Origin of the sequence: Kribbella sp. NPDC051770 (genome assembly GCF_040681455.1) — a bacterium.
Lineage (GTDB): Bacteria > Actinomycetota > Actinomycetes > Propionibacteriales > Kribbellaceae > Kribbella.
The window spans coordinates 919,349-973,841 of record NZ_JBFAYT010000001.1; the positions used below are offsets into that span (position 1 = coordinate 919,349).

The 54,493-nt window shown below is 69.6% G+C and carries 58 protein-coding genes, 1 tRNA gene and 1 pseudogene (1 of these 60 only partly in view); 25 read left to right on the forward strand and 35 right to left on the reverse strand.

Annotation, left to right across the window (positions count from 1 at the left end; all coding sequences use genetic code 11):
- Window positions 1-855, forward strand: the 3' end of a protein-coding gene (locus AB0M01_RS04390) for a GH92 family glycosyl hydrolase (protein WP_363665444.1). It extends 1,506 nt beyond the left edge of the window; only the last 855 of its 2,361 coding nucleotides appear in the window; the start codon falls outside the window, past its left edge; the stop codon is at window positions 853-855.
- On the opposite strand, the gene AB0M01_RS04395 is transcribed toward AB0M01_RS04390, so the two are convergent.
- From AB0M01_RS04395 to AB0M01_RS04405, 3 genes are all read right to left on the reverse strand, one after another.
- Window positions 852-1,310, reverse strand: a complete 459-nt coding sequence (locus AB0M01_RS04395) for a nitroreductase/quinone reductase family protein (RefSeq protein WP_363665445.1) — start codon at window positions 1,308-1,310, stop codon at window positions 852-854. The genes AB0M01_RS04390 and AB0M01_RS04395 overlap by 4 nt on opposite strands.
- A 20-nt stretch (window positions 1,311-1,330) precedes the next feature.
- Entirely contained in the window at window positions 1,331-2,638 is a 1,308-nt protein-coding gene (locus AB0M01_RS04400; protein WP_363665446.1) for an NAD(P)/FAD-dependent oxidoreductase, read from the reverse strand.
- Between the two features lie 165 nt (window positions 2,639-2,803).
- A complete protein-coding gene (locus AB0M01_RS04405; RefSeq protein ID WP_363665447.1) occupies window positions 2,804-3,628 on the reverse strand; it encodes a uracil-DNA glycosylase in 825 nt (274 codons plus the stop codon).
- A 617-nt stretch (window positions 3,629-4,245) separates the two neighbouring features.
- Here AB0M01_RS04405 and AB0M01_RS04410 point away from each other — a divergent pair.
- Window positions 4,246-5,121, forward strand: a complete 876-nt coding sequence (locus tag AB0M01_RS04410; RefSeq protein WP_363665448.1) for a hypothetical protein — start codon at window positions 4,246-4,248, stop codon at window positions 5,119-5,121.
- Window positions 5,122-5,655: 534 nt separating this feature from the next.
- Here AB0M01_RS04410 and AB0M01_RS04415 read toward each other — a convergent pair.
- Window positions 5,656-7,221 (reverse strand): hypothetical protein, encoded by a 1,566-nt coding sequence (locus AB0M01_RS04415; RefSeq protein ID WP_363665449.1) that lies wholly within the window; start codon window positions 7,219-7,221, stop codon window positions 5,656-5,658.
- Between the two features lie 18 nt (window positions 7,222-7,239).
- Between AB0M01_RS04415 and AB0M01_RS04420 the strand changes: the two genes are divergently transcribed.
- The 4 genes and pseudogenes from AB0M01_RS04420 to AB0M01_RS04435 all read left to right on the forward strand — a co-directional run bounded on the left by AB0M01_RS04420 (window position 7,240) and on the right by AB0M01_RS04435 (window position 10,258).
- Window positions 7,240-7,620, forward strand: a complete 381-nt coding sequence (locus AB0M01_RS04420) for a hypothetical protein (RefSeq protein ID WP_363666200.1) — start codon at window positions 7,240-7,242, stop codon at window positions 7,618-7,620.
- A 105-nt stretch (window positions 7,621-7,725) separates the two neighbouring features.
- Window positions 7,726-8,040: pseudogene (locus tag AB0M01_RS04425) on the forward strand (phosphoribosylaminoimidazolesuccinocarboxamide synthase); the annotation flags it as partial.
- A gap of 200 nt (window positions 8,041-8,240) precedes the next feature.
- Complete coding sequence (locus AB0M01_RS04430; RefSeq protein WP_363665450.1) at window positions 8,241-8,999, forward strand: GntR family transcriptional regulator; 759 nt, start codon at window positions 8,241-8,243, stop codon at window positions 8,997-8,999.
- A gap of 11 nt (window positions 9,000-9,010) precedes the next feature.
- Window positions 9,011-10,258, forward strand: coding sequence for a VOC family protein (locus AB0M01_RS04435; protein WP_363665451.1), 1,248 nt, complete (start codon window positions 9,011-9,013; stop codon window positions 10,256-10,258).
- A gap of 1 nt (window position 10,259) precedes the next feature.
- On the opposite strand, the gene AB0M01_RS04440 is transcribed toward AB0M01_RS04435, so the two are convergent.
- Window positions 10,260-10,811, reverse strand: a complete 552-nt coding sequence (locus tag AB0M01_RS04440; RefSeq protein WP_363665452.1) for a hypothetical protein — start codon at window positions 10,809-10,811, stop codon at window positions 10,260-10,262.
- A 4-nt stretch (window positions 10,812-10,815) separates the two neighbouring features.
- Complete coding sequence (locus AB0M01_RS04445) at window positions 10,816-12,249, reverse strand: MFS transporter (protein ID WP_363665453.1); 1,434 nt, start codon at window positions 12,247-12,249, stop codon at window positions 10,816-10,818.
- A gap of 54 nt (window positions 12,250-12,303) precedes the next feature.
- Here AB0M01_RS04445 and AB0M01_RS04450 point away from each other — a divergent pair, with 54 nt between their 5' ends.
- Window positions 12,304-12,873 (forward strand): helix-turn-helix domain-containing protein, encoded by a 570-nt coding sequence (locus tag AB0M01_RS04450; RefSeq protein ID WP_363665454.1) that lies wholly within the window; start codon window positions 12,304-12,306, stop codon window positions 12,871-12,873.
- On the opposite strand, the gene AB0M01_RS04455 is transcribed toward AB0M01_RS04450, so the two are convergent.
- A complete protein-coding gene (locus tag AB0M01_RS04455; RefSeq protein ID WP_363665455.1) occupies window positions 12,870-13,145 on the reverse strand; it encodes a DUF167 domain-containing protein in 276 nt (91 codons plus the stop codon). The two genes, AB0M01_RS04450 and AB0M01_RS04455, sit on opposite strands and share 4 nt — an antisense overlap.
- Between AB0M01_RS04455 and AB0M01_RS04460 the strand changes: the two genes are divergently transcribed.
- Window positions 13,144-13,926: a methyltransferase domain-containing protein gene (locus AB0M01_RS04460; RefSeq protein WP_363665456.1), complete on the forward strand. Its 783-nt coding sequence runs from the start codon at window positions 13,144-13,146 to the stop codon at window positions 13,924-13,926. The two genes, AB0M01_RS04455 and AB0M01_RS04460, sit on opposite strands and share 2 nt — an antisense overlap.
- A gap of 28 nt (window positions 13,927-13,954) precedes the next feature.
- Here the strand turns inward: AB0M01_RS04460 and AB0M01_RS04465 are convergent, their stop codons facing one another.
- The 6 genes from AB0M01_RS04465 to AB0M01_RS04490 all read right to left on the reverse strand — a co-directional run bounded on the left by AB0M01_RS04465 (window position 13,955) and on the right by AB0M01_RS04490 (window position 19,538).
- Window positions 13,955-14,827, reverse strand: coding sequence for an NAD(P)-dependent oxidoreductase (locus AB0M01_RS04465; protein WP_363665457.1), 873 nt, complete (start codon window positions 14,825-14,827; stop codon window positions 13,955-13,957).
- Between the two features lie 4 nt (window positions 14,828-14,831).
- Window positions 14,832-15,803: a Ppx/GppA phosphatase family protein gene (locus tag AB0M01_RS04470; protein ID WP_363666202.1), complete on the reverse strand. Its 972-nt coding sequence runs from the start codon at window positions 15,801-15,803 to the stop codon at window positions 14,832-14,834.
- Window positions 15,804-15,834: 31 nt separating this feature from the next.
- On the reverse strand, window positions 15,835-16,317 hold the full coding sequence (locus AB0M01_RS04475; RefSeq protein ID WP_363665458.1) for a DUF501 domain-containing protein: 483 nt from the start codon (window positions 16,315-16,317) through the stop codon (window positions 15,835-15,837).
- Entirely contained in the window at window positions 16,314-16,916 is a 603-nt protein-coding gene (locus AB0M01_RS04480) for a septum formation initiator family protein (RefSeq protein WP_363665459.1), read from the reverse strand. The genes AB0M01_RS04475 and AB0M01_RS04480 overlap by 4 nt, the downstream gene beginning before the upstream one ends.
- A gap of 4 nt (window positions 16,917-16,920) precedes the next feature.
- Window positions 16,921-18,201, reverse strand: coding sequence for a phosphopyruvate hydratase (eno, locus tag AB0M01_RS04485; RefSeq protein ID WP_363665460.1), 1,281 nt, complete (start codon window positions 18,199-18,201; stop codon window positions 16,921-16,923).
- A 167-nt stretch (window positions 18,202-18,368) separates the two neighbouring features.
- Window positions 18,369-19,538, reverse strand: coding sequence for a phosphotransferase (locus tag AB0M01_RS04490; protein WP_363665461.1), 1,170 nt, complete (start codon window positions 19,536-19,538; stop codon window positions 18,369-18,371).
- Window positions 19,539-19,838: 300 nt separating this feature from the next.
- On the opposite strand from AB0M01_RS04490, the gene AB0M01_RS04495 reads away from it, so the two are divergent.
- A complete protein-coding gene (locus AB0M01_RS04495; RefSeq protein WP_363665462.1) occupies window positions 19,839-20,867 on the forward strand; it encodes a hypothetical protein in 1,029 nt (342 codons plus the stop codon).
- A 7-nt stretch (window positions 20,868-20,874) separates the two neighbouring features.
- Here the strand turns inward: AB0M01_RS04495 and AB0M01_RS04500 are convergent, their stop codons facing one another.
- Window positions 20,875-21,390, reverse strand: a complete 516-nt coding sequence (locus AB0M01_RS04500) for a tRNA 2'-phosphotransferase (RefSeq protein ID WP_363665463.1) — start codon at window positions 21,388-21,390, stop codon at window positions 20,875-20,877.
- The gene (locus AB0M01_RS04505; RefSeq protein ID WP_363665464.1) at window positions 21,387-22,235 is read right to left on the reverse strand and encodes a LysR family transcriptional regulator; all 849 of its coding nucleotides are present in this window, start codon (window positions 22,233-22,235) and stop codon (window positions 21,387-21,389) included. Before AB0M01_RS04505 ends, AB0M01_RS04500 begins: the two co-directional genes overlap by 4 nt.
- A 70-nt stretch (window positions 22,236-22,305) precedes the next feature.
- On the opposite strand from AB0M01_RS04505, the gene AB0M01_RS04510 reads away from it, so the two are divergent.
- The 3 genes from AB0M01_RS04510 to AB0M01_RS04520 are packed head-to-tail and all read left to right on the forward strand — an operon-like array spanning window position 22,306 to window position 23,565.
- Window positions 22,306-22,806, forward strand: a complete 501-nt coding sequence (locus AB0M01_RS04510; protein WP_363665465.1) for a hypothetical protein — start codon at window positions 22,306-22,308, stop codon at window positions 22,804-22,806.
- A gap of 10 nt (window positions 22,807-22,816) precedes the next feature.
- Window positions 22,817-23,278 (forward strand): hypothetical protein, encoded by a 462-nt coding sequence (locus AB0M01_RS04515; protein WP_363665466.1) that lies wholly within the window; start codon window positions 22,817-22,819, stop codon window positions 23,276-23,278.
- A complete protein-coding gene (locus AB0M01_RS04520) occupies window positions 23,275-23,565 on the forward strand; it encodes a transcriptional regulator (RefSeq protein WP_363665467.1) in 291 nt (96 codons plus the stop codon). Before AB0M01_RS04515 ends, AB0M01_RS04520 begins: the two co-directional genes overlap by 4 nt.
- A gap of 3 nt (window positions 23,566-23,568) precedes the next feature.
- Here AB0M01_RS04520 and AB0M01_RS04525 read toward each other — a convergent pair whose 3' ends face one another.
- From AB0M01_RS04525 to AB0M01_RS04545, 5 genes are read right to left on the reverse strand one after another with little or no spacing between them, the layout of a single operon-like run.
- Window positions 23,569-24,522 (reverse strand): MazG family protein, encoded by a 954-nt coding sequence (locus tag AB0M01_RS04525; RefSeq protein ID WP_363665468.1) that lies wholly within the window; start codon window positions 24,520-24,522, stop codon window positions 23,569-23,571.
- 4 nt (window positions 24,523-24,526) lie between these two features.
- A complete protein-coding gene (locus AB0M01_RS04530; RefSeq protein ID WP_363665469.1) occupies window positions 24,527-25,162 on the reverse strand; it encodes a hypothetical protein in 636 nt (211 codons plus the stop codon).
- Between the two features lie 25 nt (window positions 25,163-25,187).
- On the reverse strand, window positions 25,188-28,826 hold the full coding sequence (gene mfd, locus AB0M01_RS04535; RefSeq protein ID WP_363665470.1) for a transcription-repair coupling factor: 3,639 nt from the start codon (window positions 28,824-28,826) through the stop codon (window positions 25,188-25,190).
- Window positions 28,823-29,398: an aminoacyl-tRNA hydrolase gene (pth, locus tag AB0M01_RS04540; protein ID WP_363665471.1), complete on the reverse strand. Its 576-nt coding sequence runs from the start codon at window positions 29,396-29,398 to the stop codon at window positions 28,823-28,825. Before pth ends, mfd begins: the two co-directional genes overlap by 4 nt.
- Window positions 29,399-29,444: 46 nt before the next feature.
- A complete protein-coding gene (locus AB0M01_RS04545) occupies window positions 29,445-30,092 on the reverse strand; it encodes a 50S ribosomal protein L25/general stress protein Ctc (RefSeq protein ID WP_363665472.1) in 648 nt (215 codons plus the stop codon).
- Window positions 30,093-30,436: 344 nt separating this feature from the next.
- On the opposite strand from AB0M01_RS04545, the gene AB0M01_RS04550 reads away from it, so the two are divergent.
- The 10 genes from AB0M01_RS04550 to AB0M01_RS04595 all read left to right on the forward strand — a co-directional run bounded on the left by AB0M01_RS04550 (window position 30,437) and on the right by AB0M01_RS04595 (window position 39,877).
- On the forward strand, window positions 30,437-32,491 hold the full coding sequence (locus AB0M01_RS04550) for a TIGR03773 family transporter-associated surface protein (RefSeq protein ID WP_363665473.1): 2,055 nt from the start codon (window positions 30,437-30,439) through the stop codon (window positions 32,489-32,491).
- A gap of 116 nt (window positions 32,492-32,607) precedes the next feature.
- Complete coding sequence (locus AB0M01_RS04555) at window positions 32,608-34,146, forward strand: anchored repeat ABC transporter, substrate-binding protein (protein ID WP_363666204.1); 1,539 nt, start codon at window positions 32,608-32,610, stop codon at window positions 34,144-34,146.
- Window positions 34,143-34,982, forward strand: a complete 840-nt coding sequence (locus AB0M01_RS04560; RefSeq protein ID WP_363665474.1) for a choice-of-anchor M domain-containing protein — start codon at window positions 34,143-34,145, stop codon at window positions 34,980-34,982. The genes AB0M01_RS04555 and AB0M01_RS04560 overlap by 4 nt, the downstream gene beginning before the upstream one ends.
- Complete coding sequence (locus tag AB0M01_RS04565; RefSeq protein WP_363665475.1) at window positions 34,979-35,725, forward strand: anchored repeat-type ABC transporter ATP-binding subunit; 747 nt, start codon at window positions 34,979-34,981, stop codon at window positions 35,723-35,725. The genes AB0M01_RS04560 and AB0M01_RS04565 overlap by 4 nt, the downstream gene beginning before the upstream one ends.
- A gap of 35 nt (window positions 35,726-35,760) precedes the next feature.
- The gene (locus AB0M01_RS04570) at window positions 35,761-36,588 is read left to right on the forward strand and encodes an anchored repeat-type ABC transporter permease subunit (RefSeq protein ID WP_363666206.1); all 828 of its coding nucleotides are present in this window, start codon (window positions 35,761-35,763) and stop codon (window positions 36,586-36,588) included.
- Between the two features lie 11 nt (window positions 36,589-36,599).
- Window positions 36,600-37,244, forward strand: coding sequence for a choice-of-anchor M domain-containing protein (locus AB0M01_RS04575; RefSeq protein ID WP_363665476.1), 645 nt, complete (start codon window positions 36,600-36,602; stop codon window positions 37,242-37,244).
- Entirely contained in the window at window positions 37,241-37,879 is a 639-nt protein-coding gene (locus AB0M01_RS04580) for a choice-of-anchor M domain-containing protein (RefSeq protein ID WP_363665477.1), read from the forward strand. Before AB0M01_RS04575 ends, AB0M01_RS04580 begins: the two co-directional genes overlap by 4 nt.
- A 96-nt stretch (window positions 37,880-37,975) precedes the next feature.
- Window positions 37,976-38,377: a PH domain-containing protein gene (locus tag AB0M01_RS04585; protein WP_363665478.1), complete on the forward strand. Its 402-nt coding sequence runs from the start codon at window positions 37,976-37,978 to the stop codon at window positions 38,375-38,377.
- On the forward strand, window positions 38,374-39,234 hold the full coding sequence (locus tag AB0M01_RS04590) for an ABC transporter substrate-binding protein (RefSeq protein WP_363665479.1): 861 nt from the start codon (window positions 38,374-38,376) through the stop codon (window positions 39,232-39,234). Before AB0M01_RS04585 ends, AB0M01_RS04590 begins: the two co-directional genes overlap by 4 nt.
- Window positions 39,235-39,244: 10 nt before the next feature.
- Window positions 39,245-39,877, forward strand: a complete 633-nt coding sequence (locus AB0M01_RS04595) for a hypothetical protein (RefSeq protein ID WP_363665480.1) — start codon at window positions 39,245-39,247, stop codon at window positions 39,875-39,877.
- Here AB0M01_RS04595 and AB0M01_RS04600 read toward each other — a convergent pair.
- The 3 genes from AB0M01_RS04600 to AB0M01_RS04610 are packed head-to-tail and all read right to left on the reverse strand — an operon-like array spanning window position 39,862 to window position 43,179.
- Complete coding sequence (locus AB0M01_RS04600) at window positions 39,862-40,626, reverse strand: NAD(P)-binding domain-containing protein (protein WP_363665481.1); 765 nt, start codon at window positions 40,624-40,626, stop codon at window positions 39,862-39,864. The genes AB0M01_RS04595 and AB0M01_RS04600 overlap by 16 nt on opposite strands.
- A 25-nt stretch (window positions 40,627-40,651) precedes the next feature.
- Window positions 40,652-41,293: a response regulator transcription factor gene (locus AB0M01_RS04605; RefSeq protein WP_363665482.1), complete on the reverse strand. Its 642-nt coding sequence runs from the start codon at window positions 41,291-41,293 to the stop codon at window positions 40,652-40,654.
- The gene (locus tag AB0M01_RS04610; protein WP_363665483.1) at window positions 41,281-43,179 is read right to left on the reverse strand and encodes a histidine kinase; all 1,899 of its coding nucleotides are present in this window, start codon (window positions 43,177-43,179) and stop codon (window positions 41,281-41,283) included. The genes AB0M01_RS04605 and AB0M01_RS04610 overlap by 13 nt, the downstream gene beginning before the upstream one ends.
- Window positions 43,180-43,318: 139 nt before the next feature.
- Between AB0M01_RS04610 and AB0M01_RS04615 the strand changes: the two genes are divergently transcribed.
- Complete coding sequence (locus AB0M01_RS04615; protein WP_363665484.1) at window positions 43,319-43,987, forward strand: hypothetical protein; 669 nt, start codon at window positions 43,319-43,321, stop codon at window positions 43,985-43,987.
- Between the two features lie 63 nt (window positions 43,988-44,050).
- Here the strand turns inward: AB0M01_RS04615 and AB0M01_RS04620 are convergent, their stop codons facing one another.
- The 7 genes from AB0M01_RS04620 to AB0M01_RS04650 all read right to left on the reverse strand — a co-directional run bounded on the left by AB0M01_RS04620 (window position 44,051) and on the right by AB0M01_RS04650 (window position 51,816).
- Window positions 44,051-45,031: a ribose-phosphate diphosphokinase gene (locus tag AB0M01_RS04620; RefSeq protein WP_344180570.1), complete on the reverse strand. Its 981-nt coding sequence runs from the start codon at window positions 45,029-45,031 to the stop codon at window positions 44,051-44,053.
- 15 nt (window positions 45,032-45,046) lie between these two features.
- The gene (gene glmU / locus AB0M01_RS04625) at window positions 45,047-46,504 is read right to left on the reverse strand and encodes a bifunctional UDP-N-acetylglucosamine diphosphorylase/glucosamine-1-phosphate N-acetyltransferase GlmU (RefSeq protein WP_363665485.1); all 1,458 of its coding nucleotides are present in this window, start codon (window positions 46,502-46,504) and stop codon (window positions 45,047-45,049) included.
- A gap of 85 nt (window positions 46,505-46,589) precedes the next feature.
- The gene (locus AB0M01_RS04630; protein WP_363665486.1) at window positions 46,590-47,897 is read right to left on the reverse strand and encodes a hypothetical protein; all 1,308 of its coding nucleotides are present in this window, start codon (window positions 47,895-47,897) and stop codon (window positions 46,590-46,592) included.
- Between the two features lie 73 nt (window positions 47,898-47,970).
- Window positions 47,971-48,648, reverse strand: a complete 678-nt coding sequence (locus tag AB0M01_RS04635; RefSeq protein ID WP_363665487.1) for a response regulator transcription factor — start codon at window positions 48,646-48,648, stop codon at window positions 47,971-47,973.
- Window positions 48,649-48,665: 17 nt separating this feature from the next.
- Window positions 48,666-49,844 carry a sensor histidine kinase gene (locus AB0M01_RS04640; protein ID WP_363665488.1) on the reverse strand — a complete coding sequence of 393 codons (1,179 nt, stop codon included), beginning with the start codon at window positions 49,842-49,844 and terminating at the stop codon, window positions 48,666-48,668.
- Window positions 49,845-50,022: 178 nt separating this feature from the next.
- Window positions 50,023-50,625 carry a TetR/AcrR family transcriptional regulator gene (locus tag AB0M01_RS04645; RefSeq protein WP_363665489.1) on the reverse strand — a complete coding sequence of 201 codons (603 nt, stop codon included), beginning with the start codon at window positions 50,623-50,625 and terminating at the stop codon, window positions 50,023-50,025.
- A gap of 150 nt (window positions 50,626-50,775) precedes the next feature.
- The gene (locus tag AB0M01_RS04650) at window positions 50,776-51,816 is read right to left on the reverse strand and encodes an acyl-CoA desaturase (RefSeq protein ID WP_363665490.1); all 1,041 of its coding nucleotides are present in this window, start codon (window positions 51,814-51,816) and stop codon (window positions 50,776-50,778) included.
- 123 nt (window positions 51,817-51,939) lie between these two features.
- Here AB0M01_RS04650 and AB0M01_RS04655 point away from each other — a divergent pair.
- Window positions 51,940-52,011, forward strand: a tRNA-Gln gene (locus tag AB0M01_RS04655).
- 137 nt (window positions 52,012-52,148) lie between these two features.
- On the forward strand, window positions 52,149-52,457 hold the full coding sequence (locus AB0M01_RS04660) for a hypothetical protein (RefSeq protein WP_363665491.1): 309 nt from the start codon (window positions 52,149-52,151) through the stop codon (window positions 52,455-52,457).
- A gap of 4 nt (window positions 52,458-52,461) precedes the next feature.
- Here the strand turns inward: AB0M01_RS04660 and AB0M01_RS04665 are convergent, their stop codons facing one another.
- The 5 genes from AB0M01_RS04665 to AB0M01_RS04685 are packed head-to-tail and all read right to left on the reverse strand — an operon-like array spanning window position 52,462 to window position 54,440.
- Entirely contained in the window at window positions 52,462-52,833 is a 372-nt protein-coding gene (locus AB0M01_RS04665) for a hypothetical protein (RefSeq protein WP_363665492.1), read from the reverse strand.
- A 24-nt stretch (window positions 52,834-52,857) separates the two neighbouring features.
- Complete coding sequence (locus AB0M01_RS04670) at window positions 52,858-53,298, reverse strand: hypothetical protein (RefSeq protein WP_363665493.1); 441 nt, start codon at window positions 53,296-53,298, stop codon at window positions 52,858-52,860.
- Window positions 53,295-53,624 (reverse strand): nucleoside triphosphate pyrophosphohydrolase family protein, encoded by a 330-nt coding sequence (locus AB0M01_RS04675; protein ID WP_363665494.1) that lies wholly within the window; start codon window positions 53,622-53,624, stop codon window positions 53,295-53,297. Before AB0M01_RS04675 ends, AB0M01_RS04670 begins: the two co-directional genes overlap by 4 nt.
- 4 nt (window positions 53,625-53,628) lie before the next feature.
- Window positions 53,629-54,087, reverse strand: a complete 459-nt coding sequence (locus tag AB0M01_RS04680) for an NUDIX domain-containing protein (RefSeq protein ID WP_363665495.1) — start codon at window positions 54,085-54,087, stop codon at window positions 53,629-53,631.
- A gap of 38 nt (window positions 54,088-54,125) precedes the next feature.
- Window positions 54,126-54,440, reverse strand: a complete 315-nt coding sequence (locus AB0M01_RS04685) for a hypothetical protein (protein ID WP_363665496.1) — start codon at window positions 54,438-54,440, stop codon at window positions 54,126-54,128.
- Window positions 54,441-54,493: the final 53 nt, after the last annotated feature.

A 54,493-nucleotide genomic window follows, 5' to 3' on the forward strand; every position in this document is an offset into this window, starting at 1 on the left:
GCCAAGCACTACGCGCCGCAGGACGCCTGCCACTGCTGGGGCGGCGCCGCCGAGACGCTGGAGAACTCGCTCGCCGACTTCTCGCTCGGCCAGTGGGCTGACCGGCTCGGCCTCGAGTCGGCCGCCCTGAACGACCGCGGCACGTGGTGGAAGAACACCTTCGACCCGGCCGTCGGCTACCAGCGCGCCCGGCTCTCCGACGGCTCCTGGCAGCCGAACTTCACACCCTCGACCGACGTCGGCTTCGCGCAGGGCTCCAGTGCGACGTACACGTGGATGGTCCCGCAGGATGTCTCCGGACTCGCCGAGGCGATGAACGGCCAGGCCGTCCCGCGGCTCGACGCGTTCTTCCACGACGCGGCAGGCAACTGGGCGGTCAAGGGCGGCAGCGCGCTGCGCTACGACCCGACCAACGAGCCCGGTCTGCACGCGCCGTGGCTCTACAACGGGCTCGGCGTCGCCTGGAAGACGCAGGCGACCACCCGCGAGATCGTCGACACCGTGTACGGCGTCGGCCCGTCTGGCCTGCCCGGCAACGACGACCTCGGGACGCTGTCGGCCTGGTACGTGTTCGCCGCGATCGGGCTGTTCCCGCAGACGCCGGGCCGGGCCGAGCTGCTGGTCGGGAGCCCGCTGTTTCCGAAGGTCGCGATCAAGCGCAGCAACGGCGTACGGCTGACTGTGACCGCGCCGCAGACCTCGGACACCAACCAGTACGTCGAGTCGCTGTCGCTGAACGGGCACGAGCGCGCCGAGTCGTGGCTGCCGGAGTCGTTCGTCACCCAGGGCGGGCGGATCGACGTCCGGATGGGCGCAGCTCCGACCAGCTGGGGCACCGCTCCGCTCGACCGTTAACCGTCCCGCGGCTCCAGCACCACCACCGCGGTCGGCCGCGACCGGCGAGCGGCGAACAGGTCGAGGTTGTGATCGATCTCGGCCCAGCGGGCCCACAACCGGGCCCGCTCGTCGCCGGCCGCAGCCCGGCCGCGCACCGCACGCTTGCCGCCCCGGAGCTCGACCTCGGCGTCCGGGGTGGCGAGCAGGTTGAGCCACCAGGCCGGCTCGGGATCGCCCCAGCCGTTCATCGCCAGGGTGACCAGGTTCGCTCTGTCCTCGAAGTACCCGAGAATCACGCTGCGCGGCTGACCGGACCGGCGCCCGGTCACGGTCAGCCGCATCAGGCCGTACCGCCCGGGCTTCGGCTGGGACAGGCCCATCCGGCCGCCGCTCGCGCGGAAGATGCCGCGGTGGACCGTCCAGGCCGACCGGATGAACCAGCGCGGTGGAAGCCGCGCCTTCCCTTCACTCATGGTCCCCCCACGGGTGTTGGCTAGCTACTGGTCGCGCGCCGGAACTCCTCGTTCGGCATCTGGAGGCTGCCGAGGCTGGTCACCTCGCGCCGGAAGAACAGCGCGAGCGTCCAGTCCAGGATGACACGGGCCTTGCGGTTGAAGGTGGGGACGCGGGACACGTGGTAGGTCCGGTGCAGGAACCAGGCCGGCCAGCCCTTCACCTTCACGCCGTACAGCTGCGCGACACCCTTGTGCAGGCCGAGGCTCGCGACCGAGCCGACGTACTTGTGCTTGTAGTCCTGCGGCTCCTGCCCGTCGACGACGCGCAGGATGTTGGCCGCGAGGCGGTGCGCCTGCCGGACGGCGTGCTGCGCGTTCGGCGCGCAATACGCGCCGGTCTCCGACGTCAGGTCCGGTACGGCGGCGTTGTCGCCGGCCGACCAGGCGTCGTCCAGGCCCTCGATCCGCAGGTCCGCGCGGCACTTCACGCGGCCCTTCTCGTCCAGCGGCAGGTCGGTCCGGGTCAGCGCCGGGTTGGCCTTCACGCCGGCGGTCCAGACGATCGTGTCGGCGTCGAACTCGTCGCCGTCGCTGAGGATCACGTGACCCTTCTCGCAGGACTCCAGCCGGGTCTCCAGCTTGATGTCCATGTTGCGCTTGCGCAGCTCGTCGACCGTGTACTTGCCGAGCTCCGGCCCGACCTCGGGCAGGATCCGGTTGGTCGCCTCGACCAGCACCCAGCGCATGTCGCCGGGCTCGATGTTGTCGTAGTACCGGGTGGCGTAGCGGGCCATGTCCTCGAGCTCCGCGAACGCCTCGATCCCGGCGTACCCGCCGCCGACGAAGACGAAGGTCAGCGCCGCCTTGCGCAGCGCCGGATCGGGCTGCGAGGCCGCGACGTCGAGCCGGTCGAGCACCTTGTTGCGCAGCGCGATCGCCTCCTCGACGTTCTTGAAGCCGGTCGCCTCCTCGGCCAGGCCGGGGATCGGCAGCGTCCGCGCGATCGAACCGAGCGCGACCACGACCTGGTCGTAGGCCAGCTCGTAGTCCGGCCCTTCCTCGGGCATCACCTTCGCGACCTTGTTCGCGTGGTCGATGCCGGTGACGCGGCCGGTGACCACCCGGCAGCCCTTGAGCGTCTTGCGCAGCGGCACGACGACGTGCCGCGGCTCCACCGAGCCGGCCGCGGCCTCGGGCAGGAACGGCTGGTAGGTCATCACCGACCGGGGGTCGACCACGGTCACCCGGATCTTGCCCCGGCGGGCGGCCTTGCGCAGTCCGTACGCGGTGTACATCCCGACGTAACCGCCTCCGACGACAAGGATGTGCGGTACCTGGGCTGTCATGCGGCTCACTCTCCCTGAGTGCGAATCCTTCATGTCCCCTTCAGGTTACGCGCTCGTGAAAACTTTCACAAACACTCCCACGGGTGATCTCGCCCACCGGGATCTCACTCCTGCGAGGGACCTCATGGGCTTAGTGTGCGCCCTGTACTCCGCCTTCGGAGGCGCTCAGAGCCCCGCGAGTTCCTTGGCCCTGACCAGCAGTTCGTCCTGCATCTGCTCGGTCAGCTTCCCGGTGAAGGTGTTCTGCTGACTCGGATGGAAACTCCCCATCACCGTCACCTCCCGCCCACCGACCGGCACGACGTACTCAACCCCGTGCCCGAACTTCCCCCGCAGCTTCACCGCCCCCAGACCCCGCAACGCGTTCAGCACCACATCGAACCCGAACTTCCCGAGGCAAACGATCACCTCGGTACTCGGCAGCACCAACTCCAACTCCCGCCGAAACCACGGCGCACAGTTGTCCCGCTCCTCAGTCGTCGGCTTGTTGGCCGGCGGCGCACACCGCACCGCCGCAATCATCCGCGTCTCGCGAAGCTGCAGCCCATCCCCCGCATGCACGCTCGTCGGCTGATTAGCCAACCCCACCCGATACAGCGCCGCAAACAACCAGTCCCCCGACCGATCCCCCGTAAACACCCGCCCCGTCCGGTTCCCCCCATTAGCCGCCGGAGCCAACCCAGCAATCAAAATCCGCGGCTCCGCAGCACCCCACCCAGCAATCGGCCGCCCCCAGTACGGCTGATCCGCAAACGACTTCCGCTTGACCCGAGCGACATCCTCCCGCCACTCCACCAACCGCGGACAGGCGCAACACACCGAAACCCGAGCCTCCAACTCCCCCAACCTGTCCGTCCGCGCCAGCTCCACCACCTCCGCCGCATCACGCGCCACCGGCGTACGCCGTACAGCCGGATCCTCCGGCCACCCACTCCCCGGCGGCACCGGACTCTCGAACAACTCCCCCGTCAGAGGATGCGGAAGCTTCATCTGCTCAGGTTAGATCCCCAGCGACACAGCAGAGACCACACACCCAAAGAGCAACAAACGAAGAGCAAGAAACAAGGCAAGACAAAGACATAAGAGACAGTACGCAAGGTCCGTTCCACGACGGTCGCAGCGCGCGCTGAGGAGGTCCGTAGCCGCACACAACCACAGCCAGTTCGAGGATCAGGAGCAGACGAGGAAAGCCGAAAATCAGAGAGAAGAAGAGACAGTACGCAAGGTCCATTCCACCTGAGGCAGAGCCGCGCGCTGAGGCAGTGCCCAGGGAACAACACTTACACACCGCGAAGAAGACCTAGCTTCCACGAACCGAGCAGACCCATCGAGCACCTACCACGCTCCGGGACGGACACGTCGCGCCGAGCACCTCCCTCCACCCCGCCGACCGCGATCCGGAGGCAACCTCAGGGACGCGAGGTTCAAGTTCGACCTGACCTCATCCCCGACCGTTCGACACCGGGCCTACTGAGGCCGGCCGACTCCTCGACCTTCCAGCGGATCGCCGACGAGGCTGACGTCATCGGTACCAGAGGGCTCTAGCGGCGTCTCGCTGAGACCGACACCATGACACTTACGTGTCACGTCTGCCGAGGAGATTGAGCATGGGATCACTACCTGACTGGGTTGCTGCAGGCGCGGCGGTCGTCGCTGCGGCTCTGGTCGCCTGGCAGTCACTGGAAACACGACGAAGCGCACAGGCTTCCGCCGCCGCCGTCACCACGGCTAACGCGGCCCTTGAACACAGCCGTAGTTCGTTAGAGTTGTTGAGATCGAGTGTCGATGTAGCAAAGAGTGAGGAGCTACATTCTCGAACTTTGATCATCGAATCCGTTAGATCGCGAATGGATGCCGCTTCTCAGCTCCTGACGATAACGGCCGATCCTCGACCGGAATGGCCACCCTTGGAGCAAGACACGAAGTTCCCGTTTATTCTTCAAGGCGTCGACACCGATCACATATTTCACGAATTAGATGATGCAGAGCGATGGCTTACCTTGCAATACAGAGTATCGATCCGGAACGATGGGCCTCGTACCGCAGTCTTTGAGTTGCCCTCATGGCGCTTGGACAAGGGAAGTCCGTTCGCGACGATTGAGCCATCACGAGTATACGAACTACTCCCAGGGGATTCTATTTCAGGCTGGTTTGATATTCGAAAGACCGTGGCTGACTGGTCAAGCATGGCTCAGGCGCGCCTAATCGGGGCCGCCAACGCGGTCGACTCATTTCAGTTCATATATTCAACGCCAATGGATTCGGGTGTGTCGGATAGGTATATCATTGAGGTTAATGGAGTTCCATTCTTTCCGAAGTGGGAAGGTGGCCAGCTCAACTGGGCTATTCCTGAGGACTGGGATCCGGATCCCAATTATCCCGCACTGGCCCCAACCGCTAAAGTTCTTGAATCAGCTCGTACCTACTGGATCTCGCGAAGTTCGGGGCAGGTACTGCCGAGCTTGGAATCGGGGCATGACTGATGGGTTCGACCGCAAGTTGCCGTCGCGGGCCGCACGCGACACCAGGCGTCAATTCACGGTTACGTGTCAACCGCGGCCAGTCCTCCAGATCGTCCCGATAGCTGCCACCGAAGGTCCGGAGTGGCATGCGTCCGGGGGCGAGCTTGCTCGATCGCGAAGCGACACCGAAGGCGCCATTGACGCCTGGCGCGTAGGGCCGTCCCTCCCATGATTGCTGTCGGGACGATCCGGTAGCCCCCGGTCAGGCGGCAGGTACGTCCAGCCATCTCGCGCGGGTGGCCGGCCAACCGGGGCGTGCGGTCCACAGCACGGTGTCGAACGTTGATGGCGAGTACTGCTGTCTTCGACCCGGCACCCTGTTGGCACGTGCGCGCCAGGCCAAGGGCCGTGCCGGGAGCGAAGGCAGGCGGCCCGTCCTTCGGTGGCGGCGCGCTTTCGGGCCCTGAAGGGCCCGTCTTGAAGACGTAGAGAAACTTGTCAGCTGACGAGAAGCCACAGGCAGGGGGGTGTCACCACCGGAGGAGGCTGCACAAGCTAACCGCCGAGGCCTAGCCGATGTTCGAGGTATTTTTGGAGCGTTGCGAGGGCCATGCCGCCTGCTTTTGAGCCTAATGACGCAAGAAAGCGCCGGAGCTTCTGTCGGGCCACCAGGCGATCGCTGGAGCGCGCATCGGAATCCTCTAGCTCATGGACGGCCGACTCGAGGTCGGCCTTCTCCGATCCGGCAAAGCGATCAATCAGCTCAAGGATCTCTTTAGCTTCTGCTCCGAGATGGATCGTTCCTTGAAGGCTTTGCATCACGTGCCCAGTCACTTGGCCGATGACCTGTTGGTTAATCGTCACATTGAGGGCAGGGCTCACGACGGGAGCGTCTATGCCTGGAGAGAGGATCGCAGTGGCAACGTTGGCGATCGGAGGCACGAGGCCTTCTACGAGAGTGAGAAGATTAGGACCATTAGCCTCACCGTCGTCGAGTAACTCAGATTCCAGCTCATGCCGAAGCATCATGAGCCGCTCCTCGCGCGCATGCCGAAGATCTAGATGAAGTCGCCGTGTCAGTTTTCCATAGCGAGAGACCATCCGCTCTGCGTTAGCCACAGCGACTCCGCTCCCTGTTAGCTGGGCGATCGCCTCCTCAGGCTCGTCCGCGCAGGCATCAAGAAATTCGGAGAAATCTTGGAACTGCCGTGTCAGGTCGCCCGCTGGCTGAGCCTCTGAGCTGAAGAATTCGTATACCTGACCTGCAGGCGTCTTGTATCCATCCTGGCGAACCGCGCTTCTCCCGGTCTGGGTTAGCCAATCCTGAAAGAGGCCCAACAATGTAGCTGCTTCGTCGGCGTAGAGACGGCCAGAAGGAACGTAAATACGAAAGAGGAGATGCCGATCCTGATCTCCGAAAAAGGCAGCCGTTAGCACTGAGCGCTCGGCATTTGTTTTGTAGGGCATGACATTAACGTCATGAGCCTTCAACATTCCATTCACCGTCTCCCGCACAAGAGGCGTGACCGATCCCCAGTATCCTCTAGGCGGTTCATTGCCGAAACGTTGCGGGTCTGTGATGTATAGATCCCACTCGTATGCCCAGTGATCCGAATCTGGATCGACTGTCTCGGAATCGGGGCTCTCCCCAACTCCCGTTGCTGGACCGTGGTCGAAGTAGATCGCCTCATGGATGAATACGATATGTGGGACGTTTCCGATCGCGCCAATCAGTTCTTCGCTGATTCCCTTGTATTGAGGCGAAAGGATGCGTTCGTAGTCTGCCGAGGTGAATGTTGCGATGATTCCCATCAGATCGGGGCTCTTAGTGAATTCTATAATTTTCGCCCAGTTCTCCGGTTTCGACTTCAGTAACTTCTGCTCGTATCTTGCCCCCTCGGTCTTGATTTTGCTCGTCACTGACTCTGATGTCGTCGACCCCAAGAAGAGAAAGAATTTCGGATCTGAATCAGGCATTATTGCCCCCTGTAACGGCAGAAACTTGCTCTGTGGCAAAGAATAGGCTAGTGGTGTTGCCCGGCCAGTGCGAGCGGCTCCCTCCGGGGTGTCGGCAGCCCCCGGATGCTGGTGTACTAGAACAGTGCCGTGGAGCTGCTGCATCGGGGCAAGGTTCGGGATGTGTACAGCGATCGCCCGGGGTCCTGGTTACGACTTATCGCGTGTCGGTCTATGACGTGGTGCTGCCTACGCCGATCGCTGACTAGGGGAAGGTTGCTGACGAGTCTGTCGTTGTGGTGGTTCGAGCAGCTTGCGGACGTGATGCCCAACCACGTGATCTCGGCTACGGCTGTACCGGCCGAGTTCGAGGGTCGGGCTGTGCGGTTCAGCAGGTCGACATCATCCAGGTTGAGTGCATTGCTCGTGGTTACCTTGCTGGGCTGGGCTGGGACGCATACCAGGAGACGGGGAAGATCTCTGGTGTTGAGATCCCGCCAGGGCTTCGTGAGGGAGATAGGCCTCGCAGCCGGTGTTCACGCCGACTACGAAGACTGCGCCTGAGCATGGGGATGACGAGCCGATGACCTTTGAGGAGGTCTCGGAGGCTGTTGGGGCGGAGCTCGCGAAGACTCCTGAGGCGAAGACGCTGGAGCTTTTTCGAAGGCGACTGAGGTCGCCGCTGGTCGTGGTGTGCACCTGGCGGACACGAAGTTTGAGTTCGGGCTTGCCAAGGACGGGACGTTGGTCCTGGCCGATGAGGTGCTGACCTCGGACTCCTCGCGGTACTGGCGTGATGAGGACTGGAAGCCTGGTCAGCGACAGGTGTCGTTCGACAAGCAGTTCGTGCGTGACGGGGCTCGTGATCTGGGTACGTGGGACAAGACTCCTCCGGGTGCTGAGATCCCGGCTGAGGTGGTTGAGAAGACTCGTGTTCGGTACGTTGCGATGTACGAGCGGATTACCGGTCTGAAGTGGGAGTGACCATGCCGACCTAGGAAGAGATCCAAGAGGCTCGCCTCGCTGAGGTCCTGGAGCTTCAGAAGGTTCACAAGCGACTCCTTACCGCCAAGGATCATCGGACACCGAGCCAGACCTCGCTGGCGTGGACAGCAGTGGAACCCGCTTGTCATGCCGCTCATGGCGATGGTGTTCTGAGCAGCGATTCAGTTTGAGGATTGCCGATGCCCTCGAAGTTGGCACGGCCGGCGCCGCCCTATCGGCAGATTGCCGATGAGATCCGCGCGCGCATCTCCAGCGGCGAGTTGCAGGCTGGCGATCTGGTGCCGTCTGTACGGTCGTTGATGCGGGAGTACAGCGTGGCGATCGCGACCGCGCAGCGGGCCCTCTCGACACTGCGGAATGAGGGGTATCTCAAGTCGAAGCGCGGTGTGGGGAGCATCGTCACGACTCAAGAGGAGCGCGCCAGCATCCTTGGCGACAAATCCTCAGGAGCGGGGAAGGTTAGTCCGGCCGGGCAGTACACGAAGGTCGGCGAGGCCGCGATCGGGGAAGCTTCGGAGCGGGTTGCTGCCGCTCTGGGGTTGGCGCCGGGCGCGCCGATCGTTCAGCGTATGCGGATGTCGTACCGAGCTGATGGGAAGCCCGTTTCTATGGCGACGTCGTACTTTCGGGGCGATCTTGCTGCGAGGGCGCCATTGCTTCTGAGCGTTGAGAGTATCGCGGAAGGTGCGTTCACTTACGTTGCCAACACCACGAAGTGCACTGTGGGCGCTTGGCAGGACCAGTTCGAGCCGGGGATCGCAACAGCTGCGCAGGCCGAGCAGCTCGGGTTGGGTGAAGGTGCGTTGATCATGGCCAGCTGCCGCTGGATCTACGACAGTCGCGGTGAGGTGCTCGAGTACTGCGAGAGTTTTGGTGTTGAGCGAGTGATCTTCGAGGGCGCTGGGGTGCAGCAGGCCTTGGTGCTCAAGCACTGCTGAGCGTTCTCCCGGTGACTGATCGGGTCGATTCCGTGCTGGACGCGAATCTCACCCCTCGAAGGCAGGAGATCGTCCGGGAAGGGCTCTACAGTGCCGGTATGGGTGATACCGGGGTGGACTGGCGGGTTGTTGATGGGGTGATGACGGCGTGGTTCGGGGCGGCGTCTATGGGGGCTGGGGCTGCGTTGGTCGGGCGTGTGGTCGAGTTGCCGGTGGAGGTGGATCTGCGGGCGTCCGGGGTTCGGGTGCGGGTTGGCTCGGAGGGTGATGCCGAGATGGTGTCGGCGGCTGCGCGGGAGGTGGGGCTGGTTGCGGAGCCTGGGGTGTTGCAGCAGGTGAGTGTTGTGTTGGAGTCTCCTGAGCCGGATGGGGTGCGGTCGTTCTGGGGGCGGGTGCTCGACTACGCGGTGGCGGGCGACGGCGGGTTGGTGGATCCGTTGCGGCGGGACCCTGCGCTGAGGATGGGGCGGTCCAGTGAAGTGCGGCCGTTGCGGCAGCGGGTGCATCTTGATGTGGTGCGGCCGGGGGCTGTGGTGGAGCGGGTGCGAAGTGGGGAGCCGGCTGGGCCGTACGGGGTTTGTCATGCGGATGCTGACGGGAACGAGGTCGATCTGGTGCCGGGGGATCCGCTTGGGGAGAGCGGGGCGGACGACTGGCAAGCCGTGTTCAGTGCGATGGTTTGCTATCGGACGACGACGCCTACGCAGCAGCGGGAGTTGGCGGCTGCTGCAGCGACCCTTGCGGACGCGACCGGGTTTCCGTTGATGGTTGATCTGCGGCCGGGGCTCGTCCTCATCGACAGCGGGAAGGATCTGTGGGAGCAGGAGGCGCACGGTCTCGATCTGGACTTCGCCGAGTTGGCGGCGAGTCTTCAGAAGACCGCTCGCTGGCTCGGCGTCAGTGCGGATCCGGAGTTGCCGCGGTTTGTGCAGTTGTTTCTCGATGCGGCTGATGTCGACGCCGTACGGGCGTTCTGGATGGGTGCGCTCGGGTACGTCGCTGATCGGCGGGACGGGTTGAGCGACATCCGTGATCCGCGGGGGCTGAATCCGGTGCTGCTGTTTCAGGAGCTTGATGCTTCGGACGTCGAGCGGCGGCGGCAGAGTAATCGGATGTACTTCGAGCTCGCCGTGCCGGCGGACGTCGCGGAGGCGCGGCTGGCAAACATGATCGCTGCCGGCGGCCGGTTGATCGGTCAGGAGGACGGGCGGTGGCGGGTCGCCGATCCTGAAGACAACGTCCTGGTGATCGTGAGCTGACCTACTTCTGCGGGTGATCCGCGGTGCACCAGACCTCGGCGTCGGCGATGAAAGCGGTCGACATCGGCGCCGCTCGGTCGACCTTCGGCTCGCCTGACAAGCGCGCCCCGGCGACCGTGATGCTGCCGGTGAGGCACGGGATCCACACGGTGGAGAGGATGTTCGGTGTCCCGCCCAGGTCGTAGCGGTCGTTGCGGGTCAAGTAGCGCTCGATCGGGGTGGTGATCTCCACCTGCACGTCGTCAGCAAACGCAGCGAAGCCGGTCGCCAGGTCGAGGGTGAACTCAACCTCACCAAGAGTGTGCTCGGGCGCGGACCACGGAATGCCGTCGCTCACCGAAACGATGTGCCGGTTGAACTCCTCCCCGAGCCACGCACCCAGATCCGCATCCGGCCCGATGATCCGAATCCGGTCGTACGTGCCAAGGACCAGCGCGTGGCCGGTACCCCGGAGGGACCAGTCCACGCGCCAGACCGAGGCGTACGCCGTGGCGCCGCCTGCTTCGTCGTACAGGGTGACGCAGGGGTTCGCGCCCATCAGCCGGAGGGTCATTCCCCTACCTAACCAGCTCCTCCAGCAGCGGGTCCGGCGCCGCGGGCTGGGCGCGGCGCGCGGCGGGGATCGCCAGCGCGAGGATCACCGCGGCGGCTGCGAAAGCGGCCAGCAGGAAGAACGTGTCGGTGAAGCCGGCCTCCGCGGGGAGACCGTTGGACTGCAGGTGGGCGGTGATGATCGAGCTCGCGATCGCCGTACCGATGGAACCGCCGATGGTGCGGATGTTGGCGTTCATGCCGGTGGCGGCGCCGGTCTGCTCGCGGGGGACGTTCTGGACGATCAGGCTGGTCATCGACGCGTACGCGAGGCCCAGGCCGAGGCCGAAGATCGCGGTGGAGACGGCGACCTGCCAGGGCGAGTCGTGGAACTCGGCGAACAGCAGCGAGGCGACCAGGCTCAGCGCCGACCCGGAGATGACCTGGGCCTTCACCGAGAAGCGCGGCGCCATCGGGCCGCTGAAGGTGCCGGCCAGGGCCATCGTGACGAGCATCGGGAGCATCAGCAGGCCCGCCTGGGTGACGGTCGAGCCGAAGCCGAAGCCCGCGGCCTCGGGGATCTGCAGGAACTGCGGGACGAACGCGTAGACGGCGAACATCGCGGCCCCGAAGAGCAGCGCGACCAGGTTGGTGGTCCAGACCGCGGGGATGCGCATCATGCGCATGTCGATCAGCGGGTTGCGCGAGCGCAGCTCGACGGTGATCCACGCAGCCATCAGTACGGCAGCCGCCGTGAACAGCCCGATGGTCTGGGCCGACGCCCAGCCCCACGAGCGGCCCATGCTCAGCGGGAGCAGCAGCGCGATCAGCCAGCCGGACAGCAGGGCGGCAGCGAGCCAGTCGATCCGGCCCGGGACCTTGTTCGGGGACTCCGGGACGTAGATCCGGACCATCACCGCGGCCAGCGTGACGACGATCAGCGGGATCCAGAACAGCCAGCGCCAGCCCAGGTTCTCGACGATCGGGCCGGCCAGGACGATGCCGAGGCCACCGCCGGCGGCGATCACCGCCGACACGACGCCGACCACGGACGGCACCCGCTCGGCGGGGAACTCGTCGCGGATGATGCCGAACGACAGCGGGAACACCGCGCCGCCGAGGCCCTGCACGACCCGCGCGGCGATCAGTACGCCGATGTTCGGCGCGAGCGCCGCGAGCAGGCAGCCGACCGCGAGCGCGACCAGGCCGATCAGCAGCGTGCGCTCCTTGCCGACCATGTCGCCGATCCGGCCGAGCAGTGGGGTCGCCACCGAGACCGAGAGGAGGAGGGCCGTGAAGACCCAGGTGACCGTGCTCGCCGAGGCGTGCAGGTCGTGTTGCATCACGGGCAGTGCCGGGGTGACCAGCGACTGCAACATCGAGAACGCGGCCACGACGGTCGCGAGCACTGCCAGCGTCAGCCGTGGTGACGTCGTCTTCCGATGGTAAAGTTGAGGCATGCCTCCACTATAGCGGAGGTACCCCTCCGTTTCTAGTCGGTTAAGGTGATCGAGGTGACCCAGACCCCACGCGGCGGACTCGCCGCCGCGGTGAAGCGCCCCCAGCGGGCCGACGCGCGCCGCAACTTCGACGCCCTGCTGACCGCCGCCCGCGACACGTTCGCCGAGCAGGGCACCGACGCGTCCCTGGAGGAGATCGCGCGCCGGGCCGGCGTCGGGATCGGCACGCTGTACCGCAACTTCCCCACCCGCCAGGACCTGTTCGAGGCCGTGTACTTCGGCGAGGTCGAGGAGCTGTGCGCCGCCGCCGACGACGTCGCCGACCTGCCGCCGTGGGACGCGCTGACCGCCTGGCTCGAGCGCTTCGTCCAGTACGCCGCGACCAAGCGCGCGATCATCGAGGCGCTCAACCGCGACTCGGAGATGTTCACGACCGCGCGCGAGGCGATGTACGCCGCCGGGACGCCGCTGTTCGAGCGCGCGCAGCAGGCGGGCGAGGCCCGGACCGACATCGCGTTCGACGACCTGTTGCGGATGGTCAGCGGGCTGACCGCGGCGGGGTTCGTCGACGACGCGCAGCGCGAGCGGGTGCTGAAGATCGCGCTTGACGGGGTCCACACCTAACGGAGGAGTTCGTCGAGCCTGGCGCGGAGATCCGGCGCGGAGCCCTCGATCTCGACCACCTTGTCGCGGCTGGTCGCCCCACGGACCAGAGTCACGGCCGACCGCCGTACGCCGAACGCTTCGGCGACCGCGAGCAGAACCGCCTTGGTCGCCTGGCCCTCCACCGCACGAGCCGCGACGGCGACGACCAGCGCGGCGCCCGCCGGGCCGTCGTACCGGCCGCCGACCGACGTGCGCGACGCGCCCGGTCGGACGCGGAGCAGGAGCCTCATGGGTGAATTGTCGCCCGCGCGGGGAATGATCGGCGGCGTGGACATCGACGTCGCGCGCAACAGAGTCGCGTGGGAGCAGGCCTCCCAGAAGCACATCCGCGAGTACGACGAACTGCTGGCCGAGGCATCCCGGCGGGAGTCGCTGACGGCTGACGAGCTGCGGTTGCTCGGGCCGGTGCTGCGGGAGCGGCCGGTGGTGGTGCATCTGCAGAGCGGGCACGGGCTGGACGACGTGGCGCTGGTCGCCGCTGGGGCCAGCCGGGTGGTGGGGGTCGACTACAGCGTCACCGCGGCGACGGCGGCGGGGCGGCGGGCGCGGGAGCTCGGCGTACCGGCGTACTACGTGGTGGGTGAGGTGCCGGGAGCGCCGGTGAAGGCGGGGGTGGCTGACCTGGTCTACACGGGCAAGGGTGCGCTGATCTGGATGCGGGACATCGACGCGTGGGCGCGCGGGGTGGCTGAGCTGTTGAAGTCTGGCGGGCACTTGTTCGTGCACGAGGGGCATCCGGCGGTGCCGCTGTGGTCGTGGGAGGAGTTCGGGATTCGCCCCGATCGCGGCTACTTCGCCGAGTCGCACCTCAACGACACGTTCCCGGCGAACGGCGCGCGGGAGTGGCAGTGGACGCTCGGGCAGATCGTCACCGCGGTGGTCGCCGCGGGGCTGGAGATCCAGGTGCTGGAGGAGTACCCCGAACCGTTCTGGAAGCCCGTCGGCCAGGAGGCGTCGGCGTGGGACGGCCGCCTGCCGAACTCGTACGCGCTGATGGCCCGCAAGCGCTGACCGCCGCGGCGCCGGCGGAACGGTGAGGCTAGCTCGGGTCGTGGAGAGTGCTGCCTGCTTGGTGCTCAAGCCAGGCCGGGCCGAGGAGCTCGCCGTCGATCGGCCCGAAGTGGTCGAGAGCGGCGCGGTGCAGGTCGGCGACCGCGGTTGTGACCGGGTGCGGGAGGCCCTCGGCCGCGTGCTCGACGGCGTTCAGCTCCTCGACGCAGCGGTCGAGGCCGAAGTCCGGGAGATAGTTGCCGGCCAGCAGCGCCGGTAGATGGCGCTGCGCGAACGCGCTGTCCCCCGCGCTGCCGCTGAGCAGCTCGGCGAAGCGCTCGGGCGATTGGCCGTGGCGCTGGGCGAGGAGCAGTGCCTCGGTGGTGAGCGTCGCCTGGCCGAACCAGAGCAGGTTGATCAGGAGCTTGGTGAGATAGCCGGTGCCGTGCGGCCCGGTGTGGTGGATGGTTGTCGCGAAGGTCCGCAGGATGGGCTCGGCGGCAGCGAGTACGTCGGCGGAGCCGCCGGCGTACAGGGTGAGCGTGCCGGCACGCATCCCATCCACTCCCCCGCCGATCGGGCACTCCAGGTAGGAGATCCCCGTCGCAGCGCGACCGATGGACTCGCCCAGCTCGGGCGACGCGCTCGTCAGGTCGATCCACAGCGTGCCGGGCTCCAGCCGGGCGAGGAAGCCCTCAGCGACCAGCGCTTCCAGCTCGGGAGCGCCGGGCAGGACGGTGATCAGTACGTCGGCGCTCGGAAGCGTCGGGGACCAAACAGCGCCCGCCTCTTCAACAGCTGCGCGTCGTTCGGCCCGAATGTCGTTGCCGAGGACATCGTGGCCTGCGGCAACCAGTCGCTGGATGAGCGGGAGGCCGATCCGCCCCACGCCGACAACCGCGACGTGACGTCCCCCGCCCACGCGATCAGCTCCGGCCGAGGGCCAGCGCGACGCCGTCCAGAATGTCGTGCTCGGACACAACCACCTCGTCGCGCGTCAGCGTCAACCGGTCGTACAGCCGCTGCAGGATCAACGCCCCCGCGCCGATCACATCCACCCGCCCCGGATGGATCGCCGGCTCGACCGTGCGCTGAACCCGGGTCGACCCCATCAGCCACGACGTCGTGTCCAGCAGCACCTCCCCCTCGATCCGCGCGTGATGAATGACCGCAGGGTCGTACTCCACCAGCTTCAACGCCACCGCGGCAACCGTCGTCACCGTGCCCGCGACCCCGATCAGCGTCCGGGCCTGATCGAGCGGCACCGTCGTCGAGTCGAGCAGCTCGTCGACGTCCTTGGTCGCGGCCGCCATCTCGGGGATCGTCGACGGGTCGGACCCGAGGTGTCGCTCGGTCATCCGCACCGACCCCATGTCGAGCGACTGCGCCGCAATCACCCCGGACGCGTCACCGAGCACGAGCTCGGTCGAGCCGCCGCCGATGTCGGCGACCAGATAGGGCCCCGGTACGTCGAGATCAGCGAGCCCGGCGGTCGCGCCGTGGAAGCTCAGCGCCGCCTCCTCGTCGCCGGAGATGATGTCCGGCGTGACGCCGAAGCGCTGCTCGATCCCGGCGAAGAACTCGTCCCGGTTCCGCACGTCCCGCGCCGCCGACGTCGCGACGAAGCGGATCCGCTCGACACCGGCCCGGCGGACCAGCGCGGCGTACTCGTCGGAGGCCGCGAACGCCCGCTCCAACGCCTCCGGCGCGAACATCCCGGTCGAGTCGACCCCCTGCCCCAGCCGTACGACGGTCATCCGCCGGTCCAGCTCGGTCAGCTTGCCGTCGGCAACGTCCGCGATCAGCAGCCGCAGCGAATTGGTGCCACAGTCAACGGCAGCGACCCGAACGGTGCCCTCGGCAACCGGCGGGAAGTCGGTCGTTGCCGACCGCCCCATCGCCTCGGCCGAGCTCGCCTCGCCGGAGAACTCAGACACAGGGACCCCGACGGCCCCAGTCCTCCAGCGCCTTCAACGCCTCGTCCCCCAGCGGGTTCACCCCCGGCCCGGCGGCCAGCGAGTGACCGATCAGGACGTGCAGGCACTTCACGCGCGTCGGCATCCCGCCCGCCGAGATCCCCGCGATCTCCTCGACGTGCTCGATCGACTCGCGGTGCTCCAGATACGACTCGTGCGCGGCCTTGTACGCCGCCGCCAGCTCCTCGTCGGTGCCGAGGCGCTCGGTCATCTCCTTCATCATGCCGCCGGCCTCGAGCGTCCCGATCGCCGACGCCAGCCGCGGGCACGTCACGTAGTACGTCGTCGGGAACGGCGTACCGTCCGGGAGCCGCGGCTCGGTCTCGACCACGTCCGGCAGGCCGCAGGAGCAGCGGTGCGCGATGCTGCGGATGCCGCGCGCCTCCCGCCCGAGCTGGGCGCTGACGGCGGCGGTGTCTTCGGAGGTGACGCTCAACGATTGGCCTTCGGGGTGAGGATGGGCTTGGGGGTCGGCTTCACAGCCGGCGGTTTGGGCGGCTCGGCGGGTTTGCCGGCGCCCTCGACGCTGCCCCACAGCTTGGTGTACCAGGTCGGCTTCTGCACGTCCGCCTCGGCATCGGCCGGACCGGTCGGCTCCGGCGGCGCACCGATCGGTTTGCCGTCCGCGCCGATCACCCGGTACCCGACCTCGCCGGGCATCACCCAGCCCAGCCGCTGCCGGGCCTGCGCGCGCACGTACGCGTCGTCGTCCCAGCGGGCGATCTCGTCGTTCAGCTGGTCGACACGCTTCTCCCGGTCCCGGATCTCCTGCTGCAGCGCGGTGATCTGCTGGTGCTGGTCGAACCAGACCCGCAGGCTCTGCGCGTACGACACGATCAGGGCCCCGAGAACGAGCAGTACGACGGCCGCCCGGCCGGTCAGGTTGCGCGAACCGCGCGTCCTGGGCGGCGGAGGCGGCGCTCCCGTCGTACGGCGTTTGGGCTGGGTGCCGTCCCGCCGGACCGGTGGCCGCGACTGGGTCCGGCTCGACGGACGCGAGCCGGGTCGGGCACCGGTATCCCGGCGGGACGCCATCAGATCAGCCCTGGAACCGCGGGAAGGCCGAGCGGCCGGCGTACCGGGCCGCGTCGTCCAGCTCCTCCTCGATCCGGAGCAGCTGGTTGTACTTCGCGGTCCGGTCCGAGCGCGCCGGGGCGCCGGACTTGATCTGGCCGCAGTTCGTCGCGACCGCCAGGTCGGCGATCGTGGTGTCCTCGGTCTCGCCGGACCGGTGCGACATCATGCAGGTGAACCCGTTGCGGTGCGCCAGGTCGACGGCGTCCAGGGTCTCGCTCAGCGAGCCGATCTGGTTCACCTTGACCAGCAGGCTGTTCGCCGACTTCTCGGTGATACCGCGCTGCAGCCGCTCGACGTTGGTGACGAACAGGTCGTCGCCGACCAGCTGGGTCTTGGTGCCGAGCTCGGCCGTGATGGCCTTCCAGCCGTCCCAGTCCTCCTCGTTCAGCGGGTCCTCGATCGACACGATCGGGTACGCCGCGACCAGCTCGGCGTAGTACGCGATCATCTCGTCGGCCGACTTCTTGCCGCCCTCGAAGGCGTACACGCCGTCGGTGTGGAACTCGCTCGCGGCCACATCCATCGCCAGGGCGATGTCGGTGCCGAGCTTCAGGCCGGTCTTCTCGACCGCGACCGCGATCAGGTCGAGGGCCTCGCGGTTGCTGCCCAGGTTCGGCGCGAAACCACCCTCGTCACCGAGACCGGTGGACAGGCCGCGCTCCTTCAGTACCGCCTTCAGCGCGTGGTAGACGCCCGCGCCCTGCATCAGCGCCTCGGCGTACGTCGCCGCGCCGATCGGGGCGATCATGAACTCCTGCACGTCGACGTTGCTGTCGGCGTGCGCGCCGCCGTTCAGGATGTTCATCATCGGGACCGGCAGGACGTGCGCGTTCGGGCCGCCGACGTAACGGAACAGCGGCAGACCGGCCGAGTCGGCCGCGGCCTTCGCAACCGCCAGGCTGACACCGAGGATCGCGTTCGCGCCCAGCTTCGCCTTGTTCGGCGTACCGTCCAGGTCGAGCAGGGCCTGGTCGATCAGCCGCTGCTCGTGGACGTCGTACCCGACGATCTCCTTGTCGATGTCCTCGAGAATGGCGGTGACGGCCTTGAGCACGCCCTTACCGCCGTACCGGGCCTTGTCGCCGTCGCGCAGCTCGACGGCCTCGAACTGGCCGGTGGACGCGCCCGACGGCACCGCGGCCCGGGCGACGGTGTCGTCGTCGAGCAGAACCTCGACCTCGACAGTGGGGTTCCCGCGCGAGTCGAGGATCTCGCGCGCGCCGACGGCCTCGATGGTGGCCACATCTACTCCCAAGCTTCAGATGACGGATCACCGCCGAGCCTAACGGTCAGACCAGCCGACGGGGTGGACCGCGTCAGCATTCAGCCTCCCACCCACCCAGCCCCTGCCTCGTCAGCAACACACCTTTCTCCTGCCTCACTGGTGCACGAGTGCAGGCAGTTGGAGTTCTACAGCGCCGCGATCACCTGAGCCGCCAAGCGCTCGGCCTGCTCGACGCTCGCCGGCTGTAGCCAGCCCTCGTTCAGCGCCGGAGTGCCGCCGTGCTTCACCGTCATTCGGAAGTCGAGGCAGGCGAGCCACAACGGCCGCAGGTTGAGGATCGCAGGGAGCCGGTGGAGTTCCTCGTCGGTCAGGCGGACGTGCTGGGAGTAGCCGCGCATTACCGCGGGGACGTTCTCGGCCGCGTTCTGCTCGGCGGCGGTGCGGAGGAGCCAGGCCAGAGCGGGCAATCTTGGGCCGCGGCCGGAGCCGGCCCAGCCGACGATCGACAGGTTGCCGACGTCGCCGACGGCGGCCCAGGGGTGGTAGTTGCTGTGGGTCAGGGCCTCGGGGAGGGCCTCGGCGGCGTCGGCGGATTCGACCTGGTCGCGGAGCCACTCGAACTTCTCGCGAGCACCGGCAGTCACGCTGTCTTCGACGCTGACCAGGAAGCTCATCGCGGCGGCCAGGTCCTGGGTGGGGCGGCCGACGTGGAAGCCGCCGTCGTGTTCCTCGGCGCCGCCGGGTCTCGCGACCGCGCCGTCGGCTGCGGGGAGTGTGTGCAGGCGGCCGAGGAGGTCTGCCAGTTCGTGCCAGACGGCGGGGGAATCGGCGCTCGGGCGGCCGCCGGGGACGAAGTCGGTGAGGATGATGCCCTTGCCGTCGTGGACGGTGACGGGGTCGTCGTGGATGACGCGTTCGGCGGGGAAGTCGTGGGCGGCGAGGAAGCGCAGGATCTCCGCGTCGCCGCGGACGCGGCTGACGCGGTCGGCCGACGAGGAGAACACCCGCGCGATCCAGCGCCGGTGCGCTGTCGCTCCGGTCGAGGTCGAGGCCGGAGAGGTACTGCGCGACGTCCGGCCGTCGGTGTGCTCGACGACCAGGGTCCACGGGTAGTGCCCCGGCCAGGAGTCGCGGGGGCGGGTGGCGGGGTCGTCGTCGATCGGCATCATCGAGCTGATCGCGATCCCGTACCGGTCCTCGAGATGGAGCCTCAGTGCCGCCGGGTCGAACGGGCGCGAGTGCGCGAACTCCTGCCGGTTCGCCAGCTCCAGGTCGGCGCGGGCCTGGGTGTACCGCTGTCCGGTGGCGCGGGCGCGTTCGCGGGCCGCGCGCTTGAAACTGCTCTGCTTGGTCATGACGAGCCTCCTCGACGTGTCGTCGTCCCCCAGCAACGGGACACTCGAACAGGCTTGGACCGGTCGCGACCCTGAGGGCAGATTCCCCTTCGCCGTCCCGAGGTCCCGGCTGGGGCAGGTCCTCGCAGGCTCGGCGTCAGGTCAACGCCACCACCGATCGTCGTCGAACGCCCGGCGCACGTCAACCGACTGTTGCGCGCTGACGAAAGTCTCCGGTTCGGCGAAACAAAACCCGGCCCGCCGCGCTCTCACTCCTCCGACAGCACGCCGTACAGACGCAAGCACCTCGGAGGCCCCCAGATGATCCCCGCACTCGCGACCGTTCTCAGCCTGCTCGCCGCGCCCACTACGCCCACCTGGGTCGAGCAGCCGATTCCGGCCACCGGTACGACGTTCGACTCGATCAGCTCACGCGGTGGCGCACTGTGGGGCGTCGGGTCCAGCCGCGAGGACGGCAAGGACTGGGACCACCCGGTCGCGGCCCGGTGGGAGAACGGCGAATGGCACCCGACGGCCCAGCCGCGGGCGTTCGGCCGCCTGATGGACGTGGAGGTCCGATCGGCGAACGACGTCTGGGCGGTCGGCAGCTGGGGCGAACCGGACGGTCCCAGCCGGCCGTTGGTCCAGCACTGGGACGGGACCGCCTGGCGCGAGATCCCGCTGCCGAGCCATCCGGACGGGCTGCTGCAGTCCGTCGCCGTCGTCGAGGACGAGATCTGGGTGGTCGGCGTCGAAGGTGAGCAGTCGACCGTCTTCGTCGAGCGGTACAACGGCAAGAGCTGGCTCCCGCTGACCGACGACGTCCTCGGCGTCCCGGGGTATGCCTCGGACATCGCGGCCGTGTCCCCGATCGACATCTGGGTCGCGGCGTTCGACGACGGGATCAAGCACTACGACGGCAACGGCTGGACGAAGGCCGCGCTGCCCGGGGCCGCCGGCGTCTACGTGAACGACTTCGCGGTCGTCGGGCCGAACGACATCTGGGCGGTCGGGCACCGCGAGGACCCGGTCTACTACCGGACGCCGGTCGCCTACCACTTCGACGGCAAGCGCTGGTCGGAGGTACGAACGCCGCGGCAGACCGGCCAGCCGCTGGCCGTCGACGTGGTGAACGGCAAACCGTTCATCGTCGGGGACGGATGGGGAGACCGGGAAACCACCGCGCTGCGCTGGACACCGACCGGCTTCGTCGACGTACCAGCTCCCACCAAGCCGTCAGTGCTCTTCGGCGCGACCGTGCACAACGGCCGGTTCTGGGCGCTCGGCTGGCAGGAGAGCAAGCTCGAAGGCCTACAGGACACCTACCTGGCCGAGGTATCCGGCGAGTAAGCCGGGGTCAGGTGATCGCGGCCGGGGGGACGTGGCGGGTGAGGAGGACGCCGTTGGGTGCCTCGAAGATCACCAGGTCGGTCGGGTCGATCTTGAGCAGGACTGCGGCGGTGAAGCGTTTGCCGACGTGACTGTCCGCGCTGGGCGCCAGATGGACGTGCGTACGGCGACCAGCGAGCAGGCCGGTACGGCGGATCGCGGGCAGGGCGGCGGGCGTCGTGCCGTGCCAGAGCGGGCCCGCGGGGTGGACGCGCTGCCAGCTGGATTCGAGGGCCTCGACGGTGACTGGCATGCCGGCCAGGGAGTGGCCTTGGCAGGCTCGGATGAGAGCGCCGTCGACCTGCAGGCGGTTCTTGTCGTTGCGGGCGACCGCCAGGTCCAGGGCGGAGCGGTCGATACCGAGCAGCGCGAGGACGTCCTCGATCGACGACCACCCGTCAGGAGTCATCAGGAGGCCCTTCTCGCCGGCGCCGTGTCTCAGCAGCCACGATAGGCGTTTGCTCGTGCGTACGACGTCGCTCACAGGAGCATTGTGCGCAGGACGGTCAACCGGTCGTCGGTGGCGCGTTCGGGGCGGGTGAGGATGTAATAGCGGATCGGCGGCAGGTCGCGGATCGGGACCGCTCGCAGCGCGGCGGGGACGCGGACCGAGCCGTTGACAACCGCGGGACCGATGCCCAGGCGGACGAAGTGGACCAGCAGGTCCCAGCCTTCGGCTTCGACGGCCACCGACCAATCGACGCCGGCGTCGAGCAGGCTTCGTTCGAGCTGGCGGCGGTGCGGACGGGTCGGCGGCGGTACGACGAGCGCTTCGCCGCCGAGGTCCTTCAGCCGGATGCTGCGGCGGTCGGCCAGGCGGTGGTTCGGGCGGGTGACCAGGACCTGGGGGAACCGGGCGAGCTGGACGCAGGCGAGGTCCTTCGGTGGGACCGCGAGGGCGGTGACGCCGAGGTCCGCCGTACCGGTTCGGACGGCGTCGACCGTGCCGGTGGCGTCGGCGGTCATCAGGCGGAGCTGGCGCCGGGGCGTGAGGTAGCGGCGGATCGGGTCGCCGAGGAGGTACAGATACGCGCCGGAGCCGGCGGCCAGGACCAGCGGGCGCTCGACGCCCGCACCGAGACTGCCCAGGAACGCGTCGGCGCGGGAGCGGGACTCGTTGGCGAAGGCGGCCAGGGACTCCCCCGCGGCGGTCAGGCGGAGCTGGCGGCCGTGCTTGGAGTAGAGCGGCTGCCCGAGGCGTTGCTCGAGCTTGCGGATGCGGGTGTGCAGCGCGGGCTGGCTGACGTGCAGCTCCTCGGCGGCGCGGGTGAAGTTGCGGTGGGCGGCGAAGGCCGCGAACGCGGTCAGGTCGTCGGCCACCAGCTCCATAACCGCAGACTATAGTCGCCGTGTCGATAAATAGTTCTGCTGGAAAGCCCGGGCGGTCAGGCTTGGTGGCATGGAGCAACGACTGGGGATCGACATCGGCCGGGTGATCATCGACGGGACCAACGGACCAGGTGACACCTCCTTCTTCCAGGGCGACACCGCGGCGATGCTGCGGACGCCGGCGGTACGGGGTGCGTTCGCGGCGATCAGCCGGCTGACCCGCGTCTTCGACCAACGGGTCTGGCTGGTGTCCAAGTGCGGACCCCGGATCCAGCAGCGGTCGCTGCAGTGGCTCGCCCACCACCGCTTCTTCGAGCAGACCGGGATCCCGGCGGACAACGTCCGGTTCTGCCTGCAGCGGCGGGACAAGGCGATCCACTGCCGGGAGCTCGCCATCACCCACTTCGTCGACGACAAGCCGGACGTGCACGAGGCCCTCGACGGGCTGGTCGAGCACCGGTACCTCTTTGGTCCGCAACGCAGCCGGTACGTCGCACCGGGCGTCACCGCGGCCCGCACCTGGGCCGAGGTCGAAAGCTTTCTACTTGCGAAAGTGGAAAGTGATCTCTAGGCTTTCCGGTATGGAAAGTGATGCGCGGGAGCAGTTGCGGAACCTCGAGCGGGCCGAGGCGGCGCCGTACGTCGAGTACCCGGTGACGCCGTGGTGGTACGCGCCGGCGATCGGGCTGTGGGTGGCGGCGATGATCGCGACGTTCACCTGGTGGCGGGAGAACGCCGCCCTGTTCGCGGGATCGCTCGCGGCGCTGATCGTGCTGGAGCTGGTGTTCGTCACGTGGATGCAGCGGCGGCACGGCGCGCTGCCGATGCCGGGACGCGGCAAGCCACCGGCGGAGATCGGCGCCTTGTGGGGCAAGTACTTCGCGGGCCTCGCCGCTGTGGTGGTCGCGGTCGGCCTGGTCTGGTGGCTGGTCGGGGTGCCCGCGGCGGCGGTCGTCGCGTTCGTGCTCGTCACGAGCGGGCTGGTCGTCTACGAACGCCGGTACGCCGTCGCGGCCGCGCGCGTGAAGGAGCGGCTGGCGTGATCAAGGGCCTCGACCCGGTCATCCACGCACCGAAGCGGCTGGCCGCGATGGCGGTGCTGGCCAACGCGCCGACGGCGTCGTTCCGCTTCCTGAAGGACTTCCTGGAGGTCAGCGACTCGGACCTGTCGAAGCACATGTCGGCGCTGGAGGCCGCCGGCTACGTCAGCGCGGCCAAGGACGGCCGCGGGCGCGGCGCGACGACGACGTACAAGCTGACCCGGGCCGGCCAGAAGGCGTACGCCGCCCACCGCGACGCACTCCGCGCCCTGCTCGACGGACCGCTCTAGAGGTCAGCCGGCCTCGGTACTGCGGACCTGGTCGGCCAGCTCGTGCGTGGCCTTGCGCAGCGCCTGCTCGGGGTCGACACCGAGCTCACGCGCCTGACGGACGAGAGCGAGCAGAGCCTCACCGATGTCAGTGGAGGAAGCCTCGACCGATACAGGAGGCAGCACCTTCGCGGCCCGCCCGACCACCTTGTCCGCCAGCGCCAACGCCGGCAGCGCCAGCGGAATCCCGTCCAGCACCGACGATCGCTGCTTCTCCGCCGCCTTGATCGTCTCCCAGTTCGCCTCGACGTCGGCGACCCCGTCGACCGCAACCCCGGCAAACACATGCGGATGCCGCCGGATCAGCTTCTCGACGATCCCACCGGCGACGTCGTCGATGGTGAACCCGTCCTCGGCCTCCTCCGCCACCCGCGCGTGGAAGGCGATCTGCAGCAGCAGATCTCCCAGCTCCTCGCGCAGGTGCGTGTAGTCCCCGGTGTCGATCGCCTCGAGCGTTTCGTACGTCTCCTCGAGCAGGTACTTCGCCAGCGACTCGTGCGTCTGCTCCTGGTCCCACGGGCAGTTGCGGCGCAGCCGGTCCATCACCTGGACCAGGTCGATCAGCCGAGCCCCCGGTACGTCGTACGAGCCGTGCAGGATCTCCACCTCGTACGCCGGCCGCGGCTCCCGCGCCAACTGGTCCGCGACCAGCCGCAGCAACGCCGGCTCGCCGTCCTCACCCACCAGCCATGCGACAGCCTGGCCTTCAGAGGCGGCGGCAACCAGCCACGACCACTGCGCGTCCGCGCCACCTTCGACCGACGTCACGACGAGCCCGGAGCCGACCACCGCCTGCACAGAAGGGCTCTCGACCCCGGCCGCCGCGCCGATCACCGAGGCCTGCTCGAACGCCTGCCAGGCCGCGCGGGTCAGCAGACCCGGCGCGACCCGCGGGCTGGTCAGGACGACCTTGATCAAGGCGTCAGCCCTGCGGCTGCGGCTGCTGTTGCTGCTGTTGCTGCTGCTCGGCGGCCTCGCGCTTGGCCTTGGCCTGCGCGGACTCCTCCGACAGCGAGCCGGAGACCTTGCCGTCGATCGCGCCGTCGGTCCACTTGCCGAACCGCGGCGAGATGGTGACGTCGATGTCCTTCGAGGCGTCCTTGACCGCGACCAGGCCGGCCTGCTGGGCCTGCTGCACGTTCGGGTCGGTGATCCCGGTGCCGCCACCGAGCTTGATGGTGCCGACCGCCGCCTTCGCGACGCCGCGCAGGAACTCCTCGGCCACCGGGTCGGCGACGAACTTCTCGTACGCCGCCTGGTCGCCGACGACCGCCTTCATGGCCGGCGCCAGCTCGGCGTCGGTGACCGTGACCGAGCGCTGGTCGGCGATCTGCTGCACCAGCGCGCTGTTCACCAGCTCGCTGAGCGCCAGCGAGGCCGTGAACGGCTGGCCGAGCGCGGTGGTCACCGAGCGCGAGGTGTCGTCGACGTCGCCGACGGTGATCTCGGTCCCGCCGACGACGGCCGCGGCACCCGGGTGGGTCCCGGTGGCGCAGCCACCCAGCAGCAGCACCGAAGCCAGCGCGGCACCCGCCACCTTGACGAGGTTTCTGCTCAACGCACTCTCCTCCAGCTGGAACTCATCAGGCCGTCGCCCCCACGGGCTCGGCGATCACGTCGTCGATCAGTCTCGCGCACCACTGCAGCAGCTCCTGGTCGCGCAGCGGCTCACCGGCGACCGGCCGGGTGGCAGGTCTCGGCACCAGGATCGTACGCAGTTGCGGCTTGACCAGACTCTTCGGGTACAGCCTGTTCAGCCGCAGCACCTTCGAGTCGGGCAGCTCGACCGGCCCGAACCGGATCAGATTGCCCTGCAGCGTGACGTCGTGCAGCCCCGCGACGCGCGCGTGGTTGCGGAACTTCGCCACCTCGATCAGGTTCAGCACCGGCTGCGGGATGTCGCCGTACCGGTCGTGCAGCTCCTCGACCAGCTCGGCGATGCCCGCCTCGTCCCGTACGGCGGCCAGCCGCTGGTACATCTCCAGCCGCAGCCGCTGCGAGGGCACGTAGTCGTGCGGCAGGTGGGCGTCGATCGGCAGCTCGATCTTGACCTCGGGCTCCTCGGCCTGGGTGTCACCGCGGTACTCCGCGACCGCCTCGCCGACCAGCCGGACGTACAGGTCGAACCCGACGTCGGCGATGTGCCCGGACTGCTCGCCGCCGAGCAGGTTGCCGGCGCCGCGGATCTCCAGGTCCTTCATCGCGACCGCCATGCCGCCGCCGAGGTCAGCGTGCTGGGCGATGGTGGCCAGCCGGTCGTGCGCGGTCTCGGTGAGCGGCTTCTCCGGCGGGAAGAAGAAGTACGCGTACGCGCGTTCGCGGCCCCGCCCGACCCGGCCGCGCAGCTGGTGCAGCTGCGAGAGGCCGAGCAGGTCGGCGCGCTCGACGATCATCGTGTTCGCGTTCGAGATGTCGATCCCGGACTCGACGATCGTCGTACAGACGATCACGTCGGAGCGCTTCTCCCAGAAGTCCTGGATCACGTTCTCCAGGGTGTGCTCGTTCATCTGGCCGTGCGCGACGCTGACCCGCGCCTCGGGGACCAGCTGGCGGATCCGCGCGGCGGCCTTCTCGATCGTGTTCACCCGGTTGTGGACGACGAAGACCTGGCCCTCGCGGAGCAGCTCGCGCCGGATCGCGGCGGTGATCTGCCCCTCTTCGTACGCGCCGACGAAGGTCAGCACCGGGTGCCGCTCCTCGGGCGGGGTGGCGATCGTGGACATCTCCCGGATGCCGGTGATCGACATCTCCAGGGTCCGCGGGATCGGCGTCGCCGACATGGTCAGGACGTCGACCGCGGTGCGCAGCCGCTTCAGCTGCTCCTTGTGCTCGACGCCGAAGCGCTGCTCCTCGTCGACGATCACCAGCCCGAGGTCCTTGAACGCGACCTCGCCGCCGAACAGCCGGTGGGTGCCGATCACGACGTCGACCGAGCCGTCGGCCAGCCCGTCGATGGTCGCCTTCGACTCCTTGTCGGTCTGGAACCGCGACAGCGGCGCGACGTTCACCGGGAACGCGGCGTACCGCTCGGCGAAGGTCGCGTAGTGCTGCTGGACGAGCAGCGTGGTCGGCACCAGTACGGCGACCTGCTTGCCGTCCTGGACCGCCTTGAACGCCGCCCGGACCGCGATCTCGGTCTTGCCGTAGCCGACGTCGCCGCAGACGATCCGGTCCATCGGCGTGATGCGTTCCATGTCGTGCTTGACGTCGTCGATGGTGGCCAGCTGGTCCGGCGTCTCGACGAACGGGAACGCGTCCTCCAGCTCGCGCTGCCAGGGCGTGTCCTTGGCGAACGCGTGGCCCTTGGTGGCCTGGCGGGCGGCGTACAGCTTGATCAGCTCGCCGGCGATCTGGCGGACCGCCTTGCGGGCGCGGCCCTTGCGCTTGGCCCAGTCGCCGCCGCCCATCTTGTCCAGCGTCGGCTGCTCGCCGCCGACGTACCGGGTGACCTGGTCGAGCTGGTCGGTCGGGACGAACAGCCGGTCGCCGGGCTGGCCGCGCTTGCTCGGCGCGAACTCGATCACGACGTACTCGCGGGTGGTGCGCTGGTTGCCGGTGCCGACCGTGCGCTGCATCATCTCGACGTACCGGCCGACCCCGTGCTGCTCGTGCACGACGAAGTCGCCGGGGGCCAGCTCGAGCGGGTCGACGGCCTTCTTCCGGCGGCTCGGCATCCGTTGCTGGGAACGGCGTTCGGCCGCCGAGCGCTGGCCGGCCAGGTCGTTCTCGGTGAGCACCGCGAACTTGATGCCGTCGGCAATGAACCCGTGGTCGAGCGCGCCCTGGGAGATCAGTACGACGCCCGGCTCCGGGATGCCGTCGATCGAGTCGACGGTCCGGGCCGGCAGCTCCGCCTCGGAGAACACCTCGGCCAGCCGCTGGGCCGGGCCGTGGCCCTCGGTGACGCAGACAACCCGCCAGCCGTCGCGCAGCCAGCCGCGGATGTCCTCGGCGGCAGCCGCGGTCTCACCGCGGTACGCCTCGACCTCGTGCGCGGCGATCTGCCGGCTGCGGACCGCGCCGGAGTCGGTGTCGATGTCGAACGAGACCCGCGCGCCCATCGAGTCGCGCAGCTCGGGCTCGTCGGTCGGCGCCGCCGCGAACGGCGACAGGCTCCACCAGGCCAGCCCGCGGTCGAGCGCCTGCGTCCGTACGTCGGCCAGCGACATGTACGCCGCCGCGCCCAGATCGATCGGGGCCTCACCACCACCGGCAGCCGCCGCCCACGACGCCTCCAGGAACTCCTGGCTGGTCGCGACCAGGTCGTGCGCCCGGGCGCGGACCCGCTCGGGGTCGCTGACCACGACGTGGGTGCCTTCCGGCATCAGGTCGACCAGCAGCTCCATGTGGTCGACCAGGACGGGCGCGAGCGACTCCATCCCCTCGACCGCGTGCCCCTCGGCGAGCTTCTCGAACAGCTCCGCCAGCTCCGGGTGCTCCTTGGCCAGTACGCCGGCCCGCGCACGCACCTCGTCGGTGAGCAGCAGCTCACGGCACGGCGGCGCCCACAGGCCGTGCTCGGCGATCTCCAGCGAGCGCTGGTCGGCGACCGCGAAGTACCGGATCTCCTCGACGTCGTCGCCGAAGAAGTCGACCCGCAGCGGGTGCTCCTCGGTCGGCGGGAAGACGTCGATGATCCCGCCGCGGACCGCGAACTCACCGCGCCGCTCGACCAGGTCCACCCGGCTGTACGCCGCCGCGGCGAGGCGCGTGACCACGTCCTCCAGCTCGACGGTGTCGCCGACGTGCAGCTGCACCGGGCGCAGGTCGGCCAGCCCGGCGACCTGCGGCTGCAGCACGGACCGCACCGGCGCGACGAGGATCTTGATCGGCCCCGTGGTCTCGTCGGACGGGTCCGGGTGCACCAGGCGGCGCAGTACGGCGAGCCGCCGGCCGACCGTGTCGGACCGGGGCGACAGCCGCTCGTGCGGCAGCGTCTCCCAGGCCGGGTAGTAGGCGACCGAGCCGGGCTCGACCAGGCACTGCAGCGCCTCGGTCAGCTCCTCGGCCTCGCGGAACGTGGCGGTGACCGCCAGCACCGGCCGGTCGGCGCCGAGCCGCTCGGAAGCGAGCGCGGCGAGCAGCACCGGACGGATCGGGCCGGGCGCGCTCAGGTCGAGCGTGGCGACTCCGTCGGCGCGGATGTCCTTGCTGGCGTCACGGAGCACGTCCGCGACCACCGGATCGGTGACGAGGGTGTCGACCAGACCGGCTAACTTCACGAGTTGTACTTCCCTTGAGAGACTTCCAGGCCGTCGGCGAGCAGCGACTCGATCGCGTCCGCCGTACGGTCGAGCTCGAACGGCAGGTCTTTGCGCTCGGTGCCGGAGAACTCGTTCAGCACGAAGTCCGCCGGGCTCTGCCGGCCGGGCGGGCGCCCGACCCCGAACCGCACTCGATGGTAGTCACCGGTACCAACCGACTTCCGGATCGACTTCAGGCCGTTGTGCCCGTTGTCGCCGCCGCCGAACTTCAGCCGCAGCGCCGCGAAGTCGATGTCCAGCTCGTCGTGCACGGCGACCAGGTTGGCCGGCTCGACCTTGAAGAACTTCAGCAGCCCGGCGACCGGGCCGCCGGACTCGTTCATGAACGACCGCGGCTTGGCCAGGATCGTCCGGTACCCGCTGACCCGGGTCTCGATCACCTCGGCCCGGGCCTGCTTGTGCTGCTTCCAGCCGCCGCCGACCCGGCCGGCCAGCTCGTCGACGACCATCTGGCCGACGTTGTGCCGCGTCTTGGCATAGGAAGGGCCGGGATTCCCCAGCCCGACGACCAACCACACGTCGTCCGCCACGGATCTCCCGGCCCTCTCCTGATTCGATGCCTGTACGGCGAGGTGCTTACTCCGCGGCAGCGGCGACCGGCTCCTCGGCGGGGGCCTCGGCCTCGTCCTTCTCGATGCCCGCCTCGGCCTCGGCCTCGGCCAGCTCCGCGTCCAGCTGCTCGGCGGTCGCGGCGGCGGTCACGTTGACGACCAGCGTGTCCGGCTCGACGGCCAGCTCGACACCCGCGGGCAGCTTCAGGTCGGAGGCGTGGATCTGCGCGCCGGCCTCGAGGCCCTCGATGGAGACGGTGACGCCGTCCGGGATGTGCGTCGCCTCGGCCTCGACCAGGACGTTCGCGTTCTCCAGCACGACCAGGGTCTCGCTGGCCGCGTCACCCTCGAGGTGGACGGCGATCTCGACCTGGACCTTCTCACCGCGCTTCACGATGACCAGGTCGACGTGCTCGATGAAGCCCTTGATCGGGTCCCGCTGGACCTGCTTCGGCAGCGCGAGCTGGCTCTCGCCGCCCTCGATCTCGATCAGCAGCAGGGCGTTGGCGGTCTTCAGGGCCAGCATGGTGTCGTGCCCGGGCAGCGTGATGTGCACGGGGTCACTGCCGTGGCCGTACAGAACGGCGGGGACCTTGCTGTCCCGGCGGATTCGGCGGGCAGCACCCTTGCCGAACTCAGTGCGCGACTCGGCTTGGATCTTGACCTCGGCCACGAGATGAACTCCCTCAAGCTTGTTGCGGTGATCTGTTGACTGGTGGTGGAACCGGTTGCAGAGCCTCAGCGGGCACGTCTTGACTCCGGAAAAGGCGTCAGGCAACGAACCACCGCGTCGATCACGGAGCCGCGCCCGCCTAGCACTTCTCACCGAGTCGAGCGCTTGGTAGAGCGCAGTCGGGGGGCGTCCCTCGCCGAGGCAACCAAAACAGTCTACCCACCACTGCGCCCAGAGCGGAAATCCGGGTCACCGGTCCGCCGTGACGACTTTTCGGCGTGCTCCGGCGCGGTTCCGGGAAGCCCTAATGAAAATGATTGTCGATTCAGTTAGAGTCCCGGCTCGTGACCGCCACTCACCTGTTCCGCCGCTGGGTCCCGGCCGCCGGACTCGCCCTGCTGACCTGCCTGATCCTGCTCATTCCGCGGTACGCCAGCGCCGCCGACGCCCCGCCCGAGGTGCTGCGCGCCGTCCACACCGACGTCCTGCACACGACGTACGACGGTGCGCGGCTGCAGCTGCGGACCCGGATCGGCAACGGCGACTACCGCGAGGCCGATCCGGCCGGTCTGGTCTTCAACCTCGAGGACCGCGGAACCGCCCGGGTCGAGCCGCCCGACCTGCCCGCCTTCGGGTTCCTCGGCAGCCCCGGCGCACCGGTCTGGATCGCTCCCGAGTCCCAGGACCCGGAGCTGCTCTGGCCGGGCTGGGACACCGAGACGATCCCGGCCGGCGCCCTGGCGGGTGACGCGGTCGACCTCACGCTGGTCTCGGCCGCGGGGCCCGGAGCGGTCGAGGTGTTCTTCAACTACGACGAGTTCGCCGGCTCGGTGCCGCGGCTGTTCAGCTCCGCCGACCCGGCGTACCGGACCGTGCGTCAGCCGGTCGGGCGGCACGTGCACGCCAACTGGGCGTTCACCCAGCTCGGCACGTACAGCCTGGTCTTCGAGGCCACCGCCCGGACGCCCGACGGGCGGGCGCTGACCTCAGGGCCGGTCACCTACACCTTCGCCGTCGGCGGGTACGAACCGCCGACGGTCACGCCGCCGACCAGTCCCCCGACGACGGCGCCGACCACCCCGACGCCTCCTCCGACCAGTCCCCCGACCACGCCGACCTCACCGACCCGGCCGCCGACGTCGCCGACGGCTCCCCCGACCTCCTCGCCGAGCTCGCCGCCGGTCACTCGGCCGGCTTCACCGTCGGCCTCGCGCCCGGCGACCCCGCCGAGCAGCCACCCGACGCTCCCACCCAACTCGCCCTCCGTCCCCGCCGGTCTCCCGACCACTCCGCCGTCCTCGTCGCCGCCCGCTCCCGAGCGCCCGGTCCCCGTCGCCAAGAGCTCCGCGCTCCGCCCGTGTGTCACCACCACGTCGCACACTGCCGGCTCGACCACCTCGCCCGGCCCTGACACCACCGGCTCGTCGAGCCCCGGCGCCACCAACTCTCCTGACCCCACCACGAACCCGACCCCGACTCGTCCGCCCTCCGGCGGCCCGTCGGTCAAGCTCACCACCGGCCACGCCGACTTCGCCGTACGCGTCGAAGGCAACGGTCTGCGCTCACGCGTGAAGGACGGCACCCGGGGACCGGTCGTCTGGCGAGCCCCCGAAGACGTCCTCGTCGAGCTGGGAACAGCCGCCGAGGCGACCGCACCAGGTGGAGCCTTCGGCTTCCTCGGCCCGGCCGGCTCGAAGCTCTGGCAGATCCCGCAGACCCAGAAGGACGGCGTGGTCTGGCTCGGCTGGAACACCGAGGAACTCACCGCCACCCAGGTCTCCGGCGGCTCGGTGAACTGGCGCCTGGACAAGGTCACCGGCCCAGGACGCGTCGCGGTCTTCGAGTTCGACTCGTTCGGTCAGCCGAAGATCGTGTTCAACAGCGCCGACGGCCTCCCCGACACCGTCAAGGTCCCGCTCGGCACGCACGCCCACGGCAACTGGACCTTCACCCAGCCCGGCACCTACCAGCTGACCTTCACCCACACCGCCACCCTCGCCACCGGCACGGCCGGCAAGAGCACGAGCACCCTCACCTTCAAAGTCGGCCCCCAGCAACAGGGTGGAGGTGCTCCCGCCAACCAACTCCCGGGCAGCGGGGCCTCCGCCAACCAGCTCCCCGGCGGTGGGGCTCCTGGCAACCAGCTGCCCACCAGCGGAAATTCCCCCAAGCAGCTGCCCGCCAGCGGCAGCTCCGCCAACCAGCTCTCCGCACCCCTCACCTCCCCCCTGACCCGAGACGCAGTCAAGCCCTCAGCGCCCAGCTGCAGCCTCGCGACCACCGGGGCCGACGCCACCTTCGGCTGGATCGTCGGCGGCGCCGTGCTGCTCGTCGTCGGCACCGTCCTGCTCGTCGCCACCCGCCGCCGTCGCCAGGCCACCCAGGAGCCCAAAGCATGACCCCCTTCCCCCCGCCGCAACCCCCACTTTGTGCACCGCCCAGCCAGAAAATCCGCCGTACGGCGACTGAACGGTGCTCAAAGTCGCTCGGCGCGGCGCTTCTGGCCGTGTCCACGATGGTGCTGGCCGCCTGCTCACCGGCGGCCACCGCCTCCGACGGTGAGCTGAACGTCGTCACCACCACCGAGATCCTCGCCGACCTCGTCCACCAGGTCGGCGGCGACCGCGTCACCGCGTCGTCGCTGGTCCCAGCCGGTGGCGACCCGCACTCGTACGAGCCGACACCGGCCGACGCGAAGCGGGTCGCGCGGGCCGACGTCACCTTCACCAACCACCTGCTGCTCGAACCCCAGTCGCTGATCAAGACGATCGACGCCAACGCCCCCGAGAACAGCCCGAACGTCTCGCTGGCCGAGGCCGCCGAGCCGTACGGCGCGCACGTCATCCCGCTGGTCGAGAACATCGGCCTCGACGTGCTCTGGCTCGGCCTCCGCGTCCGGGGCACCGGCCAGGCGCTCGGTGCCACCCGGACGTCGTCCGTCCGGCTCTCGGCCACGAAGGTCGACGGGCCCGGTCACCTGGTCGCCTACCTGACCGAGTCCCTCGGGCAGCCCGACCGCTACTTCGACTCCTCCGACGGCCTCACGGCAGCGGACAGTACGACGCTCCCGCCCGCCGCGCACACCCACCTGAACTGGGCCTTCACCAAACCCGGCGTCTACCACCTGACTCTCGCCGCCGCGCTGGAGAACGACGGCCGGCCGCCGAAACCGCTCGGCACCGGAACCTTCACCTTCGCCGTCGGCGTCGAGCCCCGCGCCGTCAGCCCGGCCGCCGGCGGCCCGCCCACCGTCCTCGCCGAGGGCCACACCGACCTCACCGTCAACCTCGACACCGGCAAGCTCTCGGCGTACTCCGACGCGAACCCCGGAGCGGCTCCGAGCACGCCCACCGCGCGCCAGACCTCAACAGCGCAGACCGATGTCGCCCCCGAGCGCGTGGTGATCGACGTACCGAACAAGGCGCTCGTCACTGTCCCCGACGACCGCCGCTTCAGCTTCCTCGGCGCCGCCGGGACGCAGATCCACCAGCTCCCGCAGGCGGTGCTCGGCAAGCACGTGCACGGCGAGATCGACCCGCACCTGTGGGAGGACGTCGCCAACGCCAAGGCGTACGTGCAGCTGATCCGCGACACCCTCAGCACCGCGGACCCCGAGGGTCGGCAGGTCTACCACGACAACACCGTGCGGTACCTGCGGGAGCTCGACGAGCTCGACCAGTTCGTCCGGACCCGACTGGCCACGATCCCCGCCGGGCGCCGCCAGCTGATCACCACCCACGACGCGTTCGGCTACCTCGCCGCGGCGTACGGACTCACCGTCGCCGGATTCGTCGTCCCCAACCCCGCCCAGGAGCCCAGCGTGGACCAGGTCCGCAAACTCTCCGAGACCATCCGCAACCTGAAGGTCCCCGCCGTCTTCACCGAACCGAACCTCGCCCAGCGCGCCGCCGTCCTGACCCAGGTCGCCCACGACCAGCACGTCCGGGTCTGCTCCCTGTACGGCGACTCCTTCGACCAGCACGCCCGCTCGTACGCCGAGATGATGCGCCACAACGCCGAAGAACTCGCCCGCTGCCTGGGGAGCACCCGATGAAGCCCCGCGCGCGCCAGGCGCAGGTCCTTCGCGGCCTCGTCGCCGGAGCCGTCTGCCTCCTCGCACCCCTCACCCCGACGGCGCTCGCCGCACCGTCCACCGCGGCCGCGGACCCGGTGGTGATCTCCACCGGCCACGTCGACCTCGGCCCGCACTTCGTCGACGGCGCCTGGACCATCGGCCTGCGCGACGACACCATCCAGCCGGCCGTCTGGCGCGACCTCGACGACGTGGTCCTGCACGCCAACGCCAAGGCCCGGATCGCCGTACCGGCCGATCCCGCCTACGCGTTCCTCGGCACCGCGGGCGAGCAGATCTACGTCATCCCCCAGGTCCAGCAGGACGGCGTGATCTGGCCCGGCTGGAACACCCAGGCCCCGGACGTCGAGGCCCAGGTCACCCGCGAAGTCACCTGGTCGCTGGACGCCGTGGAGGGCCCGGGCGTCTTCACCCTCTTCCTCAACTCCGATTTCGGCCGCCCCACCACGATCTTCGACAGCCGGACCCCGTACCCCCAGCAGACCGGTGTCGACGTCGGCACCCACGTCCACGGCAACTGGACCTTCACCACCCCCGGCACCTACCGCCTGCGCATCACCATGACCGCCCACCTGAAGAACAACTCCACGGTGAAGGACCAGCAAACCCTCACCCTCCACGCCGGCGACACACCTCCGCAGCAGCAGCCGCTTGCAAAGGAACAACCTGCGGACCGATCCCGCGCCGAAGCGGCGAGCACCACGAGCAACCTCACCGGCGCCATGGTCGCCGGCGGAACCGCACTGGTCCTCGTGCTGACCGCCGCCGTCCTGATCCGACGGAGGCGCACCCGATGACCACCCTCCAGATCCACAACCTCGCCGTGACCCTCGGCGGCCGCAACGTCCTCCACGACGTCGACCTCACCCTCGACCCCGGCGAACAGCTCGGCCTGATCGGCCCGAACGGCGCCGGCAAGACCACCCTCCTCCGCGCCGTCCTCGGCCTCCTCCCCACCACCGAAGGCTCGATCACGATCGGCACCAGAACCCCCGCCCAGGCCCGCGGCCACCTCGGCTACGTCCCGCAGCGCCACGAGTTCGTCTGGGACTACCCCGTCGACGTCCGCACCGCGGTGACGACCGGCCGCACCCACCTCACCGGCTGGCTGCGCCGCCCGAGCAGCACCGACCGCGACGCCGTCCAGGAGGCCCTCGAGCGCGTGGACCTGCAGGCGTTGCACCGCCGCCCGATCGGCGAGCTGTCCGGTGGCCAGCGCCAACGGGTCCTGGTCGCCCGGGCGCTCGCCGTACGGCCGGAGCTCCTGCTCCTCGACGAGCCGTTCACCGGCCTCGACGTACCGACCCAAGAGGCCCTCACCCAGCTCTTCCGCCAGCTCACCGAAGAGGGCACCGCGATCCTGATGACCACCCACGACCTGCCCGCAGCCGCCGGCACCTGCGACCGGCTGGTGCTCCTGAACCGCACGGTCGTCGCCGACGGCCCACCGGACCAGCTCCGCGACCCCTCGGTCTGGCTCGACGCGTTCGGCGTCACCAGCTCCGACCAGCTCCTGCACAGCCTCGGAGTGGCGAAGTGATCGAGTTCTTCACCGAGCCCTGGCAGCACGTGTTCATGCAGCGCGCGTTCCTCGTCGTGCTGCTGTCCGGCCTGGTCTGCGGCGTGATCGGCAGCCACGTCGCGCTGCGCGGGATGGCCTTCATCGGCGACGCCGTCGCGCACGCGGTCTTCCCCGGGATCGCGATCGCGTTCGCGCTGCACACCAGCCTGGTCGTCGGCGGCATCGTCGCGGGCCTGGTCACCGCGCTGGCCGTCGCCGTCTTCTCGCAGAACCGCCGGCTCAAGGAGGACACCGTGATCGGCGTCTTCTTCGCTGCGGCGTTCGGGCTGGGCATCGTGGTGATGAGTACGGCGCCCGGGTACGGCGGCTCGCTGGAGTCGTTCCTGTTCGGGTCGGTGCTCGGGATCGGCAGCGGCGACGTCGTCACGGTCGCGGTCGCCGGAGCGATCCTCCTGCTGGTGACCGGCGGGCTGCACAAGGAGCTCGTCACGGTCGGCCTGGACCGCGAGACCGCGCGCGCCGCGGGCCTGCCGATCTTCTGGCTCGACATGGCCCTGTACGCGATGGTGACGGTCGCGATCGTGATCTCGATCCAGGCCGTCGGCAACGTTCTCGTGCTCGCCCTGCTGGTCACGCCGGCCGCCTGCGCCCGGCTGCTGACCGACCGGATCGGCGTGATGATGCTGGTCGCGCCGCTGATCGGCGCCGGCTCCGGCGTGACCGGGCTGTACCTGTCCTACGCGTTCGACCTGGCCGCCGGCGGGTTGATCGTGCTCACGGCGACCGCCGTGTTCGTGGCCTGCTGGGTGTTCGCGCCCCGGCACGGCCTGCTCAGCCACCGTCGCCGCCGCGCGACGGCCGTGGTTCCCGTCCACCCCTGAAAGGAAAGTCCATGCGCAAGCCAACCCGCGTCGTACTGCCCGCTGTGGCAGTGCTCGCGTTCACCGGTCTGGCCGCCCCGGCGGCCCAGGCCGCACCCCGGGTCGTGCTCGACCAGGGTCATGTCGACGTCGTCGGGATCGCGTTCGAGGACGGTGCCTTCGACCTGCACGTCCACGACGAGGAGCACGGCGCCGAGTACGCGCCGTCGCAGGTCGAGCTGGTCGCCAAGCCCGGCGCCGAGATCGCGGTGCCGGCCGACCCGGCGTACCGCTTCCTCGGTACGCCGGGAGGCCGGGTCTGGGTGCTGCCGCAGGTGCAGGACCCGGAGCTGCTCTGGCCCGGGATCGGCGCCGAGGAGATCGAGGCCGGCGTCTTCACCGGTGACGCGCTGAAGGTCGACGTGGTCGGGGTCTCCGGCCCCGGCGACCTCAGCGTGTTCACCACCGACGCGTTCGGTACGCCGTCGGTACTGGTTGACAGCGGCAACGGTCTGCCGGACCGGATCAACACCTCCGCCGGTGGTCACCTGCACGCCAACTGGGCCTTCGAGGCACCGGGCCGGTACCAGGTGAAGGTCAAGGTGACCGGCACGGTCGCCGCGACCGGCCAGAAGGTCTCGGCCGTCGCCACCTACTGCTTCAAGGTCGAGCAGTGAAGGGCCGGGTGCTCGCCGGTGCCGCCGCGGCGGTACTGATGACGCTCGCGCCGGTCGCTGCGGCGTACGCCGCGACGACGATCTCGTCGGGCCACGTCGACGCGGTCGACGTCGACTGGACCGGTACCGCGCTGACGCTCGACCTGCGCGACGGCACGGTCACCCCGAACGTCGACCGGAACCCGGCCGACGTCGTCCTGAACGCCGTCTCCGCGAGCCGGACGTCGGTACCGTCCGGGTCGGCGTACGCGTTCCTCGGCACACCGGGATCGCCGGTCTGGATCCTCCCGCAGACCCAGGCGGCGGCGATCGTCTGGCCCGGCTTCAACACCGAGGGCGTCCCGTCGGGCGCACTCCAGGGCAACAGCGTGTCGGTACGCCTGGTGTCGGTGACCGGCCCCGCCGACGTCAGCGTCTACACGACCAGCGCCCTCGGTACGCCGACCGTCTGGTTCGACAGCGGCAACGGCCTCCCCGACAGCCGCGCGATCCCGGTGAACACCCACGCCCACGCCAACTGGGCCTTCGAGGCAGCCGGCACCTACAAGGTCGTCTTCGAGGCCACCGGTACGACGTCCGCCGGCGCCACTGTGTCGACCGGCCAGCAGACCTACACCTTCACCGTCCAGCCCTGATGGTCCTGCTTCTGCCGCCCACACTGCAGGGTGGGCGGCAGGAGCAGGCCGAGCCGGCGTTTCGTGGCTGTCGGCACCGTCTGCCACCATCCCCGCATGGAGAGCAGACGCTGGGGGCTCGGCCCCGTCGGGCGCACGCTCGCCTGCGTGCCGACCGGTGCCGCCGTCGTGACCACCCTGTTCGTCCCCGAGATGTGGGCGCTCGTGCCCCTGGCGGCGGTGATCGCCGTCGCCTGGATCCGCACCGAGATCCGGCTGACGGACGACGAACTGATCCTGCGGTACCCGATCGGCAGCCGCCGTGTGCCGCGGGCCGACGTACTCTCGGCCGAGTTCACCTGGTCCTCGCTGCGCGTGACGCTGCGCAGCGGCGAGCTGGTCAGGATCCGCTTCTCCCCCAAGCTCACGTCGACGGAGCTGAGCGGGGATCCGCCGCCGCCGGACAGCGCCGCCTACCAGATCACCGCGTGGGCGCAGGGCCTAGAGTCAGCTGGGTGAAGATCGTCTCGCTGCTGCCGTCGGCGACCGAGATCTGTTTCGCGCTCGGCGCCGGGGACGACGTCCGCGGCGTGACGTTCGAGTGTGACCACCCGGCGGCGGCGCGGGAGCGGCGGATCGTCTCCACCACGAACCTTCCGGCCGGTCTCACGCCTGCGGAGATCGATGCCACCGTTCGGGAGCGGGTGGCGGCGGGTGAGGATCTGTACAAGCTCGACCGGGGCGCGTTGCGGGCGGTGGATCCGGATCTGGTGATCACGCAGGACCTGTGCGCGGTGTGTGCGATCGACGTGGACGACGTCGAGGAGGCGCTGTCCTACCTCGGGTGTCAGGCGAAGGTCGTCACCACCGACCCGCATGACCTGACCGAGGTGCTGGAGTCGATCGAGCAGATCGGGCAGGCGATCGGGCGCTCGTCCGCCGGGCTGTTGAAGGAGCTGCGGCACCGGCTGTCGGCAGTGGAGATGCGGCCGAGGACCGGGCGGCGGGTGCTGGTGCTGGAGTGGACCGATCCGCCGTTCGCGCCGGGGCACTGGATTCCGGAGATGGTGGAAGTGGCGGGCGGTGTGAGTGTGCTGGGATCCGCCGGATTGCGGTCGAGCCGGACGACCTGGCCGGCGATCGCCGCCGCGCGGCCGGAGGTCGTGGTGGTCGCGCCCTGCGGCTTCGGGCTGGACGAGTCCGCTCAGCTCGCAGAGGAGTTGCTCGACCAGCTGCCCGACGTACCCGTCTGGGCCGTCGACGCGAACGGGTACTTCGCCCGCCCCGGCCCGCGGCTCGTGGACGGCGTCGAGGCCCTCGCCGCGATCCTCCACGACGAGCCCGTCGCTCCCGAGGTGGCCCGGCGGATCCGCTAGTTTCACCGGCGTGCTGATCTTCTGCCTGCTGCTCGTCGCCGCGGCCCTGGTTGCGCTCGCCGTCTGGGCGAAGGCCAAACGTGACCGCCTCTTCGCGGCGCGCACCGAGCAGGCGGTGCAGGCCGGCTGGACGCCGATCCCGGTCGACCCGGCGCTCGAGGTCCTGGCCAACCGTCTCCTGGCTCCCGGCACCAACACCCGGATGGTCGCCGGCGAGTACGCCGGGCACTACTTCCGCGCCTTCGACCACTCGCACTCGGCCAGCCGCACCAGTACGGCGACCAAGCAGCACCTGGTCGCCGTACTGCTCAACGTGTCTCTCCCACCGATCGCCGTCACCACCGACAGCGCGATCGGCCGCACGCTCGGAGTCCCCGACCAGGAGCTGGAGTCAGGCCACTTCAACGACGCCTTCGTCGTCGAAGCACCGAACCAGCGCTACGCGTCGGCCGTCGTCCACCCGCAGCTGATGGAGTGGATGCTGCAGCACCCGCACCTCCAGTGGTGGATCGACGGCCCGTACCTCGTCACCTGGGGCATGCACTGGTGGACGGTCGACGGCGTCAACGCGACCCTCGACGAGCTGACCACCGTCCTGCGCCTGATCCCGCCGTTCGTCCTCACCGACTACCGGCTCAGCTGAGTCCACACCGCCCGCAGCGCCCGCGCCGCGTCGCCTTCGAGCCCGGCCGCGTCCAGCGTCTCCGCCAGCTCGTCGAACTCCGGCCCCCACCGCCACGCCACCGCCCGCAGCTGCTCGGGCAGCTCCGGATCCTTCAGCGACCCGCCGTCGGCGCGCGTGTGCTGCGCGGTCAGCGCCTCCGTCACGCCGTACGACGCCGCCAGCTGGAACGCGAGCACCGCCAGCGCCGCCTTCCCCTTGTTGTAGAGCGCGTACGACGACTTGGCCGCACTCGCGGCGCCCGGCTCGGCGCCGACGACCATCGGCGTCACCGCGGTTCCCGCCCACAGCGCCGCGACCTGCTCGGCCGCGGCGCCCGAGAGCATCAGGTGCGTCGGGCTCGCACCACCGGTCGGCGGCGGGCCGATCACGCCACCGTCCACGAAGGTTGCCTCAGGCAACGCTTCCTGGGCCTTGCGCAAGGAGCTCGGGGAGAGCGGGTTCGCCTCGACGTAGATCCCGCGGAACCCGGACGCGCCCACCTGCTCGGCGATCGCGACCGCGCCCTGCGGGGCGCACGAGCAGAGCACGACCTCGGCCTGGCCCACCGCTTCGTCGTACGGCGAACCGATCAGCCCGGCCGCCTCGGCGCGTGCGGCGGACGCCGTACTGCGGCCCTCCGGCACCCAGTGCACCTCGTGCCCGGCCGCGACCAGCTGCGCGGCGAGCTGCGATCCCATCGCTCCGGGGTGGAAAACAGCGACCCGCATGCTCGCGGTCCTCTCGTCGACGCGGTCAGTGCTCCCCAAGATAGGCGAGGACGGCGAGCACCCGGCGATGCTGCTCGTCGTTCACCAGCAGCCCGAGCTTGCCGAGAATGCTGCCGATGTGGGTCTCCACGGTCCGCTCGGTCAGCCACAGCCGCCGGCTGATCCCCACGTTCGTGCAGCCTTCGGCCATCAAGGCGAGCACCTCGCGCTCGCGCGCGGTCAGCGCCGCCAGCCGGTCCTCGGCGCGCGACCGCCCGATCAACCGCTCGACCACCTCCGGGTCCAGCGCGGACCCACCGGCCGCCACCCGCTCGAGCGCGTCGAGGAACTCGTCGACAGCGAGCACGCGGTCCTTCAGCAGGTACCCGAACCGTCCGCCGGCCACGAGCTCGGTCGAGTGCCGCGTCTCCACGTGCTGCGACAGCAGCACGATCGCCAGCTCCGGGCAGAGCGTCCGCAACCTCCGAGCGGCCCGGGCCCCGTCGTCGGTGAGATCCGGCGGCATCCGTACGTCGATGATCACCAACTCCGGCGAACGCTCCGCCACCACGGTCACCAGCGACAAAGCATCCCCCGCCACCCCCACGACCTCGTGGCCCGCATCCACGAGCAACCGCTCCAACCCCGCGCGAAACAAGGCGGAATCCTCCCCGATCACGATCCGCACGGCAGCACCACCTCGATCGCCGTTCCGGCGCCCACCGGGCTCAGCATGGTCAGCGACCCACCCAGCGCGACCACCCGGTCGGTCAGCCCGCTCAACCCCGACCCCGGCCGCGCCCGGGCTCCTCCACAGCCGTCGTCCTCGATCCGGATCCGGACGTCCTCCCGCGACCGCGTCACCCGTACGCCGATCCGGCTCGCCTGCGCGTACTTGGCCGCGTTCACCACCGCCTCCGCCGCCACGAAGTACGCCGTCGTGACCAGCTGCTCCGGCAGCTCGTCCCCCACCACCTCCACCCGTACCGGGATCGGCAGGTTCCGCGTGATCGCCGCCAGCGCGGCCGGGAGCCCGTCGTCCAAGCTGGTCGGCCGCAGCCCGTGGGCGATCTGCCGCAGCTCGGCCACCGCAGTAGCCAGCTCAGCGACCCCCTGGTCGAGCAGCTCGTCCACGTCGACCGTGCCGTCCCCCAGGTGCCGCTGCGCCAGCCGCAGGCTCATCCCGAGCGAGACGAGCCGCTGCTGAGCCCCGTCGTGCAGGTCTCGCTCAAGCCGGCGCCGCTCGGCGTCCCCAGCCTGGACGAGCCGAGCCCGGCTGGCCTCCACCTCCCGCAGCGCCCCCGCCAGCTCGGCCCGCAGCCGCGTCACCTCAACCAGGTTCGCCGCAGCCGTGGCAACGGTCCGTAGTACGGCCGGACTGTCCCCAGCGAGCACCCCGATCTGCATCCCCCCGAGCATCACCGGCACGACCTCCCCGCCCACCGCAGCCCCCGCCACGTCCACAAACCCCGCAGCCCCCGGCACCAGATACCCCACCCGCAGCAACGGATCCCGCAGCGCCTGCCGCAGCACCCCCTCCAGCTCCTCCGGACTCCCCTCCCCTGCGTGGATCCGGTGCTGCAGCTCCTCGATCGCCGCCAACGCAGCCCGCCGCGGCGGATACAACCGCCTGTCGACCACCCGCCGCAGCGACGACCGCAACGGCGCCAGCACCACCGCACACACCGCAGTCGCCGAAGCAGCAGCCACCGCAGACCCCCGCCCAACCACCAGCCCCAGCACGAGCGCCGACACCGCGTACGTCCCCAGCAACGCCACCAGTACGACGGCGTACGTGACAGCGTCCGCAACAGCCCGGTCCACGTCGTACAGGTCGTGCCGCAGCATCGCCACCGCGACCGCCACCGGCAGACTGACCAGCGCCAGCACACCGGTGACGGTCGCGACCGCCCCCGACTCCCCCGTCACCACGATCTCCACCAGACACACGAACGGGTAGCAAACGGCCGCGACTCCAGCGATCGCCAGCCACTTCACCTGCGCCCGCTGCCGTCCACTCGACCGCCGCAACCGCACCACGACGGACACTGCCGAAGCGATCACCAGAGCCAGCAGCCCGAAGAAGACCACCTCCCGCAGCACGCGCAACCCCAGCGCCTCGACGGAGACCGCCCCGAACACCTGCTGTCCGGCACCCAGCAGCACCAGCGCCGGCGGAACCACCCGCCACCTAGGACCGATCAGCTGCCCGTCCGGGAAGTAGAGCAGCAGCAACCCCAGTACGACGAACAGCCACCAGCCGCTCTCCTCCAGCCAGTCCACCACCCGGCTGTCCAGCGGCACCCGCCCAGCCGCTGCAGCCTCGTAGTACGCCGACCGCAACGCCAGGTACATGACCAGCAAGCCGATCAGGCACAGCAACGCCCCGACGACGTTCCGCTGCTCGCGCCGGGCGACCAGCAGCCCCAGCACGACCAGACCGGCAGCCAGCACGCCCAGCGGCACCACTGCCTGCGCCGACACCTGTGTAGCGAGCAGCAGCCAGCCGCCGCCCACCAGCATCGTCGCCACGAGCAGGGAGGTGCCGACTGCGAGCCCCCACGGCCACCGCATGACGTCACTGTAAGTCGCGAACCGCCCCCGCGGCTCCGGGCCAGCACGGAGATCTGTTCCCGTACCAGCGCGGATCCGGCAGCCACGCTCAGCGGCTTCGCTGGAGGGGACAGCTTTCCGTGGCGATGGGAGACCCACGATGTCCACCTCGACGATCGACACCCAGCTCGGCAGCGACCCGGTCACCCGGCGCCGCGTCGGCCTGGTCGCACTCGCGCTCACCGTGACGTCGCTGACCGCCGTACCGGGCGGGCTGCTCTGGCCCGAGCCGTCCGGCGGCGGCGAGACCTACACGTACGCCGACATCCAGCCGCTGCGCGACCGCTGGTGGGGCCTGCTGGTCTTCCTCAGCGCAGCCCTGGTGCTCAACGTCCCGGCGCAGGCCTTCCTGACCAGCCTGCTCGTCCGCGCCCGCGGCGCGACCTGGGCGACCGTCGGCGGCGTCGTGATGTGGATCGGCACCGCCCTGTACGCCGTGGGCGGCGCCGGCTGGGCGGCCGCGGCGTACTTCGCGACCGGCGTCGACGCCCCCGCCGGGAGCGCGATGATGGACGCGATGAACGCGGACACCGCGCACCTGTTCGGCCCGATGATCACCGGCGCGCTGCTGGTCGCCGTCGGCACGCTGATCCAGGTCGTCGGGCTGTGGCGCTCGCACGCCGTACCGCGCTGGATCCCGCTCGCCGCGGCGACGATCCTGTTCACCTTCGTCGTCCCCGGCAACGGCGTCGCCGGCCTGGTGACCGCGCTGCCGATGACCGCAGCGGCCATCGGCATCGCGTACTACGCCCGGCGGGCCGTCCGATGATGTGGGGACCGTGGCCGCTGCTGTTCTGGCCGGCTCACTGGTACCGCGGACGACCGGACCAGGTCAGGCCCGGCCCTCGAACAGGCTGGTCACCGAGCCGTCCTCGAAGACCTCGCGGATCGCGCGGCTGATCAGCGGAGCGATCGACAGCTCGGTGAGCTTGTCGAACTTGCGGTCCTCCGAGATCGGCAGCGTGTTGGTGACGATCACCTCGCTGGCCTGGCAGTTCTTCAGCCGGTCCACCGCCGGACCGGACAGGATCGCGTGGGTGGCGGCGATCACCACCCCGGCGGCGCCGTCGGCGTACAGGGCGTCGGCGGCCTTGGTGATCGTGCCCGCGGTGTCGATCATGTCGTCGACCAGGATGCAGACCCGGCCGGCCACCTCACCGACGACCCGGTTGGCGACGGTCTCGTTCGGCCGGTCGATGTCGCGGGTCTTGTGGATGAAGGCCAGCGGCGCGTTGTTCAGCCGGGCCGACCACTGCTCGGCGACCTTGATCCGGCCGGCGTCCGGGGAGACCACGGCCAGCTGCTGGTCGCCGTACTTCTCCCGGACGTAGTCGGACAGGATCGGCAGCGCCATCAGGTGGTCGACCGGTCCGTCGAAGAAGCCCTGGATCTGCGAGGTGTGCAGGTCGACGCAGATCAGCCGGTTCGCGCCGGCGGTCTTGAACAGGTCGGCCATCAGCCGGGCCGAGATCGGCTCCCGGCCGCGGTGCTTCTTGTCCTGCCGGGCGTAGCCGTAGAACGGGAGCACGACGGTGATCCGCTTGGCCGACGCCCGCTTCAGCGCGTCGACCATGATCAGCTGCTCCATGATCCACTCGTTGATCGGCGAGGTGTGGCTCTGGATCACGAACGCGTCGCTGCCCCGGACCGACTCCTCGAACCGGACGTAGATCTCGCCGTTGGCGAAGTCGTACGCCGAGGTCGGCACCAGCCCGGACCCGAGCTGCTCGGCCACCTCCTCGGCCAGACCGGGATGGGCCCGGCCGGAGAACACCATCAGGTTCTTCTCGGTGGTTCGCTTCATCCCGCTCATCGCCACTGCCTCCCGTTACGCCTTCTCGCCAGTGTCGCCCGATGTGTCGGCGAGTGCTTCTTCAGCCGCCTTCGCCGTCTTCGTCCCGGCCCGCTTGCGCGCGACCCAGCCCTTGATGTTGCGCTGCCGCCCGCGGGCGACCGCGATCTCGCCCGGCGCGACCGGCTGGTCGATCGCCGACCCGGCCGCGATGTACGCCCCGTCGGCGATGTCACCCGGCGCGACCAGCACCGAGTTGCTGCCGACGAACGAGTACCGCCCGACGCTGGTGTGGTGCTTGTTCACCCCGTCGTAGTTGGCGAAGATCGTGCCGGCGCCGATGTTCGCGCCCTCGCCGATCGTCGCGTCCCCGGCGTACGACAGGTGCGGCACCTTCGCGCCGTCGCCGATCGCCGCGTTCTTGGTCTCCACGAACGTCCCGATCTTGCCCTTGACGCCGAGCGACGTCCCCGGCCGCAGGTACGCGAACGGCCCGACCGAGGCACCGGCCCCGATCACCGCCCCCGACCCGTGCGTCCGGATGATCGAGGCGTCCTGGCCGACCTGTACGTCGGTCAGCGTCGTGTCCGGCCCGATCACCGCGCCGGTCGCGACCGTGGTCGCGCCGTGCAGCTGCGTGTTCGGCAGCAGCGTGACGTCCTGCTCCAGCGCGACGGTCGCGTCCACCCACGTCGTGCTCGGGTCGACGATCGTGACGCCGGAGCGCATCAGCGTGTCGAGCGTGCGCCGGTTCAGCTCGGCGCGCAGCGTCGCCAGCTGGACGCGGTCGTTCACGCCCTCGGTCTGCATCGCGTCCTCGATCACGTACGCGCCGACCCGCTTCCCGTCGCCGCGGGCGATCGCCAGCACGTCGGTCAGGTACAGCTCACCCTGCGCGTTGTCCGTGGTCAGCCGGCTCAGCCCGTCGCGCAGCGTGGCCGCGTCGAAGGCGTAGATGCCGGCGTTGATCTCGTCGATCTGGCGCTGCTCGGGTGTCGCGTCCTTGTGCTCGACGATCCCCGCGACCGTGCCGTCGGGACCCGGCAGGATCCGCCCGTACCCGGTCGGGTCGGGCACCCGGGCCGTGAGCACTGTCACAGCGTTGCCCTGCTTGTCGTGCTCGCCGATCAGCTCCAGCAGCGTCTCCGCGGCCAGCAGCGGGACGTCTCCCGACGTCACCACGACCGTCCCGTCGAAGTCACCCGGTACGGCGGTGAGCCCGGCCCGGACGGCGTCGCCGGTCCCGAGCTGCTGCTCCTGGACGGCGGTCCGGACGCCGGCGTCGACCTCGGCCAGGTGCGCCTCGACCAGCTCCCGGCCGGTGCCGACCACGACCACCAGGTGCTCGGGCGCGAGTGCACGCGCGGTGACGACCGCGTGCCCGACGAGGCTGCGCCCGCCGATCTCGTGCAGGACCTTGGGGGTCGCGGATTTCATCCGGGTCCCCTGACCGGCGGCCATCACGATGACCGCCGCAGGACGGTGGGAAGTCACGCGGTCTTCTCCTCGGGTTCCCTACGCGTTCGGGCGAGTGTGGTGCGTGAGCACCCGGAACGAGCGCCCGCGCAAGCCTACTTCCTCACTGTGCGAGGGTCCGCAGCGCATCCACAAGCTTCTGCTCGGTCAGCCCGGTGTACTCCAGCATCAGCCGCTCCTGGGCCGGCCGGTTGTACCCGCGCCGGGCGACCTGCTGGTAGAAGTCGGTGACCGCCCGGAGACCGACCTGCTTGATCAGCTGCTCGACCGCCAGCCAGCTGATGTCGTCACTGTCCGTAGCGGCGAACTCGTCGTCGGCCGGGAGCCGGGTCAGGTCGCCGAGCGCGCGGCGGCGGATGTCCTCGCGGGCCGCCGCGACCTGCTTGCCGCGGCCGGTCGCGACCAGCTGCAGGCTCTCGGCGTACTGGGCCATGCCCTCGGCGAGCCAGCGCGGTGCCTCCTCGCCGAGCCGGACCGGGAGCAGGTGCATCAGCGCGTGGCTCAGCTGGGCCGAGTCGAACCGGGCCTGCGACTCCGGCCGGACGACGATCCAGCCGCCGACCGGGCGCCCGTCCTTCGCCGGGCTCGGGATCGGCTGGACCCGGGCCGGCTCGGCGCCCCTCAGCGTCGGCGGCAGCTCGGTCAGTACGCCGGGCTCGCGCATCGCGACGACCATCGGGACGATCTGCAGGTAGCCCTTCCAGAGCTGACGGGTCTTGCGGGCCATCGCGACCGTCTCGTCGGCCTGGCGTTCGGCGTACGCCAGCCGGCCGCGGTCGACGACGACCAGCACGTTGCGCCGCTTGACGACGTCGATCGGCCCGTAGTCCCACGGCTGGCGGCCGGAGCCGATCGCGCGGTCGAGGTCGTTGTCGTCGACGAGGAACAGCCGGCCGTCGCGCACGGTGTAGGTGTAGCCGACGTCGGTCGCCGCCTGCGCCAGCCGGCTCCCGGAGATCTGGTACCGCATGCTGACCCGGAACGTCCCGGTCGCCAGCCCGTACTTCTGCACGGCCTCGTAGTTCGTCCACACCTCGGCCCGGCGGTAGGTCACGGACATGCCGAGCGACCGCATGTTCTGGAACACCTGCCGCTGCTCGTCCCGCAGCTCCGGCGCGACATCGCGCAGGAACAAGTCGATCTTGTTCTGCTTCACCGCGATCCCCCGCCGCGCCAGAATCGCGTCCACCGCCGCACCCAGCCGCGGGTCCACGTCACCGCTCACACTGGGCCGAACCTGCTGCAGCGTCGTCCCGCCCATCGCCTCAGCGGTCAGCGAGATCCCCCGCCCGGCCGACGGCACGCCCGCCCACAGCCCGCCCCCGACGACCACCATCGCCACGACCACCGGCCACACCGCAGGCCCCTCGGCCACCACAACCCGCCGAACCGCCGCCCACAACCCCGGCATTCCAACCCTCTCCCGGCCCTAGACCCCGCGCGCGCCCCCATGGTGTCCCAGACCGCCCTCCCGGGCCAACTCCTCACCCGTGCGCTTTGACCAAGCCCGTCTCGTACCCGAGCACCACCAGCGCCACCCGATCCCGCAGCCCCGTCTTCGCCAGGATCCGCCCGATGTGCGTCTTCACCGTCGCCTCCGACAGCGTGAACAGCTGCGCGATCTCCGTGTTCGACAACCCCCGCGCCACCTCGACCAGCACCTCGCGCTCCCGCGCGGTGAGATCGGCGAGATCCGGCACCTCCCGCTCCTCGTCCGGCAGCGCGCCGGCGAAGTGCTCGAGCAGGCGGCGCGTCGTACTGGGTGACACCACCGCGTCCCCGGAATGCACCTGCCGGATCGCCGACAGCAGATCGGCCGGCGGCGTGTTCTTCAGCAGGAACCCCGCGGCCCCCGCCTTGATCGCCGCGAACGCGTACTCGTCCAGGTCGAACGTCGTGAGCACGATCACCCTCGGGGCCTCCGGCAACGACTGCACCTGCCGGGTCGCCTCGACGCCGTCCAGCCGCGGCATCCGGACGTCCATCAGCACGACGTCGCTCGCGGTCACCCGCAGCTTCTCCAGCGCCTCGCCGCCGTCGCCGGCCTGGCCGACCACCCGCATGTCGGGCTGGGAGTCCACCAGCATGGTGAACCCGGCCCGGACCAGTTCCTGGTCGTCGACCAGGAAGACCCGGATCACGCCGTCGTCGGTCTCGCTCACAGTTCCTCCGGAATCGCTTACTGGTCAGGCGGTCCGGCGTACGGGAGCTTCGCGACCACCTCGTACCCGCCGCCCGCCTTGGGACCGGCGTTCACCGTACCGCCGGAGATCGAGGCGCGTTGCCGCATCCCGACCAGTCCGTGCCCCGGGTCGCTGCTCGGCGCGACCCCGCCGCCGCGGCCGTCGTCGGTGACCACCACGGTCAGCATCTCGCGCCCGAAGTCCAGAGTGACGGAGGTCCGCGCCCCCGGCCCGGCGTGTTTCAGCGTGTTCGTCAGCCCTTCCTGCACGATCCGGTACGCCGTGAGGCCGAGCAGCGCCGGCAGGTCGCGCGGTGTCCCGGTCACCGAGTAGTCGACGGTCAACCCGGCTTCGCGGACGTTCTCGACCAGCTCGGGCAGCGACGACACCCCGGGCTGCGGCCGCGGCTGGTTCGGGTCGAGCTCGTTCTGCTCGTCCTGCTTGAGCAGCCCGAGCATCTTGCGCATCTCGGTCAGCGACGCCCTCCCGGTGTCGCCGATCGTGGCCAGCGCCTTCTTCGCCTGCTCCGGCGACGCGTCGGCGGCGTACAGGCCGCCGTCGGCCTGGACGATCATGATCGACAGGCCGTGCGCGACCACGTCGTGGATCTCGCGGGCGATCCGGGTCCGCTCGTTGGACACCGCGAGCGCGGCCTCGCGGTCACGGTCCCGCTCGGCCTGGACGGCCCGCTCCTCCAGCTGCTGCACGTAGAGGCCTCTGGTCCGCCGCCGCTCGCCGAACGCCCAGACCCCGAACACGACCGCGCCGAACGCGACCATCATCGTGATCTGCTGACGCCAGTCCGAGCTCGCGTAGTACCGGGCGGTCGCCATCAGCACGCCGAGGCCGCCGACGCCGAGCGCGATCCGGCTGTACCTGACCTCGCCGTACACGGAGATCGTGTAGAGCGCGACCAGGAGACCGACGTTGCCGGCCTGCAGGTCGATCCCGGCCAGCCACTGCAGCACGGCGATCGCGGAGACGCCGAAGAAGACCAGCTCCGGGTAGCTGCGCCGCCAGACCAGCGGCACCAGCAACGCGACCCCGACCACCCCGGCGAACTGCACCTGCGCGAGCGAGAGGAACCCGAAGAACAGCGTCAGCCCACCCGCGAGCAGCAGGTCGAACGCCTTGGACTGCGGCGAGACCCGCCGAGCCGTGAAGAACCCCGTCATGGCGGTCAGCGTACGGCGGAGGTGGCCGGAAAACGTCGTGCCACGGGCGGATGTGGGGGTCCTACCTGCGTAGCACGGACGCCCATCACACACTAACCTCGCCGCAACCCCGGCCCGCACGCTCAGCCGGGCGCCGAATCGGGGCTTTCACCGAGGTTAGTGGGTGATGGGCGTCCGCCTACTTGTGCGGACGGGTCGACAGGACCGGCTTGGCCTCCAGCCCGGACAGCCCGTTCCAGGCCAGGTTGACCAGGTGCGCGGCGACGTCCGGCTTCTTCGGGCGGCGCGCGTCCAGCCACCACTGCCCGGTCAGCGCGACCATCCCGACCAGCATCTGCGCGTACATCGGCGCGTTCTTCGGGTCCAGCCCGCGCCGCTTGAACTCCTCGGCCAGGATGTGCTCGACCCGCGTCCCGACGTCGCTCAGGATCGAGATGAACGACCCGCTCGACGACCCGACCGGCGAGTCCCGGACCAGGATCCGGAAGCCGTCCGAGGAGCTCTCGATGTAGTCCAGCAGCGCCAGCGCCGCCTGTTCCACGAGTTCGTGCGCCCGGCCGGCGGTCAGCGAAGCAGTCACGGTGTCGAGCAGGCTGCGGACCTCGCGGTCCACCACCACGGCGTACAGGCCTTCCTTGCCGCCGAAGTGCTCGTAGACGACCGGCTTGGAGACCTCGGCGCGCGCCGCGATCTCCTCGACCGAGGTGCCTTCGTAGCCCTTCTGGGCGAACAGCGCACGGGCGATGGTGATGAGTTGCTCGCGGCGCTCCGCACTCGTCATCCGGACCCGGGTGGATCGTCGCGGTTTGGGTTCCGTCACGTCGAGATCACGTCAGCATCATGCCGTACGCCGGTGCCGCCCGCCGGGAGATTTCTCCGCACGCACCGGATTGTGACCGGCGGGCCGTCGTACCGGACTGTGTGGACGGTCTCAGGCCGCGACCTTGGTCTTGCGCAGCGCCGCCCGCTCGGCGGCCTTGTCCGCGGCCTGCTCCTCCGCGCTGACCCGCCGCGCCTCGAGCCGCTCCGGCACCGGCCACCGCACGTCGCTGACCCAGCCGCGCTTCTCGAAGAACCAGATGCAGCGCGCCGAGGTGTCCAGCTGACCCTTCAGTACGCCGTGCCGCGCGCAGGTCGGGTCGGAGTGGTGCAGGTTGTGCCACGACTCGCCCTGGCTGAGGATCGCCAGCCACCACACGTTGCCCGACTTGTCGCGGCTCTTGAACGGCCGGTCGCCGATCGTGTGGCAGATCGAGTTGATCGACCAGGTGACGTGGTGCAGCAGCGCGATCCGGACCAGGCTCGCCCAGAAGAACGCCGTCAGCGCCCCCTGCCACGACCAGGACCACAGGCCGCCGATGACCGCCGGCAGCAGCAGCGAGACCAGCACCAGGAACGGGAACATCCGCGACACCTTGACGATGTCCTTGTCCTTCAGCAGATCCGGCGCGTACTGGCGCTGCGGCGTCTGCTCGGTGTCGAACAGCCAGCCGATGTGCGCGTGCCCGAACCCCTTGGCCAGCGCACCGAGCGTGTTCCCGTACTTCCACGGGCTGTGCGGGTCGCCGTCGCGGTCGGAGAACTTGTGGTGCTTGCGGTGGTCGGCCACCCAGCGCACCACCGGCCCCTCGATCGCCAGCGACCCGGCGATCGCCAGCGCGTACTTCATCGCCCGGTTCGGCTTGAACGACTTGTGCGTGAACAGCCGGTGGAACCCGATCGAGATCCCGTGCCCCGCGACCGTGTAGAACACCACCGCGATCACGATGTCCCGCCACCCCAGGAACCCGCCCCAGGCGATCGGTACGGCGGCCAGCACGGCCAGGAACGGGATCCCGATGAACAGCGCCAGCGCGACCTGCTCCCAGACCTGCTTCTGCTCACCCCCCAGCGTTCCGGTGTCGACGTCGAGCTCGTCGGCCTGCTGGGCGCGGGTCGGCGCCTCCGGTGCGGCCACGGCGGGTGGAGTCATGTCGTGTTCCCTCAGGTGGAGGACGGCTTACCTACGCAACCGTAACCTACGGAGCCGTAGGTAAGGAACCCCTACGCGTGTCGTGCGCCCCACCCATGGCAAACTGTCCGCACGCACCAGCGGTCCCCCGTGGGGTAATCGGCAGCCCGCGAGACTTTGAATCTCGAAGACCAGGATCGAAACCTGGCGGGGGAGCAAGATCGTTCGGGTGGTGGACGGGTTCGTCCCACGCGGTGCTATGCCCGCTCCAGGCGCACACTGAGTACTGCGCCGCCGAGCGGAGCGCATGAAAGGCTTTGCCTGCGCATCGTGAGCGCCTTCATCCTGAATGCGTGGTCGACAACGACGGGTACACACGCTGCGAAGTCTGCGAGCTTCGGTACGAGCCTGGCGAGCCGGCGGATGAGTGGCTTGCAGTAACCGTCGAGCGAGACGGCGGCCACGCCACGCCGGATTTCTGCTCGCAGGAGCACGCTGCCCAGTGGTTCTCCGAATCCCTGCCGTCGTTCGAGCCGGTCACGATCATGAAGCCGACGTTGCGTGACCGCCTCACGGACATCGGCGTCGCCCTGCCGTTCGGGGCGGTGGCTGTGCTCGCGGCGATCGGGCTGTGGACAGCGATCGGGTGGATCTGGCGGTGACAGCTCAGGCGAGACGTTCCTGGTTGTCGTCCCACTTGATGTAGTCCGGCTCAGGATCGGTCTCAAAGCGCCTGGCGTTGATGGTGGTTTCGCCGGCCAGCCAGGCCTTGGCGATCCTGTGGCCGCCGTCCATCAGGCGCCCGTCGGACGACAAAATCACGGGGTAGGACAAATCGGCGCGCTGGATCCGGCCAGCATGCTCGGCGACCATGCGGCAGGTGACGGCGCGGCCGCCGAACCAGCAGTCCTGGTCGAACTCGGCGATCGCGTCGATCGCGACGGACTCGACGGGGAGGTCCTCGGTGAGGTGCCAGAGGCGTGCGGTGGTGAAGAAGGCGCGGCCGCCGGGGACGGGGCGGGAGTGTTGTTCGGGCATTGCAGCATCTTCGTGGTTCGAGGGTCAGAGGCCTTCGGCGTACGCCGTGCGGATGCTGTCGCCGTACGCGTCATCGGCCAGCGCGTCGAGATGCGCCTCGCCGAGGGCGTAGTGGTGGCGCGCGTTCGGGAGGTCGCCGAGGCGGCGGTAGTCGACGGCGAGGTTGAGGTGGAGGGACGGGAGGAGCGCGTTCTTGCCGCCGGGGTTGCCTCGGGCGTGGGCCTGGGCGTCGGTGAGGGAATCCATCAGAGCGAGGGCGCGGAGGTCCCAGGCGAGTTCGGCTTCGGGGGTTTCCTGGACGTCGGCCAGGGAGTGGGCGAGGAAGATCTGCAGGTACGGGTCGTCGCTGCGGTCGGCCTCGGGGATGAGGGATTCCAGCAGCGCCTTGGCTTCCGGCGCGCGGCCTTGTTCGCGGAGGGCGATCCCGTCCCGGATCACGCCGTACGCCGGGGAGTCGGTGCTCATCGGTTGTCGCCGCTGCCGCCGAGGACCGCGCGCTGGCGGCGGTCGGCGAGTTTGGCGATGTTGCGGCGGCCGACCTCCTCGAGCGGGATGTCGAAGTAGTCGGCGAGGACCGCGAGGTACCAGAGGGTGTCGCCGAGTTCCTTGGTGAGGTCCTCGGTGTCCCACTGGGTGAAGTCGCTGCCCCGGTCGCGGACGATCTTCTTGGCCTTCTCGGCGATCTCGCCGGTCTCGCCGACCAGGCCGAGGAGGAGCTGGAAGACCTCGTTGGGCTTGTCCTTCGGGGACGCCGTACGGAGGGCCAGTTGCTGGTACTCGTTGAGGTCCACGGGGTCAGCCTAGGAGCAGCTCGGTCAGAGGTCGTACGACGTCCGGCGGGTACAGGCCGAGGGCCGCGAAGTCTGCGGGGTCGGCCCAGAGCAGCTCGTAGCTGTCGTTGGGGCTGTGGGCCTGAGCCTCGGGGCCGGACAGAACCGGGGTGCCGGTGACGTTGGTCATCAGGTAGTACGTCGCGACCCGGCCGTTGTGGGTGCCGGTGTGCAGGAGGCGGGCGATGGTGGCGGTGAGGGTGGTTTCCTCGGTGAGCTCGCGGAGGGCGGTGGTCTCGGGGGTCTCGCCGGGTTCTACGTGGCCGCCGGGGAGTACGGCGTACGAATGGCCGGGGCAGGTGGGGCCGAGCGCGACGGCCTCGCACATGACGCAGAGGCGGCCGGGCGGCTGGCGGAGGTAGCGCTTGATCAGGAGGGCTCGGGGGCCGTCGACGACTACTGCGGCGGCGCGCGGGATCGGCATGTCGGTCAGGCTGCCAGGGGCCACCGACAAGGAGCGAGCTAGCGGCGGTGGGTGAGGGCGAGCAGGAGGACCGCGACCGTGACTCCGGTGGGGACGGTGCGCTTGTGGAGGACCGAGCGGTTGCCCTCGCTGCTGAGGAGGGACCAGCGGGAGCGGGCCGAGAGGGCGGAGCCGAGGGAGAGGACCGAGCCGGTGGAGAAGGCCGACAGCGTCGAGCCGACCGAGCCGATCGAGAGGGCGGAGCCGACGGAGCCGATGCTGAGGACCGAGCCGGCCGAGCCGATCGACAGGATCGAGTCGCGGCTGGCGATCGAGAGGAACGAGTTGTCCGACCACAGGGAGAGGGCCTTCATGGCGCGAGTCTCGCACACGGCCGGGCTCCGGAAAAGACTGTTGCGTAAGGCAA

Excerpts from the sequence above, each read along its gene's own strand:
- AB0M01_RS04480 (WP_363665459.1), bottom strand. The coding sequence starts at position 16,916 with ATGGCGTCCCGCCGGGATACCGGTGCCCGACCCGGCTCGCGTCCGTCG.
- AB0M01_RS04640 (WP_363665488.1), bottom strand. The coding sequence starts at position 49,844 with ATGACGGGGTTCTTCACGGCTCGGCGGGTCTCGCCGCAGTCCAAGGCG.
- AB0M01_RS04405 (WP_363665447.1), bottom strand. The coding sequence starts at position 3,628 with ATGAAGCTTCCGCATCCTCTGACGGGGGAGTTGTTCGAGAGTCCGGTG.
- AB0M01_RS04495 (WP_363665462.1), top strand. The coding sequence starts at position 19,839 with ATGATCCCCGCACTCGCGACCGTTCTCAGCCTGCTCGCCGCGCCCACT.
- AB0M01_RS04600 (WP_363665481.1), bottom strand. The coding sequence starts at position 40,626 with ATGCGGGTCGCTGTTTTCCACCCCGGAGCGATGGGATCGCAGCTCGCC.
- AB0M01_RS04570 (WP_363666206.1), top strand. The coding sequence starts at position 35,761 with ATGCAGCGCGCGTTCCTCGTCGTGCTGCTGTCCGGCCTGGTCTGCGGC.
- AB0M01_RS04575 (WP_363665476.1), top strand. The coding sequence starts at position 36,600 with ATGCGCAAGCCAACCCGCGTCGTACTGCCCGCTGTGGCAGTGCTCGCG.
- AB0M01_RS04665 (WP_363665492.1), bottom strand. The coding sequence starts at position 52,833 with ATGCCCGAACAACACTCCCGCCCCGTCCCCGGCGGCCGCGCCTTCTTC.
- AB0M01_RS04440 (WP_363665452.1), bottom strand. The coding sequence starts at position 10,811 with ATGACCCTCCGGCTGATGGGCGCGAACCCCTGCGTCACCCTGTACGAC.
- AB0M01_RS04555 (WP_363666204.1), top strand. The coding sequence starts at position 32,608 with ATGGTGCTGGCCGCCTGCTCACCGGCGGCCACCGCCTCCGACGGTGAG.
- AB0M01_RS04680 (WP_363665495.1), bottom strand. The coding sequence starts at position 54,087 with ATGCCGATCCCGCGCGCCGCCGCAGTAGTCGTCGACGGCCCCCGAGCC.
- AB0M01_RS04505 (WP_363665464.1), bottom strand. The coding sequence starts at position 22,235 with ATGGAGCTGGTGGCCGACGACCTGACCGCGTTCGCGGCCTTCGCCGCC.
- AB0M01_RS04400 (WP_363665446.1), bottom strand. The coding sequence starts at position 2,638 with ATGACAGCCCAGGTACCGCACATCCTTGTCGTCGGAGGCGGTTACGTC.
- AB0M01_RS04615 (WP_363665484.1), top strand. The coding sequence starts at position 43,319 with ATGTCCACCTCGACGATCGACACCCAGCTCGGCAGCGACCCGGTCACC.
- AB0M01_RS04610 (WP_363665483.1), bottom strand. The coding sequence starts at position 43,179 with ATGCGGTGGCCGTGGGGGCTCGCAGTCGGCACCTCCCTGCTCGTGGCG.
- AB0M01_RS04455 (WP_363665455.1), bottom strand. The coding sequence starts at position 13,145 with ATGAGGCTCCTGCTCCGCGTCCGACCGGGCGCGTCGCGCACGTCGGTC.
- AB0M01_RS04645 (WP_363665489.1), bottom strand. The coding sequence starts at position 50,625 with ATGACGAGTGCGGAGCGCCGCGAGCAACTCATCACCATCGCCCGTGCG.
- AB0M01_RS04410 (WP_363665448.1), top strand. The coding sequence starts at position 4,246 with ATGGGATCACTACCTGACTGGGTTGCTGCAGGCGCGGCGGTCGTCGCT.
- AB0M01_RS04460 (WP_363665456.1), top strand. The coding sequence starts at position 13,144 with ATGGGTGAATTGTCGCCCGCGCGGGGAATGATCGGCGGCGTGGACATC.
- AB0M01_RS04470 (WP_363666202.1), bottom strand. The coding sequence starts at position 15,803 with ATGGGGCGGTCGGCAACGACCGACTTCCCGCCGGTTGCCGAGGGCACC.
- AB0M01_RS04630 (WP_363665486.1), bottom strand. The coding sequence starts at position 47,897 with ATGCCGGGGTTGTGGGCGGCGGTTCGGCGGGTTGTGGTGGCCGAGGGG.
- AB0M01_RS04650 (WP_363665490.1), bottom strand. The coding sequence starts at position 51,816 with ATGACTCCACCCGCCGTGGCCGCACCGGAGGCGCCGACCCGCGCCCAG.
- AB0M01_RS04415 (WP_363665449.1), bottom strand. The coding sequence starts at position 7,221 with ATGCAGCAGCTCCACGGCACTGTTCTAGTACACCAGCATCCGGGGGCT.
- AB0M01_RS04430 (WP_363665450.1), top strand. The coding sequence starts at position 8,241 with ATGCCCTCGAAGTTGGCACGGCCGGCGCCGCCCTATCGGCAGATTGCC.
- AB0M01_RS04510 (WP_363665465.1), top strand. The coding sequence starts at position 22,306 with ATGGAGCAACGACTGGGGATCGACATCGGCCGGGTGATCATCGACGGG.
- AB0M01_RS04560 (WP_363665474.1), top strand. The coding sequence starts at position 34,143 with ATGAAGCCCCGCGCGCGCCAGGCGCAGGTCCTTCGCGGCCTCGTCGCC.
- AB0M01_RS04585 (WP_363665478.1), top strand. The coding sequence starts at position 37,976 with ATGGAGAGCAGACGCTGGGGGCTCGGCCCCGTCGGGCGCACGCTCGCC.
- AB0M01_RS04685 (WP_363665496.1), bottom strand. The coding sequence starts at position 54,440 with ATGAAGGCCCTCTCCCTGTGGTCGGACAACTCGTTCCTCTCGATCGCC.
- AB0M01_RS04490 (WP_363665461.1), bottom strand. The coding sequence starts at position 19,538 with ATGACCAAGCAGAGCAGTTTCAAGCGCGCGGCCCGCGAACGCGCCCGC.
- AB0M01_RS04515 (WP_363665466.1), top strand. The coding sequence starts at position 22,817 with ATGGAAAGTGATGCGCGGGAGCAGTTGCGGAACCTCGAGCGGGCCGAG.
- AB0M01_RS04445 (WP_363665453.1), bottom strand. The coding sequence starts at position 12,249 with ATGCCTCAACTTTACCATCGGAAGACGACGTCACCACGGCTGACGCTG.
- AB0M01_RS04620 (WP_344180570.1), bottom strand. The coding sequence starts at position 45,031 with ATGAGCGGGATGAAGCGAACCACCGAGAAGAACCTGATGGTGTTCTCC.
- AB0M01_RS04395 (WP_363665445.1), bottom strand. The coding sequence starts at position 1,310 with ATGAGTGAAGGGAAGGCGCGGCTTCCACCGCGCTGGTTCATCCGGTCG.
- AB0M01_RS04565 (WP_363665475.1), top strand. The coding sequence starts at position 34,979 with ATGACCACCCTCCAGATCCACAACCTCGCCGTGACCCTCGGCGGCCGC.
- AB0M01_RS04670 (WP_363665493.1), bottom strand. The coding sequence starts at position 53,298 with ATGAGCACCGACTCCCCGGCGTACGGCGTGATCCGGGACGGGATCGCC.